General features: G+C 63.2%; 52 protein-coding genes and 1 pseudogene (1 of these 53 cut by a window edge). 38 read left to right on the forward strand and 15 right to left on the reverse strand.

Going from position 1 to position 56,698, the window contains the following annotated elements:
- Positions 1 to 70 precede the first annotated feature (70 nt).
- A complete protein-coding gene (locus tag ACE04A_RS27725; protein ID WP_259252681.1) occupies positions 71 to 760 on the forward strand; it encodes a mediator of RNA polymerase II transcription subunit 7 in 690 nt (229 codons plus the stop codon).
- A 155-nt stretch (positions 761 to 915) separates the two neighbouring features.
- Entirely contained in the window at positions 916 to 1,800 is an 885-nt protein-coding gene (gene rpoH / locus ACE04A_RS27730; RefSeq protein WP_100853511.1) for an RNA polymerase sigma factor RpoH, read from the forward strand.
- Positions 1,801 to 2,102: 302 nt separating this feature from the next.
- On the opposite strand, the gene ACE04A_RS27735 is transcribed toward rpoH, so the two are convergent.
- The gene (locus tag ACE04A_RS27735; protein ID WP_485820814.1) at positions 2,103 to 2,894 is read right to left on the reverse strand and encodes a phosphodiesterase; all 792 of its coding nucleotides are present in this window, start codon (positions 2,892 to 2,894) and stop codon (positions 2,103 to 2,105) included.
- 233 nt (positions 2,895 to 3,127) lie between these two features.
- On the opposite strand from ACE04A_RS27735, the gene ACE04A_RS27740 reads away from it, so the two are divergent.
- Positions 3,128 to 5,896, forward strand: a complete 2,769-nt coding sequence (locus ACE04A_RS27740; RefSeq protein WP_485820730.1) for a cation:proton antiporter — start codon at positions 3,128 to 3,130, stop codon at positions 5,894 to 5,896.
- 1 nt (position 5,897) lies between these two features.
- Here ACE04A_RS27740 and ACE04A_RS27745 read toward each other — a convergent pair whose 3' ends face one another.
- Positions 5,898 to 6,704, reverse strand: coding sequence for an NUDIX hydrolase (locus ACE04A_RS27745; RefSeq protein ID WP_438859863.1), 807 nt, complete (start codon positions 6,702 to 6,704; stop codon positions 5,898 to 5,900).
- Between the two features lie 301 nt (positions 6,705 to 7,005).
- Between ACE04A_RS27745 and coxB the strand changes: the two genes are divergently transcribed.
- From coxB to ACE04A_RS27770, 5 genes are all read left to right on the forward strand, one after another.
- Positions 7,006 to 8,163, forward strand: a complete 1,158-nt coding sequence (coxB, locus tag ACE04A_RS27750) for a cytochrome c oxidase subunit II (protein ID WP_100853508.1) — start codon at positions 7,006 to 7,008, stop codon at positions 8,161 to 8,163.
- Between the two features lie 102 nt (positions 8,164 to 8,265).
- Complete coding sequence (gene ctaD / locus ACE04A_RS27755) at positions 8,266 to 9,873, forward strand: cytochrome c oxidase subunit I (RefSeq protein ID WP_259252687.1); 1,608 nt, start codon at positions 8,266 to 8,268, stop codon at positions 9,871 to 9,873.
- A 30-nt stretch (positions 9,874 to 9,903) separates the two neighbouring features.
- Complete coding sequence (locus ACE04A_RS27760) at positions 9,904 to 10,029, forward strand: cytochrome oxidase small assembly protein (protein ID WP_230694699.1); 126 nt, start codon at positions 9,904 to 9,906, stop codon at positions 10,027 to 10,029.
- A gap of 9 nt (positions 10,030 to 10,038) precedes the next feature.
- A complete protein-coding gene (locus ACE04A_RS27765) occupies positions 10,039 to 10,263 on the forward strand; it encodes a DUF2970 domain-containing protein (protein WP_100853506.1) in 225 nt (74 codons plus the stop codon).
- A gap of 38 nt (positions 10,264 to 10,301) precedes the next feature.
- Complete coding sequence (locus ACE04A_RS27770; RefSeq protein WP_485812088.1) at positions 10,302 to 11,177, forward strand: cytochrome c oxidase subunit 3; 876 nt, start codon at positions 10,302 to 10,304, stop codon at positions 11,175 to 11,177.
- A gap of 390 nt (positions 11,178 to 11,567) precedes the next feature.
- Here the strand turns inward: ACE04A_RS27770 and ACE04A_RS27775 are convergent, their stop codons facing one another.
- Positions 11,568 to 11,768 carry a twin transmembrane helix small protein gene (locus tag ACE04A_RS27775; protein WP_006392373.1) on the reverse strand — a complete coding sequence of 67 codons (201 nt, stop codon included), beginning with the start codon at positions 11,766 to 11,768 and terminating at the stop codon, positions 11,568 to 11,570.
- 36 nt (positions 11,769 to 11,804) lie between these two features.
- On the opposite strand from ACE04A_RS27775, the gene ACE04A_RS27780 reads away from it, so the two are divergent.
- From ACE04A_RS27780 to ACE04A_RS27800, 5 genes are all read left to right on the forward strand, one after another.
- Positions 11,805 to 12,692 carry an SURF1 family protein gene (locus tag ACE04A_RS27780; RefSeq protein ID WP_448716850.1) on the forward strand — a complete coding sequence of 296 codons (888 nt, stop codon included), beginning with the start codon at positions 11,805 to 11,807 and terminating at the stop codon, positions 12,690 to 12,692.
- 14 nt (positions 12,693 to 12,706) lie between these two features.
- Positions 12,707 to 13,357 carry an SCO family protein gene (locus ACE04A_RS27785; RefSeq protein WP_514132875.1) on the forward strand — a complete coding sequence of 217 codons (651 nt, stop codon included), beginning with the start codon at positions 12,707 to 12,709 and terminating at the stop codon, positions 13,355 to 13,357.
- Positions 13,358 to 14,173: 816 nt separating this feature from the next.
- Complete coding sequence (locus ACE04A_RS27790; RefSeq protein WP_448716851.1) at positions 14,174 to 15,208, forward strand: COX15/CtaA family protein; 1,035 nt, start codon at positions 14,174 to 14,176, stop codon at positions 15,206 to 15,208.
- Between the two features lie 13 nt (positions 15,209 to 15,221).
- Positions 15,222 to 16,115 (forward strand): heme o synthase, encoded by an 894-nt coding sequence (gene cyoE / locus ACE04A_RS27795; RefSeq protein ID WP_279993616.1) that lies wholly within the window; start codon positions 15,222 to 15,224, stop codon positions 16,113 to 16,115.
- Positions 16,116 to 16,132: 17 nt separating this feature from the next.
- The gene (locus ACE04A_RS27800) at positions 16,133 to 16,747 is read left to right on the forward strand and encodes an SCO family protein (RefSeq protein ID WP_391440101.1); all 615 of its coding nucleotides are present in this window, start codon (positions 16,133 to 16,135) and stop codon (positions 16,745 to 16,747) included.
- Between the two features lie 21 nt (positions 16,748 to 16,768).
- On the opposite strand, the gene ACE04A_RS27805 is transcribed toward ACE04A_RS27800, so the two are convergent.
- Positions 16,769 to 16,996, reverse strand: a complete 228-nt coding sequence (locus tag ACE04A_RS27805; RefSeq protein ID WP_100853499.1) for a DUF3717 domain-containing protein — start codon at positions 16,994 to 16,996, stop codon at positions 16,769 to 16,771.
- A gap of 143 nt (positions 16,997 to 17,139) precedes the next feature.
- On the opposite strand from ACE04A_RS27805, the gene ACE04A_RS27810 reads away from it, so the two are divergent.
- The 6 genes from ACE04A_RS27810 (at position 17,140) to ACE04A_RS27835 (ending at position 23,953) form a co-directional block, all read left to right on the forward strand.
- Entirely contained in the window at positions 17,140 to 17,814 is a 675-nt protein-coding gene (locus ACE04A_RS27810) for a glycine zipper 2TM domain-containing protein (protein WP_279993617.1), read from the forward strand.
- 39 nt (positions 17,815 to 17,853) lie between these two features.
- On the forward strand, positions 17,854 to 18,663 hold the full coding sequence (locus tag ACE04A_RS27815; RefSeq protein ID WP_485820731.1) for a PhaM family polyhydroxyalkanoate granule multifunctional regulatory protein: 810 nt from the start codon (positions 17,854 to 17,856) through the stop codon (positions 18,661 to 18,663).
- 66 nt (positions 18,664 to 18,729) lie between these two features.
- A complete protein-coding gene (gene glmU, locus ACE04A_RS27820) occupies positions 18,730 to 20,103 on the forward strand; it encodes a bifunctional UDP-N-acetylglucosamine diphosphorylase/glucosamine-1-phosphate N-acetyltransferase GlmU (RefSeq protein ID WP_447987722.1) in 1,374 nt (457 codons plus the stop codon).
- Positions 20,103 to 21,473, forward strand: a complete 1,371-nt coding sequence (locus tag ACE04A_RS27825; RefSeq protein WP_448716855.1) for an MFS transporter — start codon at positions 20,103 to 20,105, stop codon at positions 21,471 to 21,473. The genes glmU and ACE04A_RS27825 overlap by 1 nt, the downstream gene beginning before the upstream one ends.
- Before the next feature lie 102 nt (positions 21,474 to 21,575).
- Positions 21,576 to 22,898: a UDP-glucose dehydrogenase family protein gene (locus tag ACE04A_RS27830; RefSeq protein WP_259252697.1), complete on the forward strand. Its 1,323-nt coding sequence runs from the start codon at positions 21,576 to 21,578 to the stop codon at positions 22,896 to 22,898.
- Positions 22,895 to 23,953 (forward strand): glycosyltransferase family 4 protein, encoded by a 1,059-nt coding sequence (locus ACE04A_RS27835; RefSeq protein ID WP_448716856.1) that lies wholly within the window; start codon positions 22,895 to 22,897, stop codon positions 23,951 to 23,953. The genes ACE04A_RS27830 and ACE04A_RS27835 overlap by 4 nt, the downstream gene beginning before the upstream one ends.
- A gap of 124 nt (positions 23,954 to 24,077) precedes the next feature.
- Here the strand turns inward: ACE04A_RS27835 and ACE04A_RS27840 are convergent, their stop codons facing one another.
- The gene (locus tag ACE04A_RS27840) at positions 24,078 to 24,566 is read right to left on the reverse strand and encodes an Lrp/AsnC family transcriptional regulator (RefSeq protein ID WP_448716857.1); all 489 of its coding nucleotides are present in this window, start codon (positions 24,564 to 24,566) and stop codon (positions 24,078 to 24,080) included.
- A 150-nt stretch (positions 24,567 to 24,716) separates the two neighbouring features.
- On the opposite strand from ACE04A_RS27840, the gene glmS reads away from it, so the two are divergent.
- Positions 24,717 to 26,549, forward strand: coding sequence for a glutamine--fructose-6-phosphate transaminase (isomerizing) (gene glmS, locus ACE04A_RS27845; RefSeq protein WP_279993622.1), 1,833 nt, complete (start codon positions 24,717 to 24,719; stop codon positions 26,547 to 26,549).
- A gap of 545 nt (positions 26,550 to 27,094) precedes the next feature.
- Positions 27,095 to 27,490, forward strand: a complete 396-nt coding sequence (locus tag ACE04A_RS27850; RefSeq protein ID WP_438858168.1) for a hypothetical protein — start codon at positions 27,095 to 27,097, stop codon at positions 27,488 to 27,490.
- Between the two features lie 119 nt (positions 27,491 to 27,609).
- On the opposite strand, the gene ACE04A_RS27855 is transcribed toward ACE04A_RS27850, so the two are convergent.
- Positions 27,610 to 27,816, reverse strand: a complete 207-nt coding sequence (locus tag ACE04A_RS27855) for a DUF7661 family protein (protein WP_448716859.1) — start codon at positions 27,814 to 27,816, stop codon at positions 27,610 to 27,612.
- A gap of 409 nt (positions 27,817 to 28,225) precedes the next feature.
- Between ACE04A_RS27855 and ACE04A_RS27860 the strand changes: the two are divergent.
- The 4 genes and pseudogenes from ACE04A_RS27860 to ACE04A_RS27875 all read left to right on the forward strand — a co-directional run.
- Positions 28,226 to 28,336 (forward strand): annotated as a pseudogene (locus tag ACE04A_RS27860) (transposase); the annotation flags it as partial.
- 81 nt (positions 28,337 to 28,417) lie between these two features.
- Positions 28,418 to 29,515 (forward strand): type VI immunity family protein, encoded by a 1,098-nt coding sequence (locus ACE04A_RS27865; RefSeq protein ID WP_448716996.1) that lies wholly within the window; start codon positions 28,418 to 28,420, stop codon positions 29,513 to 29,515.
- Positions 29,516 to 29,797: 282 nt separating this feature from the next.
- Complete coding sequence (gene relB / locus ACE04A_RS27870; protein ID WP_485820732.1) at positions 29,798 to 30,058, forward strand: type II toxin-antitoxin system RelB family anti-toxin; 261 nt, start codon at positions 29,798 to 29,800, stop codon at positions 30,056 to 30,058.
- 4 nt (positions 30,059 to 30,062) lie between these two features.
- A complete protein-coding gene (locus ACE04A_RS27875; protein WP_448716862.1) occupies positions 30,063 to 31,415 on the forward strand; it encodes a type II toxin-antitoxin system HipA family toxin in 1,353 nt (450 codons plus the stop codon).
- Between the two features lie 30 nt (positions 31,416 to 31,445).
- On the opposite strand, the gene ACE04A_RS27880 is transcribed toward ACE04A_RS27875, so the two are convergent.
- From ACE04A_RS27880 to ACE04A_RS27900, 5 genes are all read right to left on the reverse strand, one after another.
- Positions 31,446 to 31,868 carry an outer membrane lipoprotein gene (locus tag ACE04A_RS27880; RefSeq protein WP_448716863.1) on the reverse strand — a complete coding sequence of 141 codons (423 nt, stop codon included), beginning with the start codon at positions 31,866 to 31,868 and terminating at the stop codon, positions 31,446 to 31,448.
- Positions 31,869 to 32,028: 160 nt separating this feature from the next.
- A complete protein-coding gene (locus ACE04A_RS27885; protein WP_485820733.1) occupies positions 32,029 to 33,852 on the reverse strand; it encodes an SLC13 family permease in 1,824 nt (607 codons plus the stop codon).
- A 16-nt stretch (positions 33,853 to 33,868) separates the two neighbouring features.
- The gene (locus ACE04A_RS27890; protein WP_448716865.1) at positions 33,869 to 34,279 is read right to left on the reverse strand and encodes a hypothetical protein; all 411 of its coding nucleotides are present in this window, start codon (positions 34,277 to 34,279) and stop codon (positions 33,869 to 33,871) included.
- Positions 34,280 to 34,539: 260 nt separating this feature from the next.
- Positions 34,540 to 35,475 (reverse strand): response regulator, encoded by a 936-nt coding sequence (locus ACE04A_RS27895; protein WP_448716866.1) that lies wholly within the window; start codon positions 35,473 to 35,475, stop codon positions 34,540 to 34,542.
- On the reverse strand, positions 35,417 to 38,809 hold the full coding sequence (locus tag ACE04A_RS27900; RefSeq protein ID WP_485807466.1) for a hybrid sensor histidine kinase/response regulator: 3,393 nt from the start codon (positions 38,807 to 38,809) through the stop codon (positions 35,417 to 35,419). The genes ACE04A_RS27895 and ACE04A_RS27900 overlap by 59 nt, the downstream gene beginning before the upstream one ends.
- A gap of 196 nt (positions 38,810 to 39,005) precedes the next feature.
- Here ACE04A_RS27900 and urtA point away from each other — a divergent pair, with 196 nt between their 5' ends.
- Genes urtA through ACE04A_RS27935 form a run of 7 tightly spaced genes read left to right on the forward strand, consistent with a single transcriptional unit; the run spans position 39,006 to position 45,419 of the window.
- Positions 39,006 to 40,268, forward strand: a complete 1,263-nt coding sequence (urtA, locus tag ACE04A_RS27905) for an urea ABC transporter substrate-binding protein (RefSeq protein ID WP_259252720.1) — start codon at positions 39,006 to 39,008, stop codon at positions 40,266 to 40,268.
- 54 nt (positions 40,269 to 40,322) lie between these two features.
- Positions 40,323 to 41,240 carry an urea ABC transporter permease subunit UrtB gene (gene urtB / locus ACE04A_RS27910; RefSeq protein ID WP_105559008.1) on the forward strand — a complete coding sequence of 306 codons (918 nt, stop codon included), beginning with the start codon at positions 40,323 to 40,325 and terminating at the stop codon, positions 41,238 to 41,240.
- A 9-nt stretch (positions 41,241 to 41,249) separates the two neighbouring features.
- Positions 41,250 to 42,371 (forward strand): urea ABC transporter permease subunit UrtC, encoded by a 1,122-nt coding sequence (urtC, locus tag ACE04A_RS27915; RefSeq protein WP_259252721.1) that lies wholly within the window; start codon positions 41,250 to 41,252, stop codon positions 42,369 to 42,371.
- On the forward strand, positions 42,368 to 43,111 hold the full coding sequence (urtD, locus tag ACE04A_RS27920) for an urea ABC transporter ATP-binding protein UrtD (RefSeq protein ID WP_485820734.1): 744 nt from the start codon (positions 42,368 to 42,370) through the stop codon (positions 43,109 to 43,111). Before urtC ends, urtD begins: the two co-directional genes overlap by 4 nt.
- Positions 43,112 to 43,125: 14 nt before the next feature.
- Positions 43,126 to 43,818 (forward strand): urea ABC transporter ATP-binding subunit UrtE, encoded by a 693-nt coding sequence (gene urtE, locus ACE04A_RS27925; RefSeq protein WP_279993632.1) that lies wholly within the window; start codon positions 43,126 to 43,128, stop codon positions 43,816 to 43,818.
- Positions 43,819 to 43,847: 29 nt separating this feature from the next.
- On the forward strand, positions 43,848 to 45,077 hold the full coding sequence (gene fmdA / locus ACE04A_RS27930; RefSeq protein WP_105559005.1) for a formamidase: 1,230 nt from the start codon (positions 43,848 to 43,850) through the stop codon (positions 45,075 to 45,077).
- A 9-nt stretch (positions 45,078 to 45,086) separates the two neighbouring features.
- Positions 45,087 to 45,419, forward strand: coding sequence for a zinc ribbon domain-containing protein (locus ACE04A_RS27935; protein WP_448716870.1), 333 nt, complete (start codon positions 45,087 to 45,089; stop codon positions 45,417 to 45,419).
- On the opposite strand, the gene ACE04A_RS27940 is transcribed toward ACE04A_RS27935, so the two are convergent.
- A complete protein-coding gene (locus tag ACE04A_RS27940; RefSeq protein WP_485820815.1) occupies positions 45,409 to 46,296 on the reverse strand; it encodes an AraC family transcriptional regulator in 888 nt (295 codons plus the stop codon). The genes ACE04A_RS27935 and ACE04A_RS27940 overlap by 11 nt on opposite strands.
- 284 nt (positions 46,297 to 46,580) lie before the next feature.
- Between ACE04A_RS27940 and ACE04A_RS27945 the strand changes: the two genes are divergently transcribed.
- Together ACE04A_RS27945 and ACE04A_RS27950 are read left to right on the forward strand one after the other, a co-directional pair.
- A complete protein-coding gene (locus tag ACE04A_RS27945) occupies positions 46,581 to 47,321 on the forward strand; it encodes an SDR family oxidoreductase (protein WP_448716871.1) in 741 nt (246 codons plus the stop codon).
- A gap of 38 nt (positions 47,322 to 47,359) precedes the next feature.
- Positions 47,360 to 48,229: an SDR family oxidoreductase gene (locus ACE04A_RS27950; protein WP_279993639.1), complete on the forward strand. Its 870-nt coding sequence runs from the start codon at positions 47,360 to 47,362 to the stop codon at positions 48,227 to 48,229.
- A gap of 64 nt (positions 48,230 to 48,293) precedes the next feature.
- Here ACE04A_RS27950 and ACE04A_RS27955 read toward each other — a convergent pair whose 3' ends face one another.
- Positions 48,294 to 49,184, reverse strand: a complete 891-nt coding sequence (locus tag ACE04A_RS27955) for a LysR substrate-binding domain-containing protein (protein WP_448716872.1) — start codon at positions 49,182 to 49,184, stop codon at positions 48,294 to 48,296.
- Between the two features lie 146 nt (positions 49,185 to 49,330).
- Here ACE04A_RS27955 and ACE04A_RS27960 point away from each other — a divergent pair, with 146 nt between their 5' ends.
- Positions 49,331 to 49,726 (forward strand): RidA family protein, encoded by a 396-nt coding sequence (locus ACE04A_RS27960; protein ID WP_127183183.1) that lies wholly within the window; start codon positions 49,331 to 49,333, stop codon positions 49,724 to 49,726.
- A 1-nt stretch (position 49,727) separates the two neighbouring features.
- Complete coding sequence (locus ACE04A_RS27965; RefSeq protein ID WP_485820735.1) at positions 49,728 to 50,903, forward strand: oxidoreductase; 1,176 nt, start codon at positions 49,728 to 49,730, stop codon at positions 50,901 to 50,903.
- Between the two features lie 636 nt (positions 50,904 to 51,539).
- Here ACE04A_RS27965 and ACE04A_RS27970 read toward each other — a convergent pair.
- Together ACE04A_RS27970 and ACE04A_RS27975 are read right to left on the reverse strand one after the other, a co-directional pair.
- A complete protein-coding gene (locus ACE04A_RS27970; protein WP_448716874.1) occupies positions 51,540 to 52,055 on the reverse strand; it encodes a hypothetical protein in 516 nt (171 codons plus the stop codon).
- A gap of 95 nt (positions 52,056 to 52,150) precedes the next feature.
- Entirely contained in the window at positions 52,151 to 52,738 is a 588-nt protein-coding gene (locus tag ACE04A_RS27975; protein ID WP_448716876.1) for a TetR/AcrR family transcriptional regulator, read from the reverse strand.
- A 643-nt stretch (positions 52,739 to 53,381) separates the two neighbouring features.
- Here ACE04A_RS27975 and ACE04A_RS27980 point away from each other — a divergent pair.
- Together ACE04A_RS27980 and ACE04A_RS27985 are read left to right on the forward strand one after the other, a co-directional pair.
- Positions 53,382 to 54,641, forward strand: a complete 1,260-nt coding sequence (locus ACE04A_RS27980; protein ID WP_100853466.1) for a nucleotide sugar dehydrogenase — start codon at positions 53,382 to 53,384, stop codon at positions 54,639 to 54,641.
- A gap of 39 nt (positions 54,642 to 54,680) precedes the next feature.
- Positions 54,681 to 56,698, forward strand: the 5' portion of a protein-coding gene (locus ACE04A_RS27985) for a hypothetical protein (protein WP_259252736.1). Its footprint extends 472 nt past the window's final position; the window shows 2,018 of its 2,490 coding nt (coding positions 1-2,018); it begins with the start codon at positions 54,681 to 54,683; its stop codon lies off the right edge, out of view.

The following is a 56,698-nucleotide window of genomic DNA, read 5'->3' on the forward strand; positions in this document are numbered from 1 at the left end:
CCCCCCCCCCCCGCGGCGCCCTGGGCGCATCGGGCCATGAGCCGCGATGCGCTATATAGGAACGCCTGACTTGATCAACGGTATCGCTCCCTTCGTCTGGATTCTTCTGGGCGCCGTCGTCGTCCTGCTGCCCGGCCTCGTCATGCTGCTGAGCCGCGGTGGCCCGCGTGACGAACGCGGCCGCAAGATGTTCCAGTTTCGCCCGGTGCGCCGCCTGTTCGGCCTGATGCTGGTGTTGCTGGGATGTGTTTCCGGTCTGCTGGCCTTGTCGCTGGTGCAGTTTTACAAGCTGACCACGGACGAATCCGTGGCCCGGGTCGAGATCCGCCAGCAGGCAGAAGGCCAGTTCCAACTGACGACTACCGCGCCCGGCACGGGCCCCAAGCAATATGTGCTGTATGGCGACCAATGGCAGATAGATGCCCGGGTCGTGCGCTGGAAGCTGCCGGCGCTGATGGCGGGTGTGCCGCCCTTGTACCGCCTGGAGCGCTTGTCGGGCCGCCACAGCGACATCGCGCGGGAAGCCTCGGCCACGCGCTCCGTCCACGCGCTGGACGATTGGCCGGCGCCTGATCTCGGGTCCTTGAAGAAGACTTTCCCGAACTGGTTTCCCTTCGTCGATGTCCAATTCGGAAGCGCTGCCTACATGCCGATGTTCGACGGCGCGAAGTACCAGGTCTTCATGGACCCGCGCGGAGCCTTGTTCATCCGCCCAGATGGCGAAGCGACCGCAGAGGGGTTGAAGCGCCTGGGCTGGTAGCCCCCGTTGCCCCCCAAACGGCGCATCAAAAAAATAGGGACGCGCCACAAACTTGAAACTTTGACGCGCCGCAATAGTCGTATTAGCACTCCCTTTACTAGAGTGCTAACATCGAATCCATGTCGCTATCCCTTCGCTTTCCGGAGACCCCCGCTATGAAGCAACCCAGTACCTCGTTGGCCGCGTCTGGCAACGCTCTGGCGTTGGCCATTGCCAATCCGGGCGCACTTGGCACGATCGACGCGTATATTTCCACGGTCAACCGCTTGCCGGTTCTGTCGGCAGAACGTGAAACCGAGTTGGGCCGTCGCCTGCGCGACCAGGAAGACCTGGGTGCCGCGCGCGAATTGATTCTGTCGCACCTGCGCCTGGTGGTGTCGGTTGCGCGCCAGTACCTGGGCTATGGTTTGCCCCACGCCGACCTTATCCAGGAAGGCAATGTTGGCCTGATGAAAGCCGTGAAGCGCTTCGACCCCGAGCGCGGCGTGCGCCTGGTGTCGTTTGCCGTGCACTGGATCAAGGCCGAAATCCACGAATACATCATCCGCAACTGGCGTCTGGTCAAGGTGGCCACCACCAAGGCCCAGCGCAAGCTGTTCTTCAATCTGCGCAGCATGCGCCCCGACGGCCAAACGCTGGACCCCGACCAGGTCGATCACATCGCCCGCGAACTGAATGTGCGCCGCGAAGATGTCAGCGAAATGGAAGTGCGTATGTCCGGGCGCGACATGTCGCTGGAAAACCAGGATGACGATGACGACAGCTATGCGCCCATCGCCTACCTGTCCGACGACGGCCGCCAGGAACCCACGCGGGTGCTCGAACGCGCCGCGCGCGATCAGCTTCAAAGCACCGGCTTGACCGGCGCGCTGGATGCGCTGGATGCCCGTTCGCGCCGCATCGTCGAGGCGCGCTGGCTGCAGGATGACGGCGGCGCCACGCTGCATGAACTGGCGCAAGAGTTCGGCGTATCCGCCGAGCGCATCCGCCAGATCGAAGCCGCCGCGTTGAAGAAAATGCGCGGCAATCTGGCTTCCTGATGGGTTGACTGATTTGCTGGTAATGCCCGAGCGGGGCCGCGCAAGCGGCCCGTTTCTTTGCGCGGCGATTCCTTGCGGAGCTCCCTGCCAAAATGGGTGCCAATAAATTGATACAAATTCGCCGCTAAATTTCGTGCTCTTGCAGAAACTTAATAAAGAGTGCGCCGCCTAAATCATGTAGACCGCGAACTTTAGCTAGTTTGCAGTCTTGCCATCCGTCTCGGCTTCTCCTCTTTCCCCTCCCCTATGAGACGGATGCTTGCGGGGCACCACATATATTCGTATATCTGGTGCCCCGATTTTTATGCGGCTTGCGCGTCGTCCGGCGCCAGCGCCGTATGCCACAGCGCGTCCTGCACGCGGCGCACGCCCGTGGCCATTGATCCATCCTGATAGAGCTTGATCCAACGGTAGCCTGGCGCCAGGTTGTCGACCACATGCTTGCCGTCGCGAATGCTGAACTGAAAGCAGGTCGATGGCGTGGCCAGCATGCGCAGGTTATGGCGGCGGCGGTCGAATTCATGATGGACATGGCCCCACAACAGCACGCGCGCCTGCGGCCACCGCGTCAGGCGCTTGAACAGCGCCTGCGGGTTGTCGATCATCATCGAGTCGTGCCAATGGCTGTCGATCTGCATGGGGTTGTGGTGCATGGCGATCAGGGTGTGGCGGCCGGGCGCGGCGGCGAGCGCCGCCTCCAGCATGTCCAACTGGCTGTCGGGCAAGTGGCCGGCATTGGAACCGGGCACCGTGGTGTCCAGCGTCACGACGCGCCAGGCGCCCACATCCGTCACGGGCTCAGACCATTGCGGCAGTTCTTGCCGCATCACGGCCGGTTGGTCGTGGTTGCCGGGCAGGCATCGGATCTGCGCGCCCGACAGCACGCCGGCTTGGCCAAGAATGGCCGCAAAGCGCCGGTAGGCGGCGGCCTCGCCGTCTTGCGACAAGTCGCCGGTGGCCAGCAGCAGGTCGGGACGTTTGCCGTCGGCTTCGATCTGGCGCAGCACCGCGCGCAGGCTCGCGTCGGTATTGACGCCCAGCATCGCGGTGTCGGGTTCGCCGAACAAATGGCTGTCGGTCAACTGGACCAGCATGGCGGGCGCGTCGTGACGGCGGGCCAGAGAGTGGACGCGTGGCAAGTGCCGCTCCTGCGTAGTTTGTACGTTTGCACATTACCCAAAAAACAGGGCGCGGCGCGTATCAGCAGCGGCACCTAGGGTAACGAAACGTGCATTCTCTACGATTCCCTACAGTTTCCTGGCCTGCCTCACTGAAAAATGCCGCTATTCTTGTCGCACCTCTCAATGCTCGGGACGTGGCAATACCCATGGATGTAGGATTTCTCGTATTCGGCTTGGCCGGATTGCTCACACTGGTTTGCTTTATGCCGCCGCTGGCCGGCCGGCTCAAGCTGCCTTATTCGGTATTGCTGGCTATCGTCGGGTGTTTGCTCGGCATCATCATCCACGTCCATGGTTGGGCGCCCAGTTGGATCGCCGATTTTCTCGATTCACTGGAACGCTTTGAGATCTCGTCCGAAACCTTCCTGATGGTGTTCCTGCCGGTGCTGTTGTTCGAGACCGCGCTGGCCATGAACGTGCGCCGCCTGATAGACGACATCGGGCCGATCCTGATGATGGCGATTGTGGCTGTCGTGGTGTGTACCGTGGTGGTCGGGGTGACGCTGGACGCGATTTCGCCCTACGGCCTGGTGGTCTGCCTGTTGTTGGGCGCCATTGTGGCGACGACGGACCCGGTCGCCGTGGTGGGTATTTTTCGGGAAGTGGGCGCGCCCAAGCGGCTGACCACGCTGGTCGAAGGCGAAAGCCTGTTCAACGACGCCGCGTCCATCGCCCTGTATTCGGTGCTGCTGGCCGTGTTGAGCGGCCACGGCGAACTTACCGTCAGCGGCATCTTCAACGACTTTATCGTGCACTTCATCGGGGGCGGCATCGCGGGCTTTGCGATGGGGCGGCTGGCTTGCTTCCTGTTCGCCTGGCTGCGCGGTTTTCCCACGGCCGAGATCACGCTGACCTTGACGCTGGCTTACCTGTCCTTCTTTATCTCGGAACACTATCTGAACGTGTCGGGTGTGGTGGCCACCGTGATCGCGGGTCTGGTCGTGGGCTCCACCGGCCGCACGCGCATGTCGCCCACCACCTTCGAATACCTGGCCAGCGCCTGGGGGCAATTCGGCTTCTGGGCCAATTCCCTGATCTTCCTGTTCGCGGCAATGCTGATTCCCAAGCTGATGGCGGCCGCGGATTGGCAGGAACTGCTGTTGGTGGCCGTGGTGTTCGTCGCGACCCTGGTGGCGCGCGCCATCGTCGTCTTCGGGCTGTTGCCCCTGTTGGGGCTGACGCGCCTGGGCACCAAGGTCAGCAACCCGTACAAGGTGGTGATGCTGTGGGGCGGACTGCGCGGCGCCGTGTCGCTGGCGCTGGCGCTGGCCGTGACCGAGCAGACCGGCGTGCCGGAAGAGGCGCGCCAGTTCATCGCGGTGGCCACCACCAGCTATGTGCTTCTGACGCTGTTCATCAATGGCATCAGCCTGCGGCCCTTGATCCGGATGCTGGGCCTGAACCAACTGTCTTCCGTGGAACGCACCATCCGCAACCAGGCGCTGGCGGTGGCTTTGGAAGACCTGCAAGGCAAGACGGATGAAGTGGCCAAGACCGAACACATCGGCACCGAAGTGCGCGACCGTATTCGCGCCGTGTTCGACGCCAGCCTGACCAGCGTGCACGATGGTCAGCTCAGCCAGATGAGCGACGAGCAGCGCGTGGCCGTGGGCCTGGCCATCGTGGCGCAGCGCGAAGAGGAAATGTTCTTTGACATCCTGAAGGCGCAGATCGTGGACTGGCGCATGGCCGAGACGCTGCTGGCGCGCGCCGAGCGGCTGGAAGACGCCATCCGCCTGGGCGGCGTGCCGGGTTTTGAGCGCGCCATCGTGCAGGACGTGCGCTATTCCACCCCCTTCCGGCTGGCGTTGCGCATGCATTACGTGTTCGGCTTTCAAAGCTGGCTGGCGCGCGAATTGGGCCAGCGCTTCGCCAATCTGATGAGCAAGCGTTCCGTCGCGCAACGGCTGATTGTGTTTGCCCGGGAGCAGATCACGCCCCTGCTGGGCGAGGAGGCGACGCAGCGCATCGTGGCTTTGCACCAGCGTCGGCTGGATCTGGTCGAAAACGCCCTGCAGGCGCTGAACCTGCAATACCCGTCCTATGCGCTATGGCTGCAGGAAAGCTATCTGGGCCGTGTCGCGCGCGAACTCGAGCGCATCCGCTACCGCGACATGCTTGAGCAATTTTTGATCAGCGGCGAGGTCTATGCGGACCTGATGGCGCAGTTGAAGAGCCGCTGGGCGCATATCGACGCGCACCCGCCGCTGGATATTGAAATGAGCGCGGCCGAGCTGATCAAGCGCGTGCCGCTGTTCGAGGGGCTGTCGCCGGATTCGCTGCGCGCCATCAGCAAACTGCTCAAGCCGCGTCTGGCGCTGCCCGATCAGCGGGTCTTGACCCAGGGGCGGCATGGCGAGGAAATGTGCTTCGTGGCGTCGGGCGCCGTGGCGGTGCATCTGCCCGACAACACCTTGATCGAGCTCGGTAGCGGCGAATTCTTCGGCGAACTTGGCCTGTTGGGCGAACAGCAGATTACGCCCGAGGTGACCTCATTGGGCTACTGCAAGCTGTTGATGCTGTCATCGCGCGACTTCCATGCCCTGCTGGCGCGCGATGAGCATCTGCGCGAGCGTATCCAGGTGGTGGCCAAGCAGCGCCTGCGCGCCATCGAAGTGTGGAAGCAGTTCTCGCAGGCGTCGCACGCGGCGCCCGCCGCCACGCCCGCACCCGTCTCGGCCCCCAGCCCGGCGCAGGCGGCGGAAGCGGCCGAAGCGGCGGGCGTGACACGTGAACTGGAGGACGCCCGCAAGGACGAGGCCGCGGACGAAGTTCAGGAAAAATCCCGGGAAGAAACCCAGGACAAGACCCGGGACATGATTCAGAACAAGACCCGGGACAAGCCCCTGGACGGCGGAGCCGGCGGCTTGCAGGACGCGCCGGCGACCGATGCGCCGGGAATGGCGCCCCGCTGATTCAGATCTGGTCGGCGGCCTGGCGTTGCATGATGTCTTCGACGATCACCAGCGCCGCCTCCAGCGTGAATTCGCCTTCGGCGATCTGCCGCAGCACGGTCGCGACATCGACGGTGGCGATCTCCATGACTTCACCGTCACGGTTGGCGGGCCGCACGCCCGCCGCCAGCACGCAGGTGCTGGTCAGCACGTCTTCCACCTGATAGCCCTCCGGCAGCCGGCGATGAATGCGCAGGATGGTGCGCAAGGGCGTGCGGTTGGCCAGGTCGGGCGCGTCCAGGCCCGCTTCCTCGCCGCATTCGCGCACCAGCGCAAGTTCAAGGTCTTCGCCGCAGCCGGCCAGGCCGCCTACCAAGGTGTCCCACATACCGGGATCCGTCGACTTGCTGAGCGCGCGCCGCGCGACCCACATGCGTCCGTCCGGCGTCCAGGCGTTCAGGTGCACCGCGTGGGTCAGCAGGCCCAGGGGGCGGACCGCCGCGCGCTCGATGACGCCCAGCACGTCGTCGCCGTCCATCACGTCCAGCAGTTCATCGCGCCAGCCACGCAGGCAGTTGGCTTGACGCAACAGTTGCGCGGTATTTTCCAGCACGGCATTCAGTGCCGCGCCGGGTGTCAGGTGCGCGCCGATGTGCAGCGCGGCGTCGTCACAGATGACGCCGGGCGCATCGCGCAGTGCGTCGCAGGCGGCATGCGTGGCCCAGCCGCAGCGGCGGCCCGCTATATATAAAGCGTGCGCGCCGTCGGGGGCGGGTTCCTGCGCGCGTGCGCACAGGTCGGCATACAAATCGGGCAACTGCTTGGGCATCGTGGCGTGTCGTGATGAGGTTGCCGACGATTTTATGCCACACGGTTTGGGGCGCGCGTCAAGGGTTGAAGCTTGGGGCCGGCGCAGATGGGGGCGGGGCCCTTTTATTCAAGAGGCCTGTCTTACATCTATTTGCGTGTCCGCTATAATCCGCCAGTTTCTTTGTGATTTCGAGTGGGAACGCGGGGGCCGCTCTATCTCCCTGCTTAACCCTGCCATCTAATAATTGCGCGTAGTCCTGTTGAAGTGACACTCGTGCCACTAGGCGACAAGGGCCCTCGCGCCGTGTTTCGAGGTAAGCATGAAGAAGTGGAGAGGGATACTGGGGGCTTGTGCGATGCTGATTGGCAGCGTGGCCGGTGCTCAGGTGCAAGACATGCCCGGCGGCCCGAAGGTCAATCAGCTCAACCTGCATGAAGGTGTGACCGCGATTTCGCGCGACATCATGTGGCTGCACTGGCTGTTGCTCACGATCTGTATCGTGATCTTCATCGGTGTGTTCGGGGTGATGTTCTATTCCATCTGGGCGCACCGGAAGTCCCGCGGGCACAAGGCCGCGACGTTCCATGAGCATCTGGGCGTGGAAGTCGCCTGGACGGTCATCCCCTTCATCATCGTCATTGCCATGGCGTTGCCGGCCACCAAGACGGTCGTGGCCATGAAGGACACCTCAAGCGCCGACCTCACCATCAAGGTCACCGGCTATCAATGGAAGTGGGGCTACGAGTACCTCGACGGCTCCGCCGCCGGCGTCAAGTTCCTGTCCACGCTGTCCACGCCCCGCGCGCAGATCGAGAACCGCGAGCCCAAGGGCGAGTTCTATCTGATGGAAGTGGACAACCACATGGTTGTGCCGGTGGATAAAAAGGTCCGTGTCGTATTGACCGCGGCCGATGTCATCCACTCGTGGATGATTCCCGACTTCGGCGTCAAGCAGGATGCCATCCCCGGCTTCCTGCGCGATGCCTGGTTCCGTGCCGACACCCCGGGTATCTACCGTGGCCAGTGCGCGGAACTCTGTGGCAAAGACCACGCCTTCATGCCCATCGTTGTCGAAGTGCTGGCGCAAGCCGACTACGATAAGTGGGTTGAAGACCAAAAGAAGAAGATGGCGGCAAACGCCGACGATCCCAATAAAGAGTGGACGGAAGCCGAACTGGTTGCCCGTGGCGAAAAAGTCTTCGCTGCCAATTGCGTGGCCTGTCACCAGGCCAACGGCAAGGGCATTCCGGGCAGCTTCCCACCGCTTGACGGAGACAAGGTTGTGCTGGGCCCCCAAGCGGCTCAGATCAACACCGTGCTCAAGGGCAAGCCCGGCACCGCCATGGCGGCATTCGGCGGGCAGCTCAATGATGTCGAGATCGCAGCGGTCATCAGCTATACACGCCATGCCTGGAGCAATGCAGGCAAGGGGCAGGACCCGACGGTTCTACCGAAGGACGTTGCGGCTGCGCGTTAAGCGCGCCCCTCGCCCTACACCGATAGAACCGGTTCCGTTTAGTTAGAGATACCCTGCCGGTCCCGTGGATCGGGGCCGGCACTCAGCAGGAAGGAGTCCATCATGAGCAGCGTCACTGTAGACCACGTGTCGCCGGGCCACGGCCACGGTCACGATGACCACCACCACGCCATGCCCTCGGGCTGGCGCCGCTGGCTTTTCGCCACGAACCATAAAGACATCGGGACGATGTATCTCATCTTCTCGTTTGCCATGTTGCTGGAAGGCGGCACGCTTGCCTTGCTGCTGCGTACCGAATTGTTCGAGCCGGGCCTGCAATTCTTCCGCCCCGAACTGTTCAACCAGTTCACCACCATGCACGGCATCATCATGGTGTTCGGCGCCATCATGCCGGCCTTCGTGGGCTTTGCGAACTGGATGATCCCGATGCAGATCGGCGCGTCCGACATGGCGTTCGCGCGCATGAACAACTTCAGCTTCTGGCTGCTGCCGGTGGCCGCGATCATGCTGACGGCATCGTTCTTCGTGCCGGGCGGCGCTACCGCCGCGGGCTGGACGCTGTATGCGCCGCTGTCCTTGCAGATGGGTCCGGGCATGGACCTGGGCATTTTCGCGATGCACTTGATGGGCGCGTCCTCGATCATGGGCGCGATCAACATCATCGTGACCATCCTGAACATGCGCGCGCCCGGCCTCACGCTGATGAAGATGCCGCTGTTCTGCTGGACCTGGCTGATCACCGCCTTCCTGCTGCTGGCCGTGATGCCGGTGCTGGCCGCCGCCATCACCATGGTGCTGACCGACCGCCACTTCGGCACGGGCTTCTTCAACGCTGCCGCCGGCGGTGACCCGGTGCTGTACCAGCACGTGTTCTGGTTCTTCGGGCACCCCGAGGTCTACATCATGATCTTGCCGGCGTTCGGTATCGTGTCGGCCATCGTGCCCGCGTTCGCCCGCAAGAAGCTGTTCGGCTACGCCTCGATGGTGTACGCCACCGCGTCGATTGCCGTGCTGTCGTTCATTGTGTGGGCTCACCACATGTTCACGACGGGCATGCCGGTCACCGGGCAGCTTTACTTCATGTACGCCACCATGCTCATCTCCATCCCGACCGGGGTGAAGGTGTTCAACTGGGTTGCCACCATGTGGCGCGGCTCGATGACGTTCGAAACGCCGATGCTGTTCTCGATCGGCTTCATCTTCGTGTTCACCATGGGCGGCTTCACCGGCCTGATCCTGTCGGTGGCACCCATCGACATCCAGGTGCACGATACCTATTACGTGGTGGCGCACTTCCACTACGTGCTGGTGGCGGGTTCGCTGTTCGCGCTGTTCGCCGGCGCGTACTACTGGGTGCCGAAGTGGACGGGCCGCATGTACAGCGAAAAGTTGGGCAAGCTGCACTTCTGGTCCACGCTGATTTCGTTCAACGTCACCTTCTTCCCCATGCACTTCCTGGGGCTGGCCGGCATGCCGCGCCGCTACGCCGACTACGCCGCGCAGTTCACGACGTTCCACCAGATGGCCACCATTGGCGCGTTCTGGTTCGGCTTGTCGCAGCTGATCTTCCTGTGGGCGATCGTGCGCTGCTACATGGGCAAGGGCGAACCGGCGGCCGCCAAGCCGTGGGAAGGCGCCGAAGGGCTGGAATGGACGGTGCCTTCGCCCGCGCCGTTCCACACCTTCGAAACGCCGCCCGAAGTCAAATAAACCGTCTTCCACGTTTCAGGTAGCACAGCAATGACACCCGAGCAGCGCCGCCGTAACAAGATTGCAGGATGGGTCCTCGTGGCCTTCGTCATTGCCGTGTTTGGCTGGACCGTGTTTCGCGGTTCAGCCCTGCTGACCGGCAACGCGGTCAGCTAGGTCCAGGCCATGAGCGACGATCTGCACGAAACCTCCCGGCGCAAGCTGAGTTTCCTTCAGACCATGAAGGCGGTGGCTTGGGGGTTCTTCGGTGTGCGCAAGGGCGCGGGCCATCAGGAAGACATCGCCAAGCTGAACCCGGTGCACGTGATTGTGGCTGGGCTGCTGGCGGCGGCAATCTTCGTAACTGTGCTGGTTTTAATTGTGCGTTGGGCCGTTTCCAGCCTGACTTGAATCACTTAATTCTATAAATCTGTACCAGGGAGAAAGCCATGAGTGCAAGCCACTCGGTTCAAGGTAAAGAGGCACCGTACTACTTTGTGCCCGCCGACTCGGGTCATCCCGTACGCACGGCGGTGGCGCTGCTGTTCATGGGGCTGGGCGCCGCGGCCTGGATCAACGGGGTCGGCTGGGCCAAGTGGTCTGTCCTGGCGGGGTTCATCGGCCTGATCGTGGTGCTGTATTACTGGTTTGGCGACGCCATCCAGGAATCCGAAGCCGGCCTGAACAGCAAGCGCATCGACGGGTCCTACCGTTGGGGCATGAGCTGGTTCATCTTCTCGGAAGTGATGTTCTTCGCGGCGTTCTTTGGCGCGCTTTGGTACACGCGCACCGTCACTACGCCGTGGCTGGGCGACATGGACCACCGTCTGATGCTGTGGCCCGATTTCAAGGCCGCGTGGCCCAACTTCGGACCGGCCGGCGTGGTCGAGGAATTCCAGACGGTCGGCCCGTTCTGGCTGCCCACGATCAACACCGCGCTGCTGCTGTCCTCGGGCGTCACGTTGACCATCGCCCACCATGCGCTGCGCGAAAACCATCGCGGCAAGACGATGTTCTGGCTGGCCGCCACGGTCATCCTGGGCTTCATCTTCGTGGCCTGTCAGGCCGCGGAATACCACCACGCCTATACCGAACTGAACCTGAAGTTCAATTCGGGCGCGTACGGTTCGCTGTTCTACATGCTGACCGGGTTCCACGGGTTCCACGTGATCCTGGGCGCCACGATGTTGACGGTGATCCTGATACGCCTGATGCGGGGCCACTTTACCGCCGACCATCACTTCGGATTTGAAGGCGCGGCCTGGTATTGGCACTTTGTGGACGTGGTGTGGCTGGGGCTGTATTTGTTTGTGTATTGGTTCTGATGTTGAGTGATGGTGCTGATGTTGTGTGATGGGTTGCGCGCGTTCGGTGCCGGGGTATTGGCGGCGAATCAAGCGCGCTTCACCCATCCTACGTGGCGAGGTTGCAACAGCCGGACATCGTAGGATGGGTGAAGCGCGGGAACTCCTGCGCAAGAACCCTGTCGATAATCGCGCGCAACCCATCAAGCAGCGGTGAAGCGGTGCAAGCCCTCCAACGGAAGGTTGCGGTATGGCAAAGCTTGGTGATTGGGTGGCGTTGATGGGTTACGCGCGTTGGATATCGCGGTTCTTGCGGCGAATCTTGCGCGCTTCACCCATCCTACGTTGCCAGCGTCGTAGCCCCGGCCAAAGCCGTGGCCATAACCATGGCCACAGCCACCGTCACACCCATCACCGCAAACCCGTGCTTTCGATCCAGCCCATGTGATGGGCGAACAGCACGAACAGGAACAGGGCGACCGATAGCCCGATGCGTACCGTCAGCGCATTGACGGTGCGGTTGGTGGACCCTTTGTCCCGCATCAGATAGACCAGGGCGGATGCCAGACTGGCCAGGATTCCGATGAAGGCCAGTACGACGAAAACGCGCATGGTGGTCTCCGGACAAAACAGAGTTAGCAACGATACATGGCCCGACCGCATTCAACACGCTACACGGTAACCGCCCTACTTCTGCTTGGCATCGCCGTGGTGATTCTGGTGTCGCTTGGGCAGTGGCAGTTGCGTCGCAGCGATGAGCGACGCGCCATTCTGGACGCTATCGAAGCGGGCCGCAAGCAAGCGCCGGTGATGCTGACGCCCGCCACCCCTTCCGACGACTTGACGCCTTGGCGCGTGGCTCAGGCCACGGGCGTGTGGCAGCCGCAATTCAGTGTACTGCTGGACAACCGCAACCACGAAGGTCGGCCGGGCTACTGGCTGGCCACGCCGCTGCTGCTGGATGGGTCTTCGCGTCAGGCCGTACTGGTGCTGCGCGGCTGGTTGCCCCGGATCATGCCCGGCCAGGGCGAACCCGCATTGCCGGCTACGCCGCAAGGCCCGCAGACCGTCACCGGCGAAATGGCTGAACGTGTGCCGCGCATGTTTGAATTGTGGGCGCTTGGTGGGCAGGATCAATCGGCCCTGCCCGCCACGCTGCCGGTCGCGGACGGCAAGGTGCCGCAGGTTCAAAACTTGCCGCTGGATGCTTATGCGCGTGCGACAGGGCTGAACTTGCTGCCCGTCGTGTTGGCCCAGAGCGGCCAGACCAGCCCGAACGCTCAGAGTGCTCAAAGCAGCCCGAACAGCCAGGCCAGTCCGAACGCTCAGCCCAGCCAGACCGCTCAGACCAGCCAGGCCGACGGCGACGGCCTGGTGCGCGACTGGCCCCAGCCGTCCGTGGATTTTCAAAAGAATACGTCTTACGCGATCCAGTGGTTCGCGTTCGGCTTGATTGCCGCCATCGCATGGCTGGTGGTGCTGGGGGGCGCCATCAAGCGCATGCGCCAGCGCGCGGGACAAGGCCCCAGGGCCTGAGCGCGCATCAATGAATGACTCTTCCAGGATATAACGTGGCTCGCGACATCTCATCCCACACACCCGCACGCAAGCGCTCGTTGATGCCCATGCTGCTGGTGTTCCTGTGTTCGCTGGCGCCCATCGTGGCCGCCTTCGTGGTGTACATGAACCCGCAATGGTGGCCGGACGAGTCCAGCAATTACGGCACGCTGGTGTCGCCGCAGCGGCCCATGCCCGCCGCCAACGAACTGAAGCTGACGACCTTGGACGGCAAGCCGTTCGACCTGCAAAGCTTGAAGGGCAAGTGGTTGCTGGTGGCGGCCGATGGCGCGGAATGCCCGGAAAGCTGCGCTCGCAAGCTCTACATTACGCGCAACACGCACGCCAGCCAGGGCAAGAACGTGGACCGCCTGGCCCGCGTCTGGTTCATCACCGACGACGCGCCGGTGCCGCAGAAAGTGCTGGAGGCCTATCAAGGCACGGTCATGCTGCGCGTGAATCCGGACCAGCTCGCACATTACCTATTGGCCCGCGACACCGCCGCCGGGCAGCCGGGCTTGCAGGACCCGATCTGGGTGATCGACCCGCTGGGCAACCTGATGATGCAGTACCCTGCCCAGGCGGATGGCGTGAAGGTGCGCAAGGACATCAGCAAGCTGGTCTATAACTCGCGCATTGGTTAATTTTTGCCCGCGACAAGCACCCGCAGGGTGCGCAGCGTGGGGGCATTTTTTTCCGCCGGGCCGCCCCAAGGAAAAAAGCGGCCCCCTCGGGGGGCAGCAAGCACCCGTAGGGTGCGCAGCGTGGGGGCATTTTTTTCCGCCGGGCCGCCCCAAGGAAAAAAGCGGCCCCCTCGGGGGGCAGCAAGCACCCGTAGGGTGCGCAGCGTGGGGGCATTTTTTTCCGCCGGGCCGCCCCAAGGAAAAAAGCGGCCCCCTCGGGGGGCAGCAAGCACCCGTAGGGTGCGCAGCGTGGGGGCATTTTTTTCCGCCGGGCCGCCCCAAGGAAAAAAGCGGCCCCCTCGGGGGGCAGCAAGCACCCGTAGGGTGCGCAGCGTGGGGGCATTTTTTTCCGCCGGGCCGCCCCAAGGAAAAAAGCGGCCCCCTCGGGGGGCAGCAAGCACCCGTAGGGTGCGCAGCGTGGGGGCATTTTTTTCCGCCGGGCCGCCCCAAGGAAAAAAGCGGCCCCCTCGGGGGGCAGCAAGCACCCGTAGGGTGCGCAGCGTGGGGGCATTTTTTTCCGCCGGGCCGCCCCAAGGAAAAAAGCGGCCCCCTCGGGGGGCAGCAAGCACCCGTAGGGTGCGCAGCGTGGGGGCATTTTTTTCCGCCGGGCCGCCCCAAGGAAAAAAGCGGCCCCCTCGGGGGGCAGCAAGCACCCGTAGGGTGCGCAGCGTGGGGGCATTTTTTTCCGCCGGGCCGCCCCAAGTAAAAAAGCGGCCCCCTCGGGGGGCAGCAAGCACCTGCAGGGTGTGCGGCGTGGGGGCATTTTTTATGGTTGATATGGAACGCATCAAAGCGCGTTATCGCAAGCTCGTCTTCTTCACCTGGTTCCTGACGCTGGACCTGATCATGTTCGGCGCCTTCGTGCGCCTGACGGATTCCGGCCTGGGATGCCCGGATTGGCCCGGCTGCTACGGCAGCGTCACGCCCTTGGGCGCGCAGGGCGACATCCATCAAGCGTCGCAGGCCATGCCCTTTGGACCCGTGACGATGTCCAAGGCCTGGATCGAAATGATCCATCGCTACGTCGGCACCATCCTGGGCATGCTCATCATCGGCATCGTCTACATGGCATGGCGCTATCGCCGCGAACTGGGCCGCTCGCCCGCGCTGGCCGTCACGACGCTGGTCGCCGTGTGCGTGCAAGGCGCCTTCGGCGCGTGGGCCGTCACGCACAAGCTGATGCCCGCCGTGGTGACGGCCCACCTGGTGTTCGGGCTGTCGGTGCTGGCGCTGATGACGTGGCTATCGGCCCGCGAACGTCCGCACCTGGCGATTGCCGCCGCAGCGGCGCGCTGGAAGCCCTGGGTGGCGGTGGGCTTTGGCCTGCTGCTGGTGCAGGTGACGCTGGGCGGCTGGGTCAGCACCAACTACGCCGCGCTGGCCTGCATGGACTTTCCCATGTGCCACGGCCAGTGGGTGCCTGATATGGACTTTCACGGCGGCTATTCGGTGATCCGTGGCCTGGGTGAACTGCCATCGGGCGAAATGATCTCGCAGCCCGCGCTGACCGCCATCCACTGGGTACATCGTAATTTTGCCTTTGTCGTATTCCTGTACCTGGGAACCTTGGCCTGGCGGCTGCGGGCCGAACCGGGCTTGCGCGGCCCGGCAACGTTGATGCTGGCCCTGCTGGCCGCGCAACTGTTCACCGGCCTGACGACCATCTTCTTCCAGTGGCCGCTCTTGATCGCGGTGCTGCACAACGGGGGCGCCGCCGGCCTGACCTTGGCCGCCGTGGTGCTGATGGTGCGATTGTCCACGGCGGGAAGCGCGCCGACCGGGGGCAGTGGCCCCAATTCGGTGCGCGTTTAAAATAGGGTCCACTATGACCAGTCTTGCCGCTCCTCCCTCCGGATTGCTCCGCCAATACTTCGTACTCACCAAGCCGCGCGTCACGCAGTTGGCGGTGTTTTGCGCGGTCATCGGCATGTTTCTCGCCGTTCCGGGCGTACCCGATATGCGCCGCGTGCTGTTTGGCACCATCGGCATCTGGCTGCTTGCCGCAGCCGCCTTCGCCATCAACTGCCTGATCGAACAGGAAGTGGACGCGCGCATGCTGCGCACGGCGCGGCGCGCCACCGCCCGAGGCACCATTTCGGCCTTCCAGGTGCTGAGCCTGTCGGGCCTGTTGGGCGGCGCGGGCATGTTCGTGCTGTACACGCTGGTGAACCCGCTGACCATGTGGCTGACCTTCGCCACGTTTGTGGGCTACGCCGTTATCTATACCGTCATCCTCAAGCCGCGCACGCCGCAGAACATCGTGATCGGCGGCTTGTCGGGCGCGATGCCGCCCGCGCTGGGCTGGGCCGCCGTGGCGGATTCCGTGCCCGCCGAGGCCTGGGTGCTGGTGTTGATCATCTTCATCTGGACGCCGCCGCACTTCTGGGCGCTGGCGCTGTACCGCAACCATGATTACGCCAAGGCCGGCCTGCCCATGCTGCCGGTCACGCACGGCAACCAGTTCACGCGCCTGCACATCCTGCTCTATAGCGTGGCGCTGGTGGCCACGACGCTCTTGCCCTACGCCATCCGCATGAGCGGTGCGCTGTATCTGTTGTCGGCATTGGTGCTGGGCGGCATGTTCCTGTCCTATGCCTGGCGTCTGTACCGCGCCTATAGCGACGAACTGGCGCGCAGCATGTTCCGCTTTTCCATTCTCTACCTGGCGTTGCTGTTCGGCGCCCTGCTGGTGGACCACTGGGTCGCCCTGCTGCGCTGACCCCTGGAGGTTGTTTGATGTCCGTGTTTTCCGCCAGCCGCCGGCTGGGCCTGCGCCTTGCCGCCGCCGCCGCCGTCACTGTCCTTACCGCCACCCTTGCCGCTTGCGGCGAAAGCGCACCCACGTTCAAGGGCAGCGACATCAGCGGCACCCAGTTGGGACGTGGCATGGAGCTGACCGACACCAACGGCAAGACCCGCCAGTTGTCGGACTTTGCCGGCAAGGTTGTGGTGGTGTTCTTTGGTTTCACGCAATGCCCGGACGTGTGCCCCACGTCCTTGGCGGAACTGACCGAAGTCATGAAGAAGCTGGGCCCGGACGCCGACCGCGTGCAGGTGCTGCTGATCACGGTGGACCCCGAGCGCGATACGCAAGAAGTGTTGAAGCAGTATGTGACCGCGTTCGATCCGCGTTTTCTGGGCCTGACCGGCACGCCGGACCAGATCAAGAAGGCCGCCGCGTCATTCAAGGCGTATTACGCCAAGGCGCCCACCAAGGACGGCAACTACACCATGGACCACACCGCCGCGTTCTACCTGCTGGATGGCAAGGGCGAATCGCGCGTGCTGGCCAACAACACGCTGGGCGTGGACGCGCTTACGCACGACATCAAGGCGCTGCTGAAAGACTAGCGGCTTAGTGCGTAAGAAGGATCAGCGGGCCTGAGTGCCCGCCGCAGCCCAGCCGGCCAACGCCGCCTGGGCTTTTTCATTCAGCTCGGCCACCGCGATGTCGTGCCGGTGCGTGATGATCATCAGGGCGTAGGGCGTTGCCAGCGCCGCGGCTTCAGGGCACAGGCGCGACTCGTCGCCGACCGACGGCGAGACGTTGCGCCAGTAGTTGATTGCCTGTTCGAGCTGGGGCAGGGAAATGGAATCCATGCGCTATTGTCCACGAATGGGCATGGCTGTCCACCGACGCGCCCGGCGTCTGCAACCCCTGCAAAGAAGCGTCACCATCGCAACATGCCGAAACCGCGCGCGGGTGCTATACCGATGCCGGTTAGTTACGATGGAGCATCGTTATGAATACATCCACCCGAATCCAGAACTCGCGCAGCGGCTTGCACCCCCTGGTCGCGGCCGCCGCCATCGCGGTCATCGTCATGTGCGCGGTGGGCGTCGCGGCGGTGATGGGCTGGCTGCCTTCGCCCTCGGCCAATCCGCATGCGGATACGCCCGTGGTTGAAGCGGGCCCCGAAGGCGCCAATCTGGCACCGGCCCCGGGGGCACAGCCTGCCCCGCAACAAGCGCAACAGGCGCAGCAGGCCGCGCCGCAGACCCAGCAGGCCCGTCCGGCATCGGCCTCGGCGCCCCGCGCGGCGGCGCCCGCGCCGGCCAAGCAGGCATGCCAAAGCTGTGGGGTGGTGGAAACCATCCGCCAGGTGCAGGTTCCGGTGAAGGACAACAGCGACCACCTGGTCGGCACCATCGGCGGCGGCGTGGTCGGCGGCGTAGTGGGTAATCAATTTGGCGGAGGCAGCGGCAAGACGGCGCTGACCGTGCTGGGCGCGGTGGGCGGCGCTTTGGCAGGCCGTGAAGTTGAGCGTAATATCAGACAGCAACAAACGGTGACGCACTATGAGCTGACGGTTCGCATGAACGACGGCAGTGCGCGCCAGTTCCGCAGCGCGCAGCCCTTCGCCTTTGCCTCGGGCGATCATGTGCGCGTGGAAAACAACCAGCTGCTGCCGGGCTAAGCCAAGGCCGGTGGCGATCAGTCCATGGGGAGACCTGGCATGAGCGACCAATTCACGAACCCGTTTGTCCTTCCCGGCATGGGACAGAATTCCGATCTGTCGGGCAACCCCTTGCTGGCCAGCATGGAAATGATGCGCCAGGCCTGGGCCGGCCTGACCGGCCCGGGCGGCCTGGCCAGCAGCCTGCCCATGGCGCCGCCCATGAATCTTGAAGACCTGGACCGCCGTATCGCCGAGCTGCGTTCGGTGGAAAACTGGCTGCGCATGAACCTGTCCATGCTGTCATCCACCATCCAGGGCATGGAAGTGCAGCGTTCCACCATCAGCACCTTGCGTGCCTTTGTGGACAGCGCGGCCAGCATGGACATGAACGCCGTGCGCGATAGCGGCGCGGCCTCGCCGCTTGAAGTGGTGCTGGGCCTGAAGCCCGCGCCGAAGTCCGCCGCCAAACCGGCATCATCGGAAAGTGCCCGCGACGCCAAGCCGCAGGAAGCTTCCGCTGGCGCAACGTCGGAATCGGATGCCGGTAAAGCGGCGGCCGCCGACTCGGCCGGGCCTGGCATGACCGAGCAAATGGGCGCCGCGGCGCAGTCGGCCTCCAAGGCATGGTGGGACTTGCTGCAGCAGCAGTTCAACCAGATTGCGGCCGCCACCGCCGCGTCCATGCCAACCAACCCCGCCGAGCCGGGCGAGCCCGCCACGCCCAAATCCAAGGATTCCAAACCGGCAGCCAAGACCGAAGCCAAGGCTTCCAAGCCTGCCACCCGCAAGCCCGCGGCGCGCAAGACGGCAGCCAAGTCCGCGCCCCGGGCGTCCAAGAATAATGGGCCTGTCGACGGCAAGCCCTGAACTCCTTTCAATCGACCCGCATCGGCCGCAAGGCCGTTTGCGCCGTCTCTCAACCTATCAGAACTTATGCTTAATGTAGTGATCCTCGCCGCCGGACTGGGCAAACGCATGCAGTCCAACCTTCCCAAAGTCTTGCACACGCTGGCTGGCAAACCCATGCTGGCTCATGTGCTGGACAGCGCGCGCCAGTTGAAGCCCGCGCGCATCATCGTTGTGGTGGGCCATGGCGCGGACCGCGTCAAAGAGGCTTTTGAAGGCCAGGCGGACCTGCACTTCGTGTTGCAGCAACCGCAGCAAGGCACGGGCCACGCGGTGCAGCAGGCCGTGCCGTTGCTGCTGGAAGGCGATGGCAAGGACGACGTCACGCTGGTGCTGTACGGCGACGTGCCGCTGGTGCAGCCCGACACGCTGCAACGCCTGCTGGATGCGCGCGCCACGGGCGCTGCCGTGCTGACCGAAGTGCTGGACGATTCCACCGGCTATGGCCGCATCGTGCGCGATGACAAGGGCAACGTGTGCCGCATCGTCGAACACAAAGATGCGTCGGAAGCCGAACACGCCATCAAGGAAGTGAACACCGGCATCCTGACCGCCCCGACGGCCAAGCTGAAAGACTGGCTGACCCGCATCGACAACAAGAACGCGCAAGGCGAGTACTACCTGACCGACGTGGTCGGCCTGGCCGTGGTCGACAAGGTGCCCGTGGGCGCGGCGCAACCCGGCGCCGGCTGGGAAACGCTGGGCGTGAACAGCCGCGTGCAGCAAGCCGAACTGGAACGTCGCTGGCAGGGCGAACAGGCCCGCCGCCAGCTTGAAGCCGGTGTGACGCTGGCCGACCCCGCCCGCTTTGACGTGCGCGGCACGCTCACTTGCGGGCGCGACGTATTCATTGACGTGGGCTGCGTGTTCGAAGGCAAGGTCACGCTGGCTGACGGCGTGCGCGTGGGTCCGCACTGCGTGCTGCGCGACGTGACCGTGGGCGCGGGTACGCAGATCGAGGCATTCAGCCATTTGCAGCAAGCAGAAGTGGGCCAGGATGCGCGCGTGGGCCCGTATGCCCGCCTGCGCCCGGGCGCCGAATTGGGCGATCGCAGCCACGTCGGCAACTTCGTCGAAATCAAGAAGAGCGTGCTGGGCGCCGACAGCAAGGCCAATCACCTGGCCTACATCGGCGACGCCGACATTGGCCAGCGCGTGAACGTGGGCGCGGGCACCATCACCTGCAATTACGACGGCGTGAACAAGCACCGCACCGTCATCGAAGACGACGCCTTCATCGGGTCGGATACGCAATTGGTGGCGCCGGTGCGCGTGGGCCGGGGCGCAACCCTGGGCGCGGGCACCACCCTGACTCGCGACGCGCCGGCCGACAAGCTGACGGTGTCGCGCGCCAAGCAGATCACCGTTGAGGGTTGGCAGCGTCCCGCGAAGAAGTCGTGATGGCGGAGAACGACGCCGCCAAGGCCGCCCTGCCTGACGGCCTGCCCGCGCCGCGCCGTTACTGGGCGGCTGCCACGGTCATGACAGGCATCAGCCTGTCGGTGCTGGACACCACGATCGCCAACGTGGCGCTGCCCACGATTTCCGTGGACCTCAACGCCTCGCCGGCGCAGGCGGTGTGGATCGTCAACGCCTACAACCTGGCGGTGGTGATGACGCTGCTGCCCTTGTCGGCGCTGGCCGAGCGCATCGGCTTTCGCCGCATGTTCACCTTCGGCCTGATCCTGTTCACGCTGGCGTCGCTGGGCTGTGCGCTGGCCGGCACCTTGTGGCAATTGACCGCCGCGCGCGTCTTCCAGGGCGTGGGCGCCGCCACGCTGATGTGCATGTTCGGCGGCCTGGTGCGCAATATCTATCCCCTGCACATGCTGGGCCGGGGCATCAGCATCAACGCCACCACGGTGGCCGTGATGTCGGTGCTGGGGCCCACCATCGGCTCCGCCATCCTGTCGGTGGCGCCGTGGCCCTGGATCTTTGCCGTCAACCTGCCCATCTGCGTGCTGGCCATGTTCGGCCTGCGCCATCTGCCCGAAGTGCCGCGCAACGATGTGAAGCTGGACTGGGTCAGCGTGGTGCTATGCATGGCGACGCTGGGCGTGTTCATTTCCGGCGTCGACATGATGGGCCAGGACCTGCTGCGCGGCATCGGCCTGGTGGCCATTGCATCGGTGGCGGGCTGGGTGCTGGTGCGCCGCGCCAGCAAGCAGCCGGCGCCCTTGGTGCCGGTGGACTTGCTGCGCATCCGCCCGCTGGCGTTTGCCGTGGGCGCGTCCGCCTGCACGTTCGCCGCGCAGATGGCGTCGTATGTGTCCTTGCCGTTCTACTTCCAGCAGGTGCTGGGTCGGCCGTACCTGGAAGTGGGCTTGCTGATGGGCGCCTGGCCCGTGGGCACGGCGCTTATCGCCCCGCTGGCGGGTCGCCTGTCCGACCGCTATTCCGCCGCCACCTTGAGCGGCGTGGGGGCGGCGACCATGGTGGCCGGCATGCTGTGGCTGACCCTGTTGCCGGCCTCGGTATCGAATTGGCCCATCGTGGCCGGCATGTTCGTCGCGGGCGTGGGCTTTGGCTTCTTCCAGACGCCGAACAACCGCGCCATGCTGTCGGCCGCGCCGCGCGCCCGTAGCGGGGCGGCGGGCGGTTTGCAGGCCACCACCCGCGTGTTCGGGCAAAGCTTCGGCACCGCGCTGGTGGCCATCGCCTTCAGCATCAGCCTGGCGCACGGCCCTGGCCTGGCGCTGGTGCTGGGCACGATATGCGCCGCGTTGGCGGTGGTGGTGAACACGGTCCGGTTCAACAAACTACGCGCCTAGGGGCCGGCGCGCCCCTGGGCCCCGGCCGCTTCTATAATGGCGGCCGGCGTCTGGTTCCTCTTGCCAGGCGCGCAAGATTCCCTATTTTGAAGGCGTGCAGGCATGAAAATCACGGTCGTGGGTACCGGTTACGTGGGGTTGGTGTCGGGAGCGTGTCTGGCCGACATGGGCAACGACGTCATGTGTCTGGACGTGGACGCCGCAAAAATCGCCCTGCTGCTCCAAGGCGGCATCCCGATCTATGAGCCCGGCCTGGAAGACCTGGTCCGCCGCAACGTGCAGGCCGGCCGCCTGCATTTCACGGACGACGTGGCGCAAAGCGTGGCCTTTGGCGACGTGCAATTCATCGCCGTGGGCACGCCGCCCGGCGAAGACGGATCGGCCGACCTGAAGTACGTGCTGGCCGCCGCGCAGAACATCGCGCGCCACATGACGTCCCGCAAACTGATTGTGGACAAGTCCACCGTGCCCGTCGGCACCGCCGACAAGGTGCGTGCCGTGGTGCAGAAAGAATTGGCCGCGCGTGGCGTCGACATCCCGTTCAGCGTGGCGTCCAACCCCGAATTCCTGAAGGAAGGCGCGGCCATCAATGACTTCATGAGCCCGGACCGTGTCGTCGTGGGCGCCGACGACGACTACACCGTCGGCGTGATGCGCCGTATCTACGAACCGTTCCAGCGCACCCACGACCGCCTGATGGTGATGGATGTGCGCTCGGCCGAGCTGACCAAGTACGCCGCCAACGCCATGCTGGCCACGCGCATCTCGTTCATGAATGAAATGGCGAACCTGGCTGAAGCGCTGGGTGCCGACATTGAACAGGTGCGTCGCGGCATCGGCGCGGACCCTCGCATCGGTTACCACTTCCTGTACCCGGGCGCGGGCTACGGCGGCTCGTGCTTTCCCAAGGACGTGCAGGCGCTGGTGAACACCGCCGCCGAAAATTCGCTGCCCATGCGCGTCATCGAAGCGGCCGAGGCCGCCAACCACGCCCAGAAATTCCGCCTGTCCGAAAAGCTTGTCGCGCGCTACGGCAACGACCTGCGCGGCCGCAAGATTGCGCTGTGGGGCCTGTCGTTCAAGCCGAACACCGACGACATGCGCGAAGCCCCCAGCCTGACGGTCATTGCCGAACTGACGCGCCGTGGCGCCGACGTGCGCGCCTACGACCCCGTGGCCATGCATGAAGCGGCGCGCGTGCTGGTCGGGCAGCCCGGCATCAGCTTCGCCACCGACATGTACGACGCGCTGGACGGCGCCGATGCGCTGTTGATCGCCACCGAATGGAAAGTCTTCCGCGCGCCCGACTTCGACCGCGTGAAGGCCCTGCTGAAAACGCCCTTGATCATCGATGGCCGCAACCTGTACACGCCGGCTGACGTACGCGCCCTGGGCTTCGAGTATTCCGGCATCGGACGCGCATGAAGATCCTGCAACTGAACTTCGAGAAGGGCTGGCGCGGCGGCGAACGGCAGACGCTGTATTGCATGCGCGCCTTCCGCAAGGCGGGCCATGACGTCGAAGTGATGTGCCGGGAAGGCGCGCCGCTGGCCGAGCGCGCGCGCCAGGAAGGGTTTGTTGCTCATACCTGCCGCAACGTGCCGGGGCAACTGGCTTTTCTAGCGGGCGCGGGCCGCTATGACATCATCCACGCGCAAACGGCCAACACCATTACCTGGGCCGTGCTGACCAAATGGCTGCATCGCCGCCCCGTGGTGTTCTCGCGCCGCACCTCGTTCGTGGTGAAGCCGGGCGACGAATGGAAGACCGGTTTCAAGTGGCGCCACGCCAACCTGTTCGTGGCCATCAGCGAAATGGCCGCAGGCGAACCGCGCCGCCTGGGCATCGAGCCCGTCATCATCCGCAGCGCGGTTGAACCCCACGCCATCAACGCCGACAACGTCGCCAAGCTGGTGCAGGAATTCGACCTCGCCGGCAAGAAGGTCATGGCCACGTCCGCCGCGCTGATCCGCGACAAAGACCCCGTGACCCTGGTGCGCGCCGTGGGCGAACTGGCCAAGACACGGCGCGACTTCGTCTTCCTGCACTTCGGCGCGGGTGGCGATCGCGAGCAGCAGGCCAAGGACGAAGCGCGCCGCCTGGGTATTGAAGATGTCTACCGCTTCGCGGGCTTTCGCAAAGGCGTCGAAGACTTCTACAGCATCCTCGACGTGTTCGTCATGAGCTCAGAAGAAGAAGCGCTAGGCAGCAGCGTGCTGGACGCCTTCTTGCAGCATGTGCCGGTGGTCTCCACCGACGCGGGCGGCCTGAAGGAAAGCCTGGCTGATGGCCGCGGCGTGCTGGTGGCCGTGGGCGACCATCAAGCCATGGCAGCCGGCATGGCCCGCTGCCTGGACGACGCGGCATTCCGCAAAGACGTCACGGAACGCGCGTACGAATACGTGAAGAGCGAACACGACGTGCAGAAGATGGGAAATCGGTATCTGGCGCAGTTCGAGCGGTTGCTGGGGCGGGCTTAGGTGGGGGGGGGGGCGGGGTGGCCGCAACAGCGCCGCTGCATGATGGGTTCCGCGCGATGGGGCATTGGGGTTCTTGCCTGTGTCCGCGCGCGCTTCACCCATCCTACGGGTTTCGGTGCCTTGTTCACCCCCGCACATCAATCCTGGTTTCGAATTTGGCGCGGTGTACCGAAAAGAATGTGCGCACGTTGCGCACGTTGGCTAGTGCGGTGAACGCGCGGTGTACCAGGGCGTGGTAAGCGGGCATGTCTTTTACCTGGGCGATCACCACGAAATCCGGTCCTGGCGACACGCGGTAGCACTGCAGCACCGCCGGTTCGGTCAGCATGCTTTGTTCGAACGCATCCAGGCTTTCGGCCGCTTGCACGTCCAGCGTGATCTCCACAATCGCCGTCAATGTGCTGCCCAGTTTTTCAGCGGCAAGTATCGCGACCTGCCTTTCGATGACGCCTTCGTCCACCAGGCGCCGAACGCGGCGCAGGCAGGTGGGGGGCGACGCATGCACCCGCGCCGCCAGATCCTGGTTGGTCAGCGAGTTGTCCGCTTGTAGCTGCTCAAGAATGCGCAGATCCAAATCGTCCAGTTCAGGCGGGGAAAATGGCGTGTTTTGCATGATTAATTCAAAAATGGCACTTCGAAGAAAGATAATTTAATCACAAATCTGTAAGTGAATTAATTTTCAAATTAAGCTGTATTAAGAAATCATATTTCTTACGGCCTCGCGCACAATGCGTCGGTACACGAACTTAAGCGGAGTCTTCCTATGTGCGGCATTGTTGGCGCCGTCGCCCAGCGCGACATCACCCCTATCCTGGTTGAAGGTCTGAAGCGGCTGGAATATCGCGGCTACGACTCTTGCGGCGTTGCCGTGTATGCCGATGGCCATCTGCGCCGCACGCGCAGCACGCAGCGCGTGGCCGAGTTGGCGGACCAAGTGGCTCAGGACAAGGTCCAGGGTTTCACGGGCATCGCCCACACCCGTTGGGCTACTCACGGCGTGCCCGCCACGCACAATGCCCACCCGCACTTTTCGCATCTGGGCAACGAAGAGCCGCGCATCGCGCTGGTCCACAACGGCATCATCGAAAACCACGACGAACTGCGCGCTGAATTGCAGGCCGTGGGCTACGTCTTTGAAAGCCAGACCGACACCGAAGTCATCGCGCACCTGGTGAACCACCTGTACACGGGCGACCTGTTCGAAGCCGTGCAGAACGCCGTGCGCCGCCTGCATGGCGCGTATGCCATTGCCGTGTTCTGCCGCGATGAGCCGCATCGCGTGGTGGGCGCGCGCCAAGGTTCGCCGCTGGTGGTGGGCGTGGGCCAGAACGAGAACTTCCTGGCGTCCGACGCGCTGGCGCTGGCCGGCACGACCGACCAGATCATCTACCTGGAAGATGGCGACGTCGTCGACCTGCAGCTCTCGCGCGTGTGGATCGTGGACGCCAACGGCAAGAACGTGGACCGTGAAGTGCACACCGTGCACGTGCACACTGGCGCCGCCGAACTCGGCCCGTATCGCCACTACATGCAAAAGGAAATCTTCGAACAGCCGCGCGCCGTGGGCGACACGCTGCAAGACATCGAATCGATTTCGCCCGAGCTGTTCGGCGACGAGGCCTACAAGATCTTCAAGGACATCGATTCGCTATTGATCCTGGCGTGCGGCACGAGCTACTACGCCGGCCTGACCGCCAAGTACTGGATTGAATCGATTGCGAAGATTCCGGTGGCCGTCGAAATCGCCAGCGAATACCGCTACCGCGACAGCGTGCCCAACCCGCGTTCGCTGGTCGTCACGATCTCGCAGTCCGGCGAAACCGCCGACACGCTGGCGGCGCTGAAGCACGCGCGTTCGCTGGGCATGGACAAGACGCTGACCATCTGCAACGTGTCCACCAGCGCCATGGTGCGCGAGTGCAAGCTGTCGTACATCACGCGCGCCGGTGTTGAAATCGGCGTGGCCTCGACCAAGGCCTTCACCACGCAGTTGACCGCCTTGTTCCTGCTGACGCTGGCCCTGGCGCAAGTGCGCGGCCATCTCAGTGATGAGCAGGAAGCCGAGCACCTGAAGGCGCTGCGCCACCTGCCCGTGGCCATTGGTTCGGTGCTGGCGCTGGAGCCGCAGATCATGGCTTGGGCCGACCGCTTCGCGTCCAAGGAAAACGCCCTGTTCCTGGGCCGTGGCATGCACTACCCGATCGCGCTGGAAGGCGCGCTGAAGCTGAAGGAAATCAGCTACATCCACGCCGAAGCCTACCCGGCCGGCGAACTCAAGCACGGCCCGCTGGCGCTGGTGACGGAGCACATGCCCGTCGTGACCATCGCGCCCAAGGACGAGCTGCTGGAAAAGCTGAAGTCCAACATGCAGGAAGTGCGCGCGCGCGGCGGCGAGCTTTATGTGTTCGCCGATGCCGACAGCAAGATCCAAAGCGCCGAAGGCATGCACGTGATCCGCATGCCGGAAAACTACGGCAAACTGTCGCCGATCCTGCACACGATCCCGCTGCAACTGCTGTCGTATCACACGGCTTGCGCACGGGGTACGGATGTGGACAAGCCGCGGAATCTGGCGAAGAGCGTGACGGTGGAGTGATGGGGCTATAAAAGTACGTTAGTTTGAAAACTGGAAATAAAGTCGGTCGCGCGGAATAAAGTTGATCGCAGCGCCGACTTCCTTCTACTCCTTCGATCTACCGCCATATCAGCTTTTACCCCATTGCAAGGGCCGCGTAAGCGGCCCTTCTTCATTTTTGGCACGAGGTTCGGCTCAGCAGAAGACGTACCGACAGCCAATCGCTGATACTGGGACAACCATTCAAACCGTTCTGTTCAACCGTTCAACACGGGCGTTTGCTGCGGCTTGCCCGGATGGACGTACTCGAGCTTGGTGTGCCACGCCTGGTTAACGTGGGACGGGAGTCCCTTGTACCAACTGCGTCGTCGCGCAGCACCGTGCGTCACCACCTCTGGTGAGGCATCATTGAATTGCTCCGAAATCTCAGTTCAACGCCCCGATTTGGACCGGCGCTCGCGGATGTGCGTAAACTTCCCCTGCTTAGCGTGTAGACACCGTGGAGGCATTTGAATGGTTGTGTTCTTAAACCTCGAAGCACTTACCTCTAGGATGGAGGGTGACACATGATCGGCTGGTGGATCATCGTATCGACAGGCAGCCCCGAGGAATGCGACCGCGCCGACCCAGAAGCGCGTCGTGCTGCCATCCTGGCGCAGTGGGAAGCAGGCGCTGGCGGCATCGGTTGGATCGAGCATTTGACGCAAGTGAGCAAGGCCACCAAGTTCGCCGGTGGCGGCTATCCGAACCGCTATGCCGCACGCGCTCGCGATGTGCTGCCATTGATCGAAGGCGGCGGTATCTTGCCATCCAAGGATGGCGTCTGGATCTTCGGCATCGACGAGGGCGAGGAATACGCGCAGCCTCCCGGTTGGATAGGCAAGGTCCAGGTGCATGCCGACCGTGTGGCCGCGTGTTCTCCCGATCAGCTCTTGACAATTGATGCCTGGGATCAATCCTGACTGTCATTTGAGGCCGCCAGGTCATAAAACCCGCAGCCCGCGCTTGGCCAGCGGCGCGTTCACAAATGTCGACCGTGTGCCCGCTGCGCGTCAGGGACCGTAAGCGTTGGCGCCAGGCCTCACGGCTCTTTGATCCTGTCCCCAGGTCGAGCTATTTCGTGAAGGAGATCATCAAGGTATCCCGCGATATCTCCAACCTCCATATCGACCGGGATGATGATGTCATCCGCACGCACCTGCTTGCCGTCGGTTAGGCGGTACACCTCCCATCCCCGGGTCGTGTGAAGCACTTCCAGCGCAAATCTTCCGTAAACGTCGAACTTCATGGCATCTCCACGTGGTTATGCGGTCAGTGGTTACGGTCGCTACGGGCCCCTATCCGCCCGCACTTTACGAACCCGAACCTCCTGCGACCACTTTTGTTCAGTTTTCCTGCACTGAGGGCGGGAAGGCCTGGGGTGCGACCGACTTTGATCCAAGTTTTCTAAACTTCGAAGTCTTTCAAAATCAAGGGGTTGCAAGGCCCGTTTGCTTCGAACGCCTAGCTTCGGTTTTCAACGCCTATCAATTTTCTCCTAACGTCAACTTATCACTAGAGGGCCGCATTTCTGCGGCTTTCTTTTCGTTCGCACCACATTTCACCCGAATCTATTTGGGCTGCCGTTGGTGCTGATGAGTCCCTGAACTGCTCCCCGTGATTAGTACGAAATCAATGTAGAGTCCGTTCCCAAAGGAATGGCAACGAAGAAACGATTCACGGAAGAACAAGTCATTGGCGTCCTCAAGGGGGCCGATGCGGGTGCCAAGCCCACAGAACTGTGCCGCAAGCACGGTATCTCCTTTGCTGCGGATGTATATGCGCGGTCGCTTGCCCCCCTTGCCCGGTGCAATCCCTGCGCCCGTTCCCGCCGTACCCTGAGACGACCTATGACAGACTTTCATCCCGACATGAGCCGCGAGGCGTTTGCCGAAGCACTTCGCGAGAACACGCAGGCGCAGCAGTTCCCCGGGGCGATGCTCATGCCCAAGAGCCGCCACGACTATGTAGGCGCGGTCATCGCCATCACAGGTACCTTGTATTTCGAAGGCGGCTATACACAGCTTAAGCGGGAGGCAATCGCACAGTGTTTTGACGATTACCTGGCGCAGGCGGGCGATGCCCTTACATGGCTGTGGCGTGGCGAGCCGCCGTCAGGCCCGCCGTGCATGCCCTACGTCAAGGCTCCGAAAATCCGTGATTTTTTCGAAACGCTCGACGAAGACGAGAAGCTTGACCTGCAGTACACGAGCGGCACCAAGCGCGAGGACGCCGGCCCTTATTCCTTTTATGTCAATGCCGCACCGGCTTGGGCCGCCAAAAAAACAGGCCGTCTGGATGTGTTGCGGTTCGCGTTGCCCTTTGTTGATATTGTCGAGCAACCGAAAGCCTTTCAAACCTTGTTCGTCGAATTCGCTGGGCGGCTGCAAGCATTGCATGGCCATGGCGGTTTTGGTTTTGTGCTGTCCCCGTCGGAATGGAACAGTAATCAGCCCACCGAAGCCTTCGCGTCGGAGCAGGCCCGCGGCGTTGATGTGGGGGCACCAGTATTCTCCGCCATGGTGCTCAAGCCCGACACGTTCAAGACGGTGTCTTGGCTGACCGCAATCAATCGTGACATGGTGACGCAGGCAGGCGGTTTGCACACGTTGCGCTCGGAATTGCCTCCGGACTGGTTTGCCTTCTATGACTATGGCGCTGGCATCGTCATTCAAGCTGGCAATGAACCCGACCTGGCTGCGACGGCTATCGACCCTAAACCTCCGCAGTACGCGCTACCTAACGCAGCGCTCAAACCGCTGCGCAGTGCTGTGTTCGGGCTACACCTGGCAGCTAGTGCCGCCGGCGAACCGCGGCTGACCGGACTCAAAGGCGAAGCATGGGTTGAGCGCTTCGATGTATCTGACGAAGAGCTGCTCGACGTCAAGGCACGACTGCTTGATACGCCTCGGCTAGATACAACTCACACTCTGGACGAGCGACTGTAGCGCAGCCGGGGGACCAGCCCAGCGCATTTCTGAAAGCTGACGCTTGCGGGGGGCTTACGAGACCGGGGGCTCGGTACAACTTCCGCCCGGAGCCCGGCGCCATAGCGCCAACGGTCTGTGCATTGAAGGCGTCGCGCGCAGCGCCGCCTGGGCGTTTTACAACCCCTGAATTGTAAAGCGAGAATACAATTCCAGCGTTGTATTAACGACTTACAACCTATATTGAGTATTTCAATTTTACTCAGTAGAATTTGTAAATCAGCAAAACAACGTGAGGCCTGTATGCCCGATTTCACCGTCCGTACGGCGGAGCAGCTGCCAGCGCTGCTCCAGGGTTTTCGCAAACAGTCCGGCCTGACCCAAGCGGATACGGCTATGCGCCTGGGCGTCAGCCAGCAGGCCTTGTCTCATCTCGAGCGCCATGCCGACAAGGTCAGCGCCGACCGCCTGCTGGAGCTTCTGAGCATCCTGGGCGTCGAGCTCGTGCTGCGCAAGACCAGCGAATCGCCGGCGCCGAAGGCGTCGATTGGCCCCAACTGGTGAGCTCATGGGGCGACGCTCACACACCCGCACCCTGAATCTCTGGATGAACGGCGAATTCGTCGGCACCTGGAGCATGCAACCGCATGTCGGAGAAGTCCTGCAGTATGCCGACGCCTGGGTGGCATCCGGACAGGGGCGCCCGCTGTCGCTGTCCCTCCCCTTCACCCCGGGCAATCTGCCGCACCGTGGCGAAGCCGTGCGCACCTACTTCGAAAACCTGCTGCCGGACAGCAAGGAAATCCGCGAGCGCGTGGCACGTCGGTACCAGGCCGGCTCGACCAATGCGTTCGCCTTGCTGGCTGAAGTCGGTCGGGACTGTGTCGGCGCGCTGCAGGTGGTGCCGGGCCCCGATGCGCCGGACGGCGTTCAAGAGGTGAACGCGGTTCCGATGAGCGACGCCGAGATTGCCCAGCTGCTTCGCAACACCCTGGCGCCAGGCCCCCTGGGCCGGAACGCTGCCGAGGATGAAGACTTCCGCATCTCCATTGCCGGAGCACAGGAAAAGTCGGCCATGCTCTGGTACGACGGGCGGTGGTGCCGGCCGCATGGCGCGACACCGACCACTCACATCTTCAAGCTGCCACTGGGCCTGGTCGCAAACATGAAGTTCGACATGAGCGATTCGGTCGAAAACGAGTGGCTGTGCTCCGAAATCCTGCGTGCCTACGAAATGCCTGTGGCGCGCACCGAGCCCCTGATGTTCGAGGACATGAAGGTGCTGGCGGTCGAGCGCTTCGACCGGATGTGGTGGGAGAACCCAGAGGGCAAGCGCTGGCTCATCCGGCTGCCGCAGGAAGACATGTGCCAAGCGACGGCAACGCCGCCGCATTTGAAGTACGAGTCCGACGGCGGGCCGGGTGTGCGCCAAATCATGAAGCTGTTGGCTACGTCGCGCGCGCCTGACCGCGACCGTCGCACGTTCTTCCAGGCCCAGGTCCTCTTTTGGATGCTGCGTGCCACGGATGGCCACGCGAAGAACTTCAGCATTTTCCTGCGCCAGGGTGGCACCTACGAACTCACCCCGCTGTACGACGTGCTTTCCGCCTACCCCGTCATCGGCAAGGGTGCGAAAAAGCTGTCTCCGTACGACGCCAGGATGGCCATGGCCGTGCGCTCGAAAACCCCCCACTGGGTCATGCGCGACATCTTGCGTCGGCACTGGATTGCCGTGGGCACCGAGCATGGCGTAGTGAATCCCGACGGTAAGGGGGTGGAACATGTCCTCGACGATCTGGTGGCGCGTACGCCCGGGGTCGTGAAGACCGTCCGCGCGCTACTACCGGCTGGATTTCCCATGCACGTGGCCGACAGCATCCTCAACGGCCTGCAAGAGGCCGCCGACAAACTGGCAGCTTAGCGCCAGAGGACCAGCGTTCTTTATCGCGTATCAAATCACCCCGACACGGCTGGTGCCTCCTTGGGTCACGATTTGCACACGCTGCCCCGCTGAGATGGGCACGTCGGCCTCTTGGACGATGACTCGTGTTTCGCCATTGTCCAGCTGCACCGTTATTTCCAGCCCCGCGCGGCGCGCTGAGGCATTCTCGATGGCGTTGCCGGCTGCCGCGCCTCCGATCAAGCCTCCGACGGTGGTCAAGCGTCTGCCGGATCCGCCGCCGATTGCGTTACCGGCCACCGCGCCAAGCGCGCCGCCAGCAATCAATCCCGTGCCGGAACTGCCGGACGACTGGATGGTGATGCCTCGTACGGCGACCACCGTGCCTAACACGACAGTCTGCGCGCGTTGGGCCTGGTCGAAGGTGTAGACGCGTGACGACGCGCTTTGCTGGGCGCAGCCTCCCAGGGCCATCGCCGCCGCGCCCGCTAGCAGCGCGAATCGTTTCGTGAACAGTCCTCCTTAAGAACAAAAGGCCGTCCCAGCTAGCCAGGCCGCCGGAACGCCAGTCACCGCCAACCACGACATCGCGGTCGCGCGAGTGCGCAGGGATGTGCGGTCGCCACCTGGCGGCTCACATCGAAAACAGCAACGGAATCATCACGACGCTGACGCATAAGGTCACCAGCATCAGCGGCGTACCCACTTTCAAATAGTCGACAAATCGGAAGCCGCCGGCCACGCTGACCAGCGCGTTGGCGGGTGTGGAGACGGGTGACATGAACGCCGCTGAACAGGCGATCGCAACCGCCATGACATAGGGATGGGGCTCGGCGTGAATGGCTTCGGCTAGGCTGATCGCGACCGGTCCCATCAACACCGCCGTGGCGGTTCCCGAGATCACCGTGCCCAGCGCGATCGTTGCGCCGAACAGCAAGGCGATCTGGCCGTGCGCGCCCCAGGTTTGAGACAAGCGCAGCAGGTTCTCGGCGGCCAGGTCCACACCGCCGGTGTGTTCCAGCGCAATCGCGAACGGCAGCATGCCGATGATGAGGATGAGCGCGCGCCAGTTGATGGCCCGATAGGCAATGTCCAGCGTGATGCAGCCGAATAGCCCCATCAACAAACAGCCGATCAGGCCGGCAATGACGATAGGCACCCAGCCGGTGAGCATCAGCGCAATCGTAAGCGCCATGACCAGCACAGCAGCGGGCGCACGGCCAGGCACCGCCACCACCGAATCGGTTTCCACGGGCAGCGCAAGGCTCACGAGATCGTGCTCGACAGACTGCAACGCGAAAATCCCCTTCCACGGCCCGACCACCAACGCCGTGTCGCCCGCGCGCAGGGCAAGTGCGTGCACGGAGGTCTGCGATCGTCCATTGCGCCACACGCCGACCACGAACAGTCCATGTCGGCGCAGCAGCGCTGACTTGCGGGCAGAGGCCCCCACCAGCCGAGAGTCCGGCGGGATGATCACCTCGACCATGCCCACGTCGCGCGACTGGTCAGAGAAATAGTCGCCAGTCATGGGCAAGATGCGCAGTTCGTGGCGCTGGCAATATGCGCCGATCGGGAATGCCTCGTCATCGATGTCCAGAAGCAAGACATCCTCGGCCTCCAGCAGGGCGTCATCGGTGGCCTCGAGCACGGCGCGCCCGAACCGGGCGCTACGTTCGATTGCAACCACGCATGCCTGTGCGCCCAGCTCCTCGTGGCAGACCTCAAGCCGCATGCCTACCAAGTCGGAGCGGGGATCAACGCGCAAGCGGTAGGCGCGTTCGCGCAAGGCATATTTCTCGACCCAGCCCGACAGGCTTGGGCGCCGCGAATGTGAGCTGCGCGGAGGCTCCGTGGGCAGAAAGCGTCTTGCCACCAATAGATACGGGATGGCCGCGGCAAGCACCGCCAGGCCGATCGGCGTGAAGGCGAAGAAGCCGAAACCCGTGTGCCCCGCGTAGACCAGCGCACTGTTGAGCACCAGATTCGGCGTGGTTGCCACCAACGTCATCATGCCGCTGATGGCCGCCGCAGCGCCCATCGGGAACAGCACCTGTCGGCTTGATATCGCAGTCTGTTGCGCGATCCGCAGGACGATGGGGATGAAGATGGCGACCACTGCCGTCGAACTCATCACCGATCCCATCGTCGCCACGGCACCCATGATGAGTACGATAAGCCGCTGCTCGCGTGTTCCTCCCTTGTGCAGCAGCCAATCGCCCACGGCCTGGGCTGCGCCGGTGCGCACCAGCCCCTCGCCGATCACGAACAGGCAGGCGATCAGGATCAGGTTGGGGTTGGCGAAGCCTGCGATCGCCTCTCGATAGGTAATCGTTCCGCTCAAGGGAAGCACCACGATCACCATCAACGCGACCGCGTCCGCGCGGGGCCGGCCGATCAGGAAGAGCACGATCGCGACGCCGAGTAGCGCAAGAACGAGAGCGAGATCGGGCGTCATGGTGGAGGCTCCGGGCTCAAGGCGCGATGGCGCCGGCAGTGAGCGTCCAGACGCCGTAGGCGCAGGCAATGCCGCCCAGCGCGATCTCATAGCTGCTGCGCCGGCTCCAGCGCGGGCGGGTCTGTCTGTCGCGCCAGGCGGTCAGCAGCCCAAAGCCGGCCACGAACAGGTATGGCATCAGGCTCATCGAACTGGCCATGTGTTTGATGAGCACGAAGGTGTCGTCGGTGAACAAGGTCACGATGAGGAACACCTGAACGAATCCACTGCTTAACCAGAGCGCCGCCAGTTCGGCGCGCGGCAAGATGCCATAGGACAGCAGCGTCACCGTCACCGTCACCAGCAAGGTCAACACCAATAGAAAGCCGATGATGGAGGCGGCGGCCACATCTTCGCGCCGCCGCGCGTAGCGCGAACTACGCTTCATCGCAATGCTCCTTGTTGGAGGCAGTCGCCATGCGGGCGCTGTTTCGCCGTACCGACCAGGAGCGAGCGTGGCCTCCATCTCAGTTGCTAGCCATACTCAAAAGTGAGTATGGCGCAGTCGGGAAGAATGCCCTCCACCTGGGGCAGCGCCACCGCTTGTTGTCCGTTTAACCGGGATTGCCGCAGCGACAACCACCCGCGCCTGCGCGGCGCGTAAACGCTGGCATCATCATGCGCAGCATCGCCATGCCGGAAAGCGCCTTAAAAGGCTTCCCCCTGCCGCACCGCCAGCGCGGCCGCCGCCGCGCGCGTTTCCACGCCCAGCTTGACGTAGATGTGTTCCAGGTGCTTGTTCACCGTTCGTGGCGCCATGCCTAGAATGTCGGCGATATCCCGATTGGTTTTTCCCTTGGCCAACCATCGCAGCACATCGGCCTCACGCGGCGTCAGACCGTAGGCTTGCGCTAACGGCGCCGTCTCCTGCAATAGCAGCAAGGTCTCGCCGCTGCGCCGTGATGCCGACAGGCTCAAGGTCAAACGCCCTCGCGTGCTGACAATCACCAAAGGCGCCGCCGCCGGCCCGGCCGCCAGATTGCCCGCCACCCAATCCGCCAAGGGCGCAGGCAGGTCCGCCGCATCCTCGGCGCAACCAAAATACGCCGCCAACCAGATCCGCGCCTTGCCCGTCTTCCAGATCGGCAGCCCGCGCGCGTCCAGCGCCACGACGGCTCGCGCCGCCGCATCGATCGCATCAAAGGCCGCCGACAGGCTGCGCGCATTGCGCAAATGCGTACGCAGCCTGGCCACCACCACATCCGGATCCAGCGGCTTGGTCACATAGTCCACGCCGCCCACCCGAAAGCCCTTCAACACGTGCTCGGGCTCGGTCAGGCCCGTCATGAACACCACCGGCACATCGCCCGCCGCCGGATGCGCTTTCAAGCGCGCGCAGGTCTCGAAGCCATCCATCCCCGGCATCACCGCATCAAGCAGCACGATATCCGGCACCACGAAATCCACCCGTTCTATCGCCGACTGGCCGTCAGTTGCCACCAGCACCTGATAACCCGCCGCGTCCAATGCGGTAGAGAGCATTTTCAGATTGTCTGGCGCGTCATCGACCAGCATGACAAGGTTTTTATCGGGCGTGGGCATGGTGACGCTGTACATGGTGTTTGAGCACTTGATTGAATTCATGCAGTTGAAACTCGCCCGCCAGCGCCCGCAGATGCAGCGTCAATTCGCGCGCTTCGGCCCGGCGGCCCTGTATCTCTTCCAGCTTGGCCTGTATGCCCTTGATATAGCCCATGGCCCCCAGTTCCAGCAGCGCCTCGGCATCCTCGCGCTCTAGTGCCACCCGATGCAGATCCCCCGCCGGCAGCGCCGCTTCCACCGGCGCCACCTGCCAGTCCAGCTTGAGCAGACTGCCGAGTTGATTCAGCAGATCCTCAAACATCACGGGTTTGGCTATGAACGCGTTGTGCCCGCTTTGCGTCGGGTCTTTCGGATCCAGCCCCAGGATGTTGGCCGACAGCATCACGATGGGCACGGCCACGCCTTCGTCGCGCAAGCGCCGCAACACTTCCCATCCCGTCATCTCGGGCATGGAGACGTCCATCAATATCAGGGCTGGCCGCAGCGTATGCACGCAGGCCAGGCAAGCCGCGCCGTGCGGCGCTTCGTGTATCTCAAAGCCCAGCGGCTCCAGCAGGTCGCGCACCAGGCGACGCTGCGAAGGCTGGTCATCCACCGTGAGGATCCGCAGCCGCTCGCCGCGATAACCCACCACCAGCCCCGACGGCCGGACATCGCTGCGCGGCGAGCGCACCTCCGGCAAAAACAGCTTGAGCGTGAACACACTGCCGCGGCCGACGGTGCTGCGCACCGTCAACTCGCCGCCCATGATGCCGGTCAGCATGCGGCAGATGGTCAGGCCCAGGCCCGTGCCGGAATCGGCCTGCTCGGCCGCCGCCCAACTGCGTTCAAACGGCAGAAAGATGCGTTCCAGATCCTCGGCCGGTATGCCTCGGCCGCTATCCTCGACTTCGAACAACACCATATCCGCCGCCGACTTCACGCGCATCGACACCTGACCTTCCGAGGTGAACTTCAACGCATTGCTCAACAGGTTGATCAGAATCTGCCGCAACCGCTTTTCGTCGATATGCACGATGGACGGCAGTTCCGCCGCTTCATAGCAAAAGCGCAGCCCTTTAAGCGTGCTCTGCGGCCGGAACATCTGCACGATCTGCTCCAGAAACGCCGGCAAGCGCAGTTCGCTGTTCTCCAACCTCAGCCTGCCCGCCTCGATACGCGCGATGTCCAGCAAACCATCGATCAGGCCGATCAAATGCTTGCCACTGCGATGAATCACATCAATGGCCTCACGCCGCGCCGGTGGCAAGCTTGGGTCGCGCTGCAGAATCTGCGCGTAACCCAGAATGCTGTTCAAGGGCGCGCGCAACTCATGGCTCATGCCGCCCATGAAGCGGCTCTTGGCCAGATTGGCGCTTTCGGCCGCTTCCTTGGCCTGTTGCAACTGAGCGTCGGTCTGCTTGTGCGCCTCGATTTCGCGCAGCAGCAAATGGGTCTGTCGATCCGATTCCTCTTGCGCCACGCGCCGGCTTTCGTGGGCCAGCACCAGCCACCAGGCCACGACGCCGCCGATCAGCAACAAGGCGGCATACAACTTCAAGAAGCTGGGCCGCAAACCCGAGGGATTCAGGCCGGCGCGCATATGACTGGCGTACTCCTGGTAGTAGATCAAGCCCAGAATGCCGGCCAGCAGCGACCCCATCCCCGCCACGATCAAGAGGTAGTGGCCCAGGCGGCTATGCAGCAGCGGTGTGACCCGCGCCGGCAACAGCCGGCCCAGGACCGCCTGCACCTGATCCTTCAAGCGTCCCTGCTGTTTGCAGCGATCCTGGCAGCGGGCATCCAGCGTGCAGCACAAGGAACAGATGGCGCCGTTATAGGCCGGGCAATGCGCCATGTCCGGCTGTTCGAAGCGGTTGGCACAGATCACACAGACATGATCCGAACCCGCGACATCGACCGGCGTGCGCGCCAGGTTGTAGCGCCCGCGCGTGCGCCAGGCGATGACAGGCGCGCAGACAAAAGCCGCCAGCAAGGCCACAAAGGGCGACAAGGCCTGCGCCAGCGCGCCCGCCGTGCCCGGAAACACGCCGGCAAAGGCCAGCAGGCCCAGCGTCATGGCGATCAGCATGCTGCCCACACCGACCGGGTTGATGTCATACAGATAGGCGCGGCGAAACTCGATTCGCTTCGGCGACAGACCCAGCGGCTTGTTGATCACCAGATCCGCCACCAGCGCTCCTATCCAGGCCAGCGCAACGTGCGAGAACACCGCCAGCACGTGCTCCAACGCGCCAAACACGCCCATCTCCATCAGGACCACGGCGATCAGCACGTTGAACACCAGCCACACCACCCGGCCCGGATGGCTGTGCGTGATGCGGGCAAAGAAGTTGGACCAGGCCAGCGAGCCGGCATACGCATTGGTCACATTGATCTTGACCTGCGAAACCACCACGAAGGCCGTGACCAGCGCCAGCGCCAGGGCGGGATCGCTGACCACATAGGTATAGGCCGCCAGATACATATGGGTGGGGTCGCCCGCCTTGTCGGCCGGGGCTCCCAGGGACAGGGCCAGCCAGGCCAGAAAGGCGCCGCCCAGAATCTTGGCCGCGCCTGGCAGGATCCAGCCCGGACCCGCGCAGATCAGGGCGAGCCACCAGCGTCTGCGGTTGGCCGCCGTGCGTTCGGGCAGAAAGCGCAGAAAGTCGACCTGTTCGCCGATCTGCGTCACCAGCGAGGCGGCCACCGCCACCGCCGAGCCGAACATCAGCAAGTTGAAATTGCCGCCCCGGCCGTCATAGCCCGGAAACCGCAGAAACTCCTGCAAGGTCCCGGGATCACGGAAGGCGATGAAGGCATAGGGCAAGAGCAGCAGCACCAGCCATATCGGCTGCGTCCATGACTGCAACCGGCTGATGAAGGTAATGCCATACGCCACCATGGGCAGGATGACCACGGCGCACAAGAGGTAGCCGATAGACAGCGGCAAGCCGGTGGCCAGCTCGATGGCTAGCGCCATGATGGCCGCCTCCAGCGCAAAAAAGATAAAGGTAAAGGAGGCGTAGATCAGCGAGGTAATGGTTGAGCCGATGTAGCCAAAGCCGGCCCCGCGCGTCAGCAGATCCATGTCCAGGCCATGGCGCGCCGCGTAATAGGCAATCGGCAAGCCGGTCAGGAAGGTGACCAGGGCCACGGCGATAATGGCCCAGAAGGCATTGATAAAGCCATAGTTCAGCGCCAGCGCCCCGCCGATGGCTTCCAGCGCCAGGAATGACACGGCCCCCAGGGCGGTATTGGCGACGCGGAACTCCGACCACTTGCGAAACGACACCGGCGTGAAACGCAACGCGTAGTCTTCCAGCGTCTCATTGGCGACCCAGGTGTTGTAGTCACGGCGGATCTTGACGATGCGTTGCGGCGCGCTGGCAGACAAATCGGGCTCCGAGGGAGTAGGGGATACGTCATTGAACGTAGATGCCGTTGTAACGCCCGGGGGGTGGGCCTGCCTGTACGTCAATCAACGTATGTTGCACTGCGTCATAGGCTCCTAGTATGCCCTCACCCTCCGGGCCGCGGCATGTGTCGCGCATGCTCGGTTTCCCTGGTCGTGATCCATTGAGGAGTCATCGATGTCTGGCAAAACCCCTTTTGATAATGCTCCGGAACTGCCCTCGCGCCGGCGCCTGGCCCTGGCTTTTGCCTCCCTGCCGCTGTTGGGCATACCGGCGCTGTCGCGCGCGGCCGCCCCGGCCACTTCCGCCATCAACACCACCGGCCTGGCCATTACCGACACCGAAGTCACGGTAGGCCAGTTGCACTCGGCGACCGGCACCATGGCCATCAGCGAAACCGGGTCGATTCAATCCGAGCGCCTGGCCATCGAGCAGATCAATGCCATGGGCGGGATTCTGGGCCGCAAGATCAAGATCATCCAGGAAGACGGCGCCTCGGACTGGCCGACCTTTGCCGAAAAGGCCCGCAAACTGCTGGTTAGCGACAAAGTCGCCACCGTGTTCGGCTGCTGGACCTCGGCCTCGCGCAAGGCGGTCTTGCCGGTGTTCGAGAAAGAAAACGGCCTGCTGTATTACCCGACCTTTTATGAAGGCCTGGAGCAATCCAAGAACGTCTTCTATACCGGCCAGGAGGCCACGCAGCAGATTCTTTCCAGCCTGGACTGGCTGTCGCGCGAGAAGAAGGCGCGCTCGTTCTACCTGATCGGCTCTGACTACATCTGGCCGCGCACCTCGAACAAGATTGCCCGCAAGCATATCGAGAACGTGCTCAAGGGCGAAGTGGTTGGCGAGGAATACTACCCGCTGGGTCACACGCAATTCGGTTCGCTGATCAACAAGATCAAACTGAAAAAGCCCGATGTGGTCTTCGCCGTGGTGGTGGGCGGCAGCAACGTGTCGTTCTACAAACAGCTCAAGGCGGCCGGCGTCACCAGCGGCAAGCAAAAGCTCCTGACGATCTCGGTGACCGAAGATGAATTGCTGGGTATCGGCGGTGAAAACGCCGAGGGCTTCTGGTCGTGCATGAAGTACTTCCAGAGCCTGGACAATGCCAACAACAAGAAATTCGTCGAAGCCTTCAAGGCCAAGTACGGCGCCAACGCCGTGATCGGCGATGTGACCCAGGCGGCCTATCTGGGCCCCTGGCTGTGGAAGATGGCGGTGGAAAAGGCCGGCAGCTTCGATGTCGACAAGGTGGTCGCCGCCTCGGCCGGCCTGGAGTTCAAGGAAGCGCCCGAAGGCTACGTCAAGATCGATCCCAACCACCACCTGTGGAGCAAGACCCGCATTGGCCAGATTCGCAAGGACGGCCAGGTTGACGTGATCTTCGAAACCCCGGAACTGATCAAGCCCGATCCCTTCCCCAAGGGCTATCAGTAATCACCTCGATCCGGGCGCCGCGCGCGGCGCCCTTTTCACTGCCGGGAGCCATCCATGGAATCCTTTTCCGAACTCGGGGCCATCCTGCTGATGCAGGGCTTCAACGGCTTATCGGTCTTCAGCGTGTTGTTGCTGATGGCCTTGGGCCTGGCGATCATCTTTGGCCAGATGGGCGTCATCAACATGGCCCATGGCGAGTTCCTGGCGGTGGGCGCCTATTGCACCTATCTCTGTTCCGAACTGGTCCAGCAGTACGCGCCCGGCCTGATGCCGGCCTACTTCTTCATCGCCATCCTGTTGGCCTTTGCCGTGACTTTCGGCCTGGGCTGGCTGGTCGAGTGGCTGATGATCCGGCATCTCTACCGTCGGCCCCTGGACACGCTGCTGGCAACCTGGGGCTTGTCGCTGGTGCTGCAACAAACACTGCGCTCGCTGTTCGGCCCGCGTGAAGTCAGCCCCACGCTGCCCGACTGGCTGATGGGGTCCTGGCAACCGCTGGACGGCGTGGACATCCCCATCAACGGGCTGTTCGTCATGTCCATCAGCATCCTGCTGACGGGCGGGCTGCTCTTGGCGTTGTTCCGCTCAACCTGGGGCCTGCATGTGCGCGCCACGGTGCAAAACCGCGCCATGAGCGGCGCGGTCGGCATCGACACGAAGCGCGTGGACCGCGTGACGTTCTCGCTGGGCTGCGGTATCGCCGGCATTGCCGGCGCGGCCTTCACAACCATCGGTTCCACCGGCCCGACCAGCGGCTCGCTCTACATCGTCGACACCTTCCTGACCGTGGTGTTCGGCGGCGCGGCCAGCCTTTTCGGCACCATCGCGTCGGCCTTCGTCATCGCGCAGACGCAATCGATCTCGGAATTCTTCATGACGGGTTCGATGGCAAAAGTGCTGACGCTGTCGGCCATCGTGATCATTCTGATGCTGCGCCCGCAAGGCTTGTTCAGCATCAAGGTACGCAAGTAGGGGCGGATCATGCAGAAATTCTTTCGCAATGTCGTGGGTGGACGTGAAGGGCTGGCTGGGCTGGCGATTCTGGCGCTGCTGCTCTTTGTGGTGTTTCCGCTAAGCCTGGACGTCTTCCGGCTCAATCTGATTGGCAAATACCTTTCCTATGCCTTTGTCGCGCTGGGCCTGGTGCTGTGCTGGGGCTATGGCGGCATCCTGAGTCTGGGCCAGGGGGTGTTTTTCGGCTTGGGCGGCTATTGCATGGCCATGTTCCTGAAGCTGGAAGCCTCGACGCCGGAGGCCACCAAGATTCAGTCCACGCCCGGCATCCCGGACTTCATGGACTGGAACCAACTGACCTCGCTTCCCTGGCTCTGGGTGCCCTTCAAAAGCTTCTGGTTCACCTTGATGGCGGTACCGGTGCTGCCCTGCCTGCTGGCCTTGATTTTGGGCGCGGCCATGTTCAAGCGCCGCGTGGGCGACACCTATTTCGCCATCGTGACGCAGGCCGTGGCCCTGATCCTGTCGGTGCTCATCATCGGCCAGCAAGGCTGGACCGGCGGCGTCAACGGCATCACCGATCTGAAGACGCTGCTGGGCTGGGATATCCGCACGGACAGCGCGCGGCTGGTGCTGTATTTCATCAACGGCGCGCTGCTGTTTGCCTGCATCCTGTTCGGCCGCTACCTGCTTTCTTCCAAGCTGGGCAAGCTCTTGATGGCCATGCGCGACAAAGAAGAGCGCGTGCGCTTCTCGGGCTATGACGTCGCCAGCTTCAAGGTCTTTGTCTTCTGCGTGGCCGCCGTGTTCTCGGCCATCGGGGGCGCCATGTTCACCTTGCAGGTCGGCTTCATGTCGCCTTCCTTCGTGGGCATCGTGCCGTCCATTGAAATGGTCATCTTCGCCGCGGTCGGCGGCCGTCTGTCCCTGCTGGGCGCGGTCTACGGCACGCTGCTGGTCAACTTCGGCAAAAGCTATTTCTCCGAGGCTTTCCCGCAGCTCTGGCTGTTCCTGATGGGCGGCCTGTTCATTGCCGTCGTGATGGCCTTCCCTAATGGGCTGGCTGGTCTGTATCAGCAATACGCCCAAAAACGCCTGGCGCGCAAAGCACCGCGCCGCGAGGCGGATGGTGCCACGGAGGCCGCATGAACCCCTCAGAGTTCGCGTTGTACATCGAAGGCCTGACCGTCTCGTTCAACGGCTTTGTCGCCGTCAACGACCTCAACCTGTATGTCGATCAGGGAGAGCTGCGCGTGGTCATCGGCCCCAATGGCGCCGGCAAGACCACGCTGCTGGATCTGATCTGCGGCCGCACCAAGGCCACCGCCGGCTCTATCCGCTTCAAGGACACAGAGCTGACCGGCCTGGCCGAATATGAAATCGTGCGGGCCGGCGTGGGCCGAAAGTTTCAGACCCCCTCTATCTACGAAACCCTGTCCGTGCGCGAAAACCTGGAAGTGTCGTTACCGGCCGGGCGCAGCGTGTTTGGTGCGCTGACCTTTCGACGTAGTGCGGCCGTGATCGAACGGGTCGAGCAGGTGGCCGAAGAGATTTTTCTTGCTGATCACCTCGATCGCTCGGCGGAGCTGCTCTCGCACGGTCAAAAGCAATGGCTGGAAATCGGCATGCTGCTGATGCAGGAGCCCGAGCTGATGATGCTGGACGAACCGGTGGCCGGCATGAGCGTGTCCGAGCGCGAGCGCACCGCCGAACTGCTCAATCGCATCAGCCGCAATCGATCGCTCATCGTGATCGAGCATGACATGGAGTTCGTAAAAAACATCGCGCACAAAGTCACGGTGCTGCACCAGGGCCGTGTACTGGCCGAGGGCAGCATGGACATGGTGCAGTCCGATCCGCGCGTGGTTGAAGTCTATCTCGGCCACTGAGGCCAGGAGGCAATATGTTCAATATCGCTGGCCTGGTGTCAGGCTATGGCCAAAGCAAAGTCATCCACGGTGTCGACCTTGCCGTGGCTGCCGGTGAAATCGTCGCCGTGATGGGCCGCAACGGCATGGGCAAGACCACGCTGTTCAAAACCATGATGGGCATGCTGCCCACCATGCAGGGCTCGATCTCGCTGGATGGCAAGGCGCTTGAACGCCTGGAGAGCCATCAGCGCGTGCGCAGCGGGGTGGCTTACGTGCCGCAGGGACGCATGATCTTCCCGACGCTGACCGTGGAAGAGAACATCCGTACCGGCATGCGCGGGCGGGCACTGCGCGACACCATTCCGGAAGATATCTACGCCCTGTTTCCGGTGTTGCACGACATGCGTGGCCGGCGTGGCGGCGATCTGTCGGGTGGGCAGCAACAGCAGCTTGCCATCGCCCGCGCCTTGGTCACCAACCCGCGCGTGCTGCTGCTGGACGAACCCACCGAGGGCATACAGCCGTCCATCATCAAGGACATCGCCCGCAGCCTGCTGGAGATTCGCAAGCTGCGCAATCTGGCCATTGTGGTGTCCGAACAAGTCTTGAGTTTCACCATGCAGATCGCCGACCGGCTCATCGTGATCGACAAGGGCCGCTTCGTGCACGAAGACCCGCGCGAGCGCGTTGACGAGAAGACGATCAGCAAATACCTGTCTGTCTGAAGTCGTTGTCCATCTCAAAGGAGCATGACATGCCTGAAACCCTGATCAAGGTCGACCTGGCCCAATCCCCCTACGAAAACGAAGGCGTGCACAATCGCTGGCATCCCGATATTCCCATGGCGACGTGGGTCAAGCCGGGCGATGATTTCGTGCTTGAAACCTACGACTGGACGGGCGGCGCGATCAAGAACGATGACGATGCCTCTGACGTGCGCGATGTGGACCTGTCCACGGTGCACTTCCTGTCCGGCCCGGTCGGCGTCGAAGGCGCCGAGCCCGGTGACCTGCTGGTGGTGGACCTGCTGGATATCGGCGCCAAGCAGGAAAGCCTGTGGGGCTTCAATGGCTTTTTCAGCAAGAACAATGGCGGCGGCTTTCTGACCGAACACTTCCCTTCGGCGCAAAAGTCGATCTGGGATTTTGAAGGCATGTTCACGACCTCGCGCCATATCCCCGGTGTGCGCTTCGCCGGCCTTATCCATCCGGGCTTGATCGGTTGCCTGCCGGATCAGGCACTGCTGGACACGTGGAATGAGCGTGAACAGAAGCTGATCGACAGCGATCCCGAGCGCGTGCCGCCCCTGGCCAATCCGCCGGCGCCCAAGACGGCGCACATGGGCAAGCTGAAGGGGGCCGAGCGGGATCGTGCCGCCGCCACCGGCGCACGCACCGTACCGCCGCGCGAGCACGGCGGCAACTGCGACATCAAGGATCTATCGCGCGGTTCGCGGGTGTTCTTTCCGGTCTACGTCAACGGTGGCGGCCTGTCGGTCGGCGACCTGCACTTCTCGCAGGGCGACGGCGAGATCACCTTCTGCGGCGCCATCGAAATGGCGGGTTGGGTGCATATGCGCGTGTCGCTCATCAAGGGCGGCATGGCCAAGTACGGCATTCGCAATCCCATCTTCAAGCCCAGCCCCATCACGCCCAACTACAAAGACTATCTGATCTTCGAAGGCATTTCGGTCGATGAAGGCGGCAAGCAGCACTATCTGGACGTGCACATCGCTTATCGCCAGGCCTGCCTGAACGCCATTGAATACCTGAAGAAGTTTGGCTATTCGGGCGCGCAGGCGTACTCGATATTGGGCACGGCGCCGGTGCAGGGCCACATCAGCGGCGTGGTGGACATTCCCAATGCCTGCGCGACCTTGTGGCTGCCGACCGAGATCTTCGATATCGACATCCAGCCCAATGCGCTTGGCGACGTACCGCAGATAACGCGCGGCATGGACATGCCCATCGCCAAAGACCTTTAAGGAGGCACCATGCCGCTCTATGACTATCGCTGCCAGGACTGCGGTGAGTTCTCGGTGCTGAGGCCCTTGTCGCAATGGCGTGACCCAGCGCCTTGCCCTGATTGCGGTGGGGCTTGCGAGCGCTTTGTGAGCGGCGCGCCGGCGGTCTCGGCGTTGTCCTCGGCAATGCACCGCGCCCGCGCCGTCAACGAACGCGCCGCCCATGAACCCCGCAGCACGCGCAGCGGCCACGGCATGGGTTGCGGTTGCTGCTCAGGCGCCAAAGCCACCGGCCGAACACGCCAGACAGCCGACGGCGGCAAAACCTTCGCCGGCGCGCGGCCCTGGATGATCAGTCACTGAAAGTGGGCGGCGACAGCGTAAATGACTCACGCATGTCGCGCGCCTCTTCAATGGGTGTCCTTCCAAACAGGCGCTTGAATTCCCGGCTGAATTGCGAGGTGCTTTCATAGCCCACGCGCCCGGCGGCCCCGGCCGCGGTGGCGCCGTCGCGGATCATCATTAGGCGTGCCTGGTGCAGGCGGGTGGACTTGATGTACTGGATGGGCGAGGTCTGCGTCACCGTGCGGAAGTTTGCATGAAACGCGGGCACGCTCATGCCGGCTTCTTCAGCAAGGTGGGTCACATTCAGCGGCGCGGCGTAGTCGGCGTGGATGCGCTTCAGCGCTTTCGCGACGCGGCCGAATCGCCCGTGGTGGGCTAGCGCTGCGCGCATCGCGCCGCCCTGTTCACCCGTCAATACGCGGTAGCAGATCTCGCGCACCAGACTGGGGCCCAATATCTTGGCGTCCCTGGGCACCGTCAACGCCTCCAGCAGCCGCACCGTCGCGCTGGCCAGATTGTCGTCAAGCTTGGTGGACACCATGCCGTTGGGTGGTTCGTCGGCCAGGCCCGTGGCGCCGATCTGCATGATCAGGTCGCTGAGTTCGAGCAAATCCAAACGGATGGATACGGCCAGCATCGGCTCTTCCGGCGAGGCCTGCGTTTCCGTTGAGAACGGCAACGGTACCGACAGCACCAGGTAGTGCTGCGCGTCGTAGATGTAGACCTCACTGCCCAAAAAGCCCAGCTTGCGGCCCTGGCAAACGATCACGATGCTCGGTTCGTAGAGCACCGGCGTGCGGCCCAGCGGCCGATCAGAGCGCATCAGCCGAACGCTTTCCAACGTGGTCTGCGTGTAGCCCTCGTTAGGCGCCAGCTTTTGAATAAGGCTGATCATCTTGATCGAGGCGGGGAAGCGGGCTGTCGACACCGCGGTCTCCTGGTGGTTCGCGATAGCCGAAATTCTAACTGCACCCAGAGCGGGGTGCCAGCGCAAACGATAGGAATAGGCAATAACGGCATTGGTCCGTGTATTCGCCTGGAAGCGGGCGATCCCTATCATTCACTTAACGGCACACAAGCAATAACGCTTCATTTAGGGCCGTAATCCGGCAGCGGCGGTTCCAGGGGTCACCGTGGGCGTCGTTGGCCAGATTCGAACCAACGATAGGAGTATGCAACATGGCACGAAATTCAAACGAATCCAAAGTCATTCTGATCACCGGCGCCAGCAGCGGTATTGGCGAGGGCGCCGCCCGCTTGCTCGCGGCACAGGGCCACCGGCTTGTCATTGGCGCGCGCCGCACCGACAGGCTTGCGGAACTGGCTCAATCGATTGAAGCGGCTGGCGGCGTGGTTCGCTATCGCGAACTTGACGTGACCTCGGCCGATTACACGGCGGCGTTTGCGCGCTTCGCGCTTGACGCGTTTGGCCGCATTGACGTGCTGGTCAACAACGCAGGGGTGATGCCGCTCTCGCCGCTTAACGCGCTGAAGGTCGACGAGTGGAATCGCATGATCGACGTGAATGTGCGTGGCGTGCTGCATGGTATCGCCGCCGTGCTGCCGACGATGGAAGCGCAAGGCCAGGGCCAGATCATCAACATTTCATCGATCGGCGGCCTGACGGTGTCGCCCACGGCGGCGGTGTACTGCGCGACCAAGTTTGCGGTGCGCGCCATCTCAGACGGGCTGCGCCAGGAAACGGACAAGATCCGCGTCACGGTGATCTGCCCCGGCGTTGTGGAATCCGAACTTGCCGACACCATCTCCGACGACACCGCGCGCACGGCCATGCGGGAATTCCGCCGCATCGCCATCACGCCGGATGCCATCGCCCGCGCCATTGCCTACGCGGTCGAGCAACCCGCTGACGTCGACGTCAGCGAGATCGTGGTGCGGCCTACTGCCAGCCCGTACTGAACACCGCTACGCCAGGCCTCATCAATCAAGGAATTTTTATGAACCCCAAACCCACATCCCCTGTCTGGTTCATCACCGGCGCGTCGAAAGGCGTCGGCCGTCAACTCGTGACGCATCTGCTGAAGCAAGGCTGCCGCGTGGCTGCGACCTCCCGCGCAGCCGCTGCGCTGACCGAGGCGTTCGGCGCGACCTCGGACCGCTTCCTTCCGCTTGAGGTCGATCTGACTAGTGATCACAGCGTGCAAGCAGCCATCGACAAGACGGTACAAACCTTCGACGCGATCGACGTCGTGGTGAACAATGCCGGCTACGCCCAGCAAGGGGCGGTCGAGGCCTTGTCGGACGACGAGCTGCGCCGCAATTTCGAGGTGAATTTCTTTGCGCCGATGGCTGTGCTGCGCCATGCGCTGCCGCACCTTCGTCGCCAGCGCAGCGGACACATCATCAATATTTCGTCCATCGTCGGCTACCAAGGCGGCTACGCGGGTTGGGGCAGCTACGTCGCCAGCAAGTTCGCCTTGTCAGGGCTGACGGAAGCGCTCGCGGCGGAAGTGGCCGAGCTGGGCATCCGCGCAACCGTTGTCTACCCGGGCCCGGTGCGCACCGACTTCCTGAGCAGCGGCGCATTGGCGGTGGCCAAGCGGCAGATCGACGATTACGCGGAGGCCAAGGCGTCGCTGGATCTGCATCTGGATACGTTGCATGGCCACCAGGCCGGCGACCCTGACAAGCTTGCGCTGCTGATTATTCAGGCCGCGACGGTTGAATCGGCACCGCTGCATCTGTTTGCGGGCAAGATTGCCAATGAACTCGCGGCAGTCAAGGCAAGCGCGGTCGCAAAGGATCTTGATGCGTGGAGAGGGTCGTCTGAGGCGACCGACTTCGCGGACGATAAGTCGATGATTTAAAAGCGGTTTGGATGGTTTTTCGGTTTTTTGTTCGAACCATCCAAAACCCAATGAAATCATGGGCTTAGCTGCTTTCAGCCGCCTGCGCACGCAACCACTCCGCCACCGTCTGAACCGGCGCCGAACTCGGCCGGTCGGCATACATCGCCAGGTGATAAGTGTGCCCGTCGATCTCGGGCCCGAATGGCTGCACCAAATGGCCGGCTTCCAACTCGTCGGCAATCAACGCCAGGCTGACCAGCGCAATCCCGTGCCCGGCCACGGCCGCTTGTATCGCATGCCCCTCATCTGAAAAACGCAACTGGCTTGCTTGTTGCGGCAGCGGCAATTGCGCGACGGCGAACCAGCGTTCCCAAGTGGGGTTTTCAGGATGCGCCTGCTTCCAGTCGAAACGGATCAAGGGCACGCGCGCCAGATCAGCCGGTGAGGTGACGCCCAGGCGGGGATTCGCCACGGGAGCGAAGCGGTCGGCGAACAAGGGTTGCGTGACCAAGCCGGGATAGGGTCCGCGACCATAGCGGATGGCGATGTCGACCGCCGTGGATCGCAAGTCGGCAAGCTCGTCGCTGGCCTGCAACTGCAAGTCGATGCCGGGATGCTGGCCGCGGAAATCGCTCATGCGCGGCACCAACCACTTCACGGTGAACGCATTGGTGGCCGAGATGCTGACTTGAATCCGCGTGCGCTGTTGGGTCAATCGGGCGAGCGTGGCCTCGAAGGCATCGAAGCCGTCACGCAGCACCGGAAACAACTGCGCGCCGGCTTCGGTCAGCGCCACCTTGCGCACCTGGCGGTCGAACAGCGCCAGCCCGGTCTGCGCCTCCAGGGCGCGAATCTGGTGGCTGACAGCGGTTGGCGTTACCGCCAGTTCGGTGGCGGCGGCCTTGAAGCTGCCCAGGCGGGCGGCGGCTTCGAAGGCGCGTAGAGCGGACAGCGGAAGGGTGCGGCGATGCATGGCGGTGGGCTTATAGATGAATTTATCTCTTCTTATAGCTGACAAATGAACCTTTGTCAGGGGGGCGGCGTATTCCTAAAGTAGAGGAATGGATCAGTCATACATGGCTGATCATCCCACCATCTACAAATGAGGAAATTCGCATCATGCTGAAACGTGTCACCACCCAACCCGACAACTACGCACCCTTCCTGCTGTCGCAGGGCATCCAGTTTGGCAATCTGCTTTTCATCTCGGGGCAAGCGGGCGCCGCCGATGACGGCAAGATTGTTGAAGGCGGCTTCATGGCGCAAGGCGAGCAGGCATTCTCCAACCTGCGGCGTGCGCTGGAAGCCGGTGGCTCCAGCCTGGACGACGTCATCAAGGTCACCATCTTCGTGACCGACATGGGGCACTTCAAGGACGTCGTGGCATTGCGCCGTCGCTTCTTCTCGGCACCCTATCCGGCCGACACCATCGCCGAGATCAAGGCCTTGTACGACCCCGCCGCCATGATCGAAATCGAAGCCATCGCGGCCGTGCGCCACCAAGAGGGCGATTGACATGAACACGCCTGTCGATCGTTCCGTCAGCAATACGCCGACCGCGCACGCCGGGCTGTTCACGCCGCTGCGGATAGGCACGGCGCTGAGCCTGCCGAATCGTCTTGCCGTTGCGCCCATGACGCGCGTCAGCGCCACGGCAGACGGCCACGCCACCACGTTGATGGCCGATTACTACGAGGCCTTCGCGGCCGGCGGCTTTGGCCTGGTGATTACCGAGGGCATCTATACGGACAAGGCCTATGCACAGGGCTATCTCTTTCAGCCGGGGCTGGCCGACGACGCGCAGCGCGATGCGTGGCGCGCCGTGGTGGACCGCGTGCACGGCCAAGGCGGCCGCATCGTGGCGCAGTTGATGCATGCGGGGGCGCTGTCGCAGGGCAACCCCTATCGCGATACGACCAAGGGTCCTTCGGCGGTGTTGCCGAAGGGGCAACAGATGGCGTTCTATCGTGGCGAAGGGCCGTACCGCATGCCCGAAGCGATGTCCGCCGATGACATCGCCGAGGCCATCGACGGGTTTGCGCAAGCGGCGCGCCGCGCGCAAGAAGTGGGGTTCGACGGCGTGGAGATCCACGGCGCCAACGGCTATCTGCTGGACCAGTTTCTGACGGCCCACACCAATCTGCGCGATGACCGCTACGGTGGCAGTCTGGACAAGCGGCTGCGCTTGACGGTGGATGTCATCCAGGCGGTTCGGCAGGCCACGTCGGCGCCATTCGTGGTGGGCGTGCGTACTTCGCAAGGCAAGGTGAACGACTTCACGCACAAGTGGGACGGCGGCGAGGCCGATGCGGCGCACATCTTCCGCACGCTAGGTGCGCAGCCCATCGACTACCTGCACACGACGGAATTCGAGGCCTGGCGGCCTGCTTTTGGCGAGCATGGTGTAAGCCTGGCGGCTCTGGCGCGCAAGCAGGTTTCCGTGCCGGTACTGGCGAACGGTTCCTTGCATGACGCGGCGCGGGCCGAAGAAATGCTTGCCCGGCAAGAGGCGGACTTCGTGTCGCTGGGGCGCGGGGCGCTGACGCACGCCGACTGGCCCGCTAGGCTGCGCGCGGGTGTGGCGCACGAGGCATTTGATCGGGGTCTGCTGGCGCCGATTGCTGACCTGGCCAATGCGATTCGTCATCGTGCGCAGCATCAGCCTTGTATTGCGGACGTGGTGGCGGGTTAGACGCCGCGCCTTCAGTGCTGCTGCGTAGCTTTTCCGCCTGGGTCACCGGGGCAACCATGGTGGGCGTGGGCTGTGCTGCCGGGCTCAAGGGCAGCGGCAGCATCGGCGGCACGCCCACCACGAAGCGATAAGGTAGTTGCGGCAACAGGCCTTGGATGGTGCCCAGGTCATTGGCCGCGTCGGCGCGCACCTGCAAGGCGGTCTGCTCGTCTCGCAATGCCCGATTGACCGCGATGGCGTGCGCGTCCAGTCTGGCTTGCTGGTCATGGAACGCCTGGATGGCCAGCTTCAAGCAGTGGGCGGTGTACTGATCGCGCAGTGGGTCCGTGGATGCGCCAGGCACATCGGCCTTCGGACTGGCCGATTGCCGGGCCGCCGACGTGGCTGCCGCCGCCGTCGCAGCAACCGTTGCCTGCCGCGCGGAATGAATGCGCGCGAACTGCTGCGCCTGGGCTCGTGCCGCGTGTTGAGCGCGGTAGGGGTCCGGGACTGCGTCGATGCGGGTGTGGCCAATCGGGTCGACGGCGCTGGAACTCATGGCAACTCCTTGCGTGGCCGTGGCGAATCACGGCCCATGGCTTGATGGCATACCGTTGCGGCATGGCGGGTCAGCATGACCGTAGGCATGGCCAGCGGCTATCGCTGCCCGCCGCCAGCTTTCTGCGCGCGTCGCTGCATACCGATCCAGATCAATTGCGCTACCGACCCCACGAGAAACACCGCGAACCACGTCGCCAACGCCCCTCGCACCAACGGCGATTGCGGCCCGTCGGCAAGCGGATGGGAAACGGGCAGCCGCGTCAGCGTTTCCGCGATGCCCGGCACGCACATCAGGAAATAGCTGAATGAAAACCCAAGCTGCGACAGATAAGGATGCGCGCGGGACAGCAGGGGCAGTCGCGGCACAAGCAATGCGCCCGCCACCGACAGCAGCGCCAGGATGCCCAGCGCATGCCCGACATTGAACCCGCCCGAACTGGACAACCCGAACGACGTCAGCACCGCAATCAGCAAGCCGCCCAGATAGATCTTGCCGGTTCGCGTTGCGCTGTGGATGCCGCGATAGCGCACAAAGCTGTACGCGCCTGCTGCAAGAGGCACCAGGCTGATGAGGGTGTGCGCGGCCCCCAGGGTGGAAATAGGATGTGGCATGGGGAAGGCTCCTAAAAAACAACCGACTAGTTGGTCGGGGGAAAAGTTAAAAAAAAGCGCACCGTTTTGAATTGCCGATGCGCGTCCTGCTGTGATCAGGTCGAGGCGTCCAACTGCTTGATGGCGGCGCTGGAAATCGTGGCGAATACCTTGGGGGCGCCCAATGCCCGCGCGGTCAGCATCGCGCCGTGCAAGGTCGACATGAAGGCTTGCGCGTCTGCCTCGACGTTGTCGCGCAATTGGAATTGGCCTTGCGACACACCGCTTTCCAGCACCGACGCGATCCACGCGGTCAGTTCGCCGAAATAGGCGCGCACCTCGTCCGCGATCAGCGGGGGAATCATCGGCAATTCAGCGGCCAGCATGGCGCAGATGCACATGGGCATCGTGCCTTCGCGGATGCAGGTGGCCCAGTAGTCGGCGTAGGCGGTCAAGCGCGCGCGCGGGTCTGGCACATGTTGGTCCAGCGCCGCCAGGCCCTGCCGCGCTTGCGCGCGGTGATGCGACACCACGGTAAGGACCAGGTCCGCCTTGGTGGGGAAGTGATGATGGATGCTGGGCTTGCCGATATGCACCCGTTCGGACACATCGGCGTAGCTGAACCCGTGATAACCACCGGCGCCCAGCAGCAGCCGGGTCTGCTCGACAATCTCAAGGGCGCGGGGGGAAAGCTCCAAGCTCATGGGTAACAACTCTGGTCTGCTGAAAAAAAACGAAGCGCCGGGGCGCGCAGTGGCGTGGGATGGTTGAAGGATTCGCGTGGCAGCCAATCTACTAGTTGGTCGGTTACGTTGTCAAGCGGGGTCGCAGCCGGAAAGCTCGTGCGTAGGAGGGGGGGATGGATAGCACGGCGCCGTTACCGGAATTAGAAACTGATAATCTTTTTTTCAGTTATTAATTAATAACCGTTGTGCAAGTCGATATTATGCTGCTGTTAACCCGCTTTTCAGTTTCGTGAATTAATAATAAAAAACACGAATTTCAACATTCACTAACAGGTCGGCGACAACGCTATGTTGCCGTTTGTGTAATGAATGTAATTATTTGAGGGATTCCCCGGGGTTTATTACGGAACCTCTGACTTATTTGCACAGCAAAATAAATCTTTAGAAAGAAAATTGCTGTCCAGCGCCTCTACGATTCGTCTGCTCGCCGCCCAGCACCGTGATTTGGGTATCGAGACGTAACAACACCCCTAGCAAAAAGTCCGCCCAAGCGGGACAAAAGTAAATCGATTTCACGTCGATTTTTTGTCTTTTGGGCGTCGATTTCTAGTGTCCTAGACACGACGAAAACAGTGAGGCCCCCGTGGTAAAGAGAATCGCAGTGTGTGGCCTTGGTTATGTCGGCCTGCCCGTGGCAGTCGCATTTTCCAAGCGCTTTGATGTCATCGGCTTTGATGTGGATAAGCGGCGAATCGCGACACTGAAAGAGGGACATGACTGGACTGGCGAGATCGAACGTGACGCATTGCTAGCGTCTCCCATGACCTTCACCGACCAGATCTCTGAACTGGAAGGTTGCGACTTCTTCGTGGTCGCCGTCCCGACGCCCGTGGACGAAAAAAACAACCCCGACTTTTCCCTGCTGGTGCGGGCGTGCCGGTCCATCGGCCCCGTGCTGCGCCCGGGCTGCATCGTTGTCTTTGAATCCACCGTCCACCCCGGCGCCACCGAAGAAATCTGCGGCCCCGAGCTGGAAAAAGTGTCCGGCTTGCGCTGCGGCGTCGATTTCAAGCTGGGCTACAGCCCCGAACGCATCAACCCGGGCGACCGCGAGCACCCGCTGGAAAAGATCGTCAAGATCGTGTCCGGCCAGGACGAAGCGTCGCTGGAAATCATCGCGGGCGTCTACGAAAAAATCATTGATGCCGGCGTACACCGCGCCTCGTCCATCAAGGTGGCCGAAGCCGCCAAGGTGCTGGAAAACACCCAGCGCGACATCAACATCGCGTTGATGAACGAGATGTCGAAGATCTGCGACCTGGTCGGCATCCGCACCTCGGAAGTCTTGAACGCCGCCGGCACCAAGTGGAACTTCCTCAAATTCACGCCGGGCCTGGTCGGTGGCCATTGCATCGGTGTCGACCCGTACTACCTGACGTCCAAGGCGCAGGAACTGGGCTACCACCCCGAAGTCATCCTGTCGGGCCGCCGCATCAACGACGGCATGGCCAACCACGTGGCCTCGCGCATCGTGCAGAACCTGGCGCGCGCCGGTCGCCTGAATGCGTCGACTCGCGTCGGCATCCTGGGCATGACCTTCAAGGAAAACGTGCCTGACATCCGTAATTCCAAAGTCGTCGACCTCTACAAGGCGCTTGGCAACTACGGCATTACCCCGGTCGCGTGCGACCCGATGGTCGATCCGGACCAGATGGAGCACGAATACGGCATCCAGCTCGTCAAGCGCGAAGATTTCCGCGACATGGACGTGCTGATTCTTGCAGTTCCGCACCGCGAAACCATGGAGACCATCTGGGAAGACATGCCCACCTTGGTCAAGAGCGGAGGCATGGTGTGCGACTTGAAGTCTGTGCTTGATAGCAAGCGGCTCGCCTCCGACCTCTTGTACTGGACTCTTTAAGTTCAGGCTCGCTATCCCTCACTACAGGAGAGACCCTGAATGACCGCATTTACCATTGCTCCGATCGGCACCTGCCGCATCCACACCCCGCTGCGCGACGCCGTGGGCCGCTACCCCATCAAGTTGCAGCTGGGCCGCAACTACGGCTTTGTGCACACCAGCGCCGAGGCGCTGCAGCAAGCGCGCTTCATGTTCGGCCAGGCCGATATTCCGGCCGACGTGCAGCGCCTGGTGTTCCGCCCGTCCAACGGCGAGCAGGCTCGCCGTGGCACGCACAAGCCGGCCGACCTGTACATGGTCGAGCTGTCCTCGCGCAAGCTGCTGACCATTGACGGCTACCCCATCCAGTCCAACTACCTGGGGCGCTACTTCAGTGAGTTCTTCGCCGACCGCACCCGCACGCGGATGTTCTGGTCCATGGCGCACGCAGACCGCCTGGCTGAACGCCGCGCGCTGCTGGACCAGGATCCGGTCTTCAAGGGGCTTTCCCAGGACGACCGCGAGCTGCTCGCCCGCATCGTCAAGCGCGACCAGACGGACGAAGAGATCGACGGCGAGATGCGTCAGTTGGTGGACCTGCTGGGCCACGACAAAGTGGTGTTCGTCACGCACGTCAACGCCTTGACGCCGGACAACGTGCCGATCGAACAGCGCGCCCAACTGATTGCCGCGGTGGCCGCCGGCGCGCAGCGCATCGGCGTGCCGTGCTATGACCCGACGCCGCTGATGAACAAGATCGGCCAGGCCGATGCGATGGAAAACGGCGGGCTTGACCTGACGCACTACACGCAGACCTTCGCCGAGCGCCTGTACGCCGAGTGGTTCAAGAACTACATGCGTCCGCGCATGAGCACCGCCACGACGCAGCCCGTTGTGCCCAAGCTGACCGCGGACGAAAGCGCCGAGCGCATTGAAAAGATCTGGGAATCGGGCGACCTGCGCGAAGCCTCGCGCCGGGTGCGCGACGTGCTGCGCCGCCATCCCGGCCTGCCCGAGCACACGCTGCTGTTCGCTCGCATTCAAGAAGAACTGGGCGACTACGAAGGCTCGCTGGCGCTACTGGGTAGCGCGGACGGCGCAGACGGTGCGTTGGCCACCGGCAGCAAGGCCGAACAGGTGCTGATGCGCAATCAGTTCAAGCTGGGTCGCTACGACGTGGCGTACTCGCTGGCGGCCGGCCTGCTGGGCGACGAAATCGAAACCCCCGAAATCGTGCGCATCGCCGCCGTGTCGGCGGGGCAGTTGGGCTATGTGGACGAAGCGCTGGGCAACTGGAAGCAACTGTTCCGCATTGCCTCGCCGGACGAGGCCAGCGCGCTGGAAGCGGCCGACACGGTGCTGTCGCTGCTGCAAGCCAGCGGTGACATGGAAGCGGTGTTGCGCTGGGTTCAGGAAGTGCGCGAGGCCATTCCGTCGCATGGCCGAGGCTTTGCGGTGCTGTGGCGCGACAGGCTGTTGAATGGTGACCGCGCGGCGCTGCGCGTGCTGGCGTCCGAGTCGCCCGCGCTGGACGACGTGTTGGCGCTGGAACTGGTCAAAGAGGCTTCGTGGCGCGGCTTCATCCTGGCGGCGGCGGCGTTGGCCGTGTCTTGCCGACTGGCCCAGAGCGAGCGGGAAGACATCCGCGCCTGGCTGTTGTCGCAATCGTCCGCATGGGCCGAAGAAGGCACGCGCGCCTTGGAAGAAGGGCGCTTGCGTGACGCGGCAGAACGCATCTGCGCGCACCGCCTGCTTAACCCCGATGCCTTGACCGCCCTGCGCTCGCAGCGCGCCTTCGAACGTGCCATGCGCCTGGGCGTGCGCGCCGCGCTCTTGGCGGGCAACCACAAGGAAGTGATCGACCTGACGGACATCGCGCTGGACAGCCAGGTGGAGTTCCCCGAGCTGGACACCATGCGTGGCCGCGCCGCAGACGCCCTGGGCGACAAGCAAACCGCGATGCGCCATCTTGAGCAAGCCGCGGCGGAAGAAGCCGCCCCGCTCAGCACGCAGTTGTACTTTGCCCGCGTGGCATTCAACGGCGGCTGGTTCGGCGAAGCCATCGACGCCTACAAGAT

It is taken from the genome of Achromobacter colocynthidis (assembly GCF_057334535.1).

Coding starts and splice junctions, on each gene's coding strand:
- ACE04A_RS27895 (WP_448716866.1), bottom strand. CDS start 35,475: ATGAATTCAATCAAGTGCTCAAACACCATGTACAGCGTCACCATGCCC.
- ACE04A_RS27855 (WP_448716859.1), bottom strand. CDS start 27,816: ATGAAGTTCGACGTTTACGGAAGATTTGCGCTGGAAGTGCTTCACACG.
- ACE04A_RS27850 (WP_438858168.1), top strand. CDS start 27,095: ATGATCGGCTGGTGGATCATCGTATCGACAGGCAGCCCCGAGGAATGC.
- ACE04A_RS27885 (WP_485820733.1), bottom strand. CDS start 33,852: ATGACGCCCGATCTCGCTCTCGTTCTTGCGCTACTCGGCGTCGCGATC.
- ACE04A_RS27745 (WP_438859863.1), bottom strand. CDS start 6,704: ATGCCCAAGCAGTTGCCCGATTTGTATGCCGACCTGTGCGCACGCGCG.
- ACE04A_RS27940 (WP_485820815.1), bottom strand. CDS start 46,296: ATGATCAGCCTTATTCAAAAGCTGGCGCCTAACGAGGGCTACACGCAG.
- ACE04A_RS27785 (WP_514132875.1), top strand. CDS start 12,707: ATGACTCTTCCAGGATATAACGTGGCTCGCGACATCTCATCCCACACA.
- glmU (WP_447987722.1), top strand. CDS start 18,730: ATGCTTAATGTAGTGATCCTCGCCGCCGGACTGGGCAAACGCATGCAG.
- ACE04A_RS27955 (WP_448716872.1), bottom strand. CDS start 49,184: ATGCATCGCCGCACCCTTCCGCTGTCCGCTCTACGCGCCTTCGAAGCC.
- cyoE (WP_279993616.1), top strand. CDS start 15,222: ATGACCAGTCTTGCCGCTCCTCCCTCCGGATTGCTCCGCCAATACTTC.
- ACE04A_RS27735 (WP_485820814.1), bottom strand. CDS start 2,894: ATGCTGGTCCAGTTGACCGACAGCCATTTGTTCGGCGAACCCGACACC.
- urtC (WP_259252721.1), top strand. CDS start 41,250: ATGCAGAAATTCTTTCGCAATGTCGTGGGTGGACGTGAAGGGCTGGCT.
- ACE04A_RS27875 (WP_448716862.1), top strand. CDS start 30,063: ATGGGGCGACGCTCACACACCCGCACCCTGAATCTCTGGATGAACGGC.
- ACE04A_RS27840 (WP_448716857.1), bottom strand. CDS start 24,566: ATGCAAAACACGCCATTTTCCCCGCCTGAACTGGACGATTTGGATCTG.
- ACE04A_RS27835 (WP_448716856.1), top strand. CDS start 22,895: ATGAAGATCCTGCAACTGAACTTCGAGAAGGGCTGGCGCGGCGGCGAA.
- ACE04A_RS27935 (WP_448716870.1), top strand. CDS start 45,087: ATGCCGCTCTATGACTATCGCTGCCAGGACTGCGGTGAGTTCTCGGTG.
- fmdA (WP_105559005.1), top strand. CDS start 43,848: ATGCCTGAAACCCTGATCAAGGTCGACCTGGCCCAATCCCCCTACGAA.
- ACE04A_RS27815 (WP_485820731.1), top strand. CDS start 17,854: ATGAGCGACCAATTCACGAACCCGTTTGTCCTTCCCGGCATGGGACAG.
- ACE04A_RS27970 (WP_448716874.1), bottom strand. CDS start 52,055: ATGCCACATCCTATTTCCACCCTGGGGGCCGCGCACACCCTCATCAGC.
- ctaD (WP_259252687.1), top strand. CDS start 8,266: ATGAGCAGCGTCACTGTAGACCACGTGTCGCCGGGCCACGGCCACGGT.
- urtD (WP_485820734.1), top strand. CDS start 42,368: ATGAACCCCTCAGAGTTCGCGTTGTACATCGAAGGCCTGACCGTCTCG.
- ACE04A_RS27740 (WP_485820730.1), top strand. CDS start 3,128: ATGGATGTAGGATTTCTCGTATTCGGCTTGGCCGGATTGCTCACACTG.
- urtA (WP_259252720.1), top strand. CDS start 39,006: ATGTCTGGCAAAACCCCTTTTGATAATGCTCCGGAACTGCCCTCGCGC.
- ACE04A_RS27760 (WP_230694699.1), top strand. CDS start 9,904: ATGACACCCGAGCAGCGCCGCCGTAACAAGATTGCAGGATGGGTCCTC.
- ACE04A_RS27805 (WP_100853499.1), bottom strand. CDS start 16,996: ATGGATTCCATTTCCCTGCCCCAGCTCGAACAGGCAATCAACTACTGG.
- ACE04A_RS27950 (WP_279993639.1), top strand. CDS start 47,360: ATGAACCCCAAACCCACATCCCCTGTCTGGTTCATCACCGGCGCGTCG.
- ACE04A_RS27890 (WP_448716865.1), bottom strand. CDS start 34,279: ATGAAGCGTAGTTCGCGCTACGCGCGGCGGCGCGAAGATGTGGCCGCC.
- ACE04A_RS27865 (WP_448716996.1), top strand. CDS start 28,418: ATGACAGACTTTCATCCCGACATGAGCCGCGAGGCGTTTGCCGAAGCA.
- ACE04A_RS27945 (WP_448716871.1), top strand. CDS start 46,581: ATGGCACGAAATTCAAACGAATCCAAAGTCATTCTGATCACCGGCGCC.
- ACE04A_RS27770 (WP_485812088.1), top strand. CDS start 10,302: ATGAGTGCAAGCCACTCGGTTCAAGGTAAAGAGGCACCGTACTACTTT.
- ACE04A_RS27960 (WP_127183183.1), top strand. CDS start 49,331: ATGCTGAAACGTGTCACCACCCAACCCGACAACTACGCACCCTTCCTG.
- ACE04A_RS27880 (WP_448716863.1), bottom strand. CDS start 31,868: ATGGCCCTGGGAGGCTGCGCCCAGCAAAGCGCGTCGTCACGCGTCTAC.
- urtB (WP_105559008.1), top strand. CDS start 40,323: ATGGAATCCTTTTCCGAACTCGGGGCCATCCTGCTGATGCAGGGCTTC.
- ACE04A_RS27975 (WP_448716876.1), bottom strand. CDS start 52,738: ATGAGCTTGGAGCTTTCCCCCCGCGCCCTTGAGATTGTCGAGCAGACC.
- ACE04A_RS27800 (WP_391440101.1), top strand. CDS start 16,133: ATGTCCGTGTTTTCCGCCAGCCGCCGGCTGGGCCTGCGCCTTGCCGCC.
- rpoH (WP_100853511.1), top strand. CDS start 916: ATGAAGCAACCCAGTACCTCGTTGGCCGCGTCTGGCAACGCTCTGGCG.
- ACE04A_RS27830 (WP_259252697.1), top strand. CDS start 21,576: ATGAAAATCACGGTCGTGGGTACCGGTTACGTGGGGTTGGTGTCGGGA.
- urtE (WP_279993632.1), top strand. CDS start 43,126: ATGTTCAATATCGCTGGCCTGGTGTCAGGCTATGGCCAAAGCAAAGTC.
- ACE04A_RS27965 (WP_485820735.1), top strand. CDS start 49,728: ATGAACACGCCTGTCGATCGTTCCGTCAGCAATACGCCGACCGCGCAC.
- ACE04A_RS27775 (WP_006392373.1), bottom strand. CDS start 11,768: ATGCGCGTTTTCGTCGTACTGGCCTTCATCGGAATCCTGGCCAGTCTG.
- ACE04A_RS27780 (WP_448716850.1), top strand. CDS start 11,805: ATGGCCCGACCGCATTCAACACGCTACACGGTAACCGCCCTACTTCTG.
- ACE04A_RS27825 (WP_448716855.1), top strand. CDS start 20,103: ATGGCGGAGAACGACGCCGCCAAGGCCGCCCTGCCTGACGGCCTGCCC.
- ACE04A_RS27790 (WP_448716851.1), top strand. CDS start 14,174: ATGGAACGCATCAAAGCGCGTTATCGCAAGCTCGTCTTCTTCACCTGG.
- relB (WP_485820732.1), top strand. CDS start 29,798: ATGCCCGATTTCACCGTCCGTACGGCGGAGCAGCTGCCAGCGCTGCTC.
- ACE04A_RS27810 (WP_279993617.1), top strand. CDS start 17,140: ATGAATACATCCACCCGAATCCAGAACTCGCGCAGCGGCTTGCACCCC.
- ACE04A_RS27765 (WP_100853506.1), top strand. CDS start 10,039: ATGAGCGACGATCTGCACGAAACCTCCCGGCGCAAGCTGAGTTTCCTT.
- coxB (WP_100853508.1), top strand. CDS start 7,006: ATGAAGAAGTGGAGAGGGATACTGGGGGCTTGTGCGATGCTGATTGGC.
- glmS (WP_279993622.1), top strand. CDS start 24,717: ATGTGCGGCATTGTTGGCGCCGTCGCCCAGCGCGACATCACCCCTATC.